The sequence below is a fragment of the Pseudomonas marincola genome (assembly GCF_900682675.2).
Lineage (GTDB): Bacteria > Pseudomonadota > Gammaproteobacteria > Pseudomonadales > Pseudomonadaceae > Aquipseudomonas > Aquipseudomonas marincola.
In genome coordinates this window covers 576488-633731 of sequence record NZ_LR215729.2, presented here as the reverse complement: position 1 = coordinate 633731, position 57244 = coordinate 576488, and the positions used below count along the sequence as shown (strand labels likewise).

The following is a 57244-nucleotide window of genomic DNA, read 5'->3' as shown; positions in this document are numbered from 1 at the left end:
CTGTGGCGCGAAGGTGAAGACCGTCACTACGCGATGTTCGCGCAGGGAGACAAGCACACGCCTATTTTGCTGGAAGATTTCCCCATCGCCAGCCGCCGCATCAATCAACTGATGCCGCGACTCAAAGCAGCCTGGCACGGCAGCAAGGTGTTGGGTTTCAAGCTGTTCCAGGCTGAGTTCCTGACCACATTGGCGGATGATGCGCTGATCACTCTGTGCTATCACCGGCCTCTGGATGAAGAGTGGCAAGCCGAGGCTGAAAAGCTCGCGGCCGAGCTTCAGGTCAATATCGTCGGCCGCTCGCGGGGTAAGCGCATTGTCATTGGCCGCGACTTTGTCGAAGAGAAACTGACCGTTGCGGGCCGGGTTTTCACCTATCGCCAGCCGGAAGGCGCGTTTACCCAGCCCAACGGCGAGGTCAACCAGAAGATGCTCAACTGGGCATATGAAGCCCTTGGCGAGCGTCAGGATGACTTGCTGGAACTGTATTGCGGCAATGGCAACTTCACCCTGCCGTTGGCAACTCGGGTCCGTAAAGTGCTGGCGACCGAGATCAGCAAATCATCGGTGTACGCGGCATTGGCCAACCTTGCCGACAACGCGGTGGATAACGTCACGCTGGTGCGTTTATCTGCAGAAGAGCTGACCGAAGCGCTGAATGAGGTTCGCCCGTTCCGCCGCCTGGCTGGCATCGATCTCAAGAGCTATGAGTTTGGCAGTGTATTTGTCGATCCGCCGCGTGCCGGCATGGACCCCGACACCTGCGAACTGACCCGTCGCTTCGAACGTATTCTGTATATCTCGTGCAACCCGGAAACGCTGGCCGAGAACATTGCCCAACTCAGTGATACTCACGAGATCACGCGCTGCGCAATGTTTGACCAGTTTCCCTACACCCACCACATGGAATCAGGCGTACTGCTGACTCGCCGCAAGGCCTGACTCAACCAGCCAATCACGCAGCTCAAGTGTCGACATCGGCCCCGCGAACACTCGACCTTGAGCGGTGACATTGGCCATGCCCGCCAGCTGCGAACGCTGGCCCACGGAATCAACACCTTCAACCACGATGTCGATGCCCTGACTCGTCGCTTCACTAAGCACCAGATTATCCCGCGCCTTTTTCTGCACACTCTGCTGCTGAATCCGAACAGGGCCTGCATCGAGCCGGATCGCCGAAAAAGTCGAGGCGACATGCTTGTTCATCGCGGAGTAGCAGGCCTTGAAGCTGTCGATCGCCAGCCCACAGCCGAGATTATGTAACCGCACCAGATTCGCCTGTGAGCGGGTTGGGGCTTGCAGATAACAGTTTTCGCGGACCTCGAACATCAAGCCATCGGCTGGCAATTGATGCAAAGCGAGCGAAGCGGCAATGTATTTACACAGATCATCCGAGATCAACTGCGCGCTTGGCAGGCTCATGGCCAGTTTGACCTGATAACCATCCAGGCCAATCAGCTGTTGAGTGGACAACCCCTGGCGCAGCAACTGGATGAACAGATCATCGCCCAAGCCATAGGACTCAAGCAGCGGCAGGCAGTCACTTTCCTTGATAAAGCCGCGCTGCGGGTGCATCCAGCCCATAAACATTTTCAGCCCGCAGACCTGGCCGCTCTGCATGCACACGCGCGGCTGAAAGTAGGCGTTGAATTCCCCCGCTTGCAGGCCCTGCTCGACCTCTGCCTGAGTAGGCTTTTGCCGACGGACGATTTTGGCCACGCCTGCCGGCAATGTCTCGTCCTGCCCGTAGCGCTGGAGTAATGCCTTGAGGCTCTGGATAACCAGCGGCCTGCCAATTTCACCCAACAGATGAATGGAGGATGCGAATAACCGGGCTTGTTCCGGCGATGGGGCGCTATGGTCCTTGCCGCTGAACATGATCATCGCTGCAACGTTTCGAGCCTGAGCCATCTGCTGGATTACTGCACCGGTGTCGAGCCCCGGCAGATCCGGCTCGCAGATCACGATATCAAGCCTGCCAGCCTCAGCCAAAACAGCCATCGCCTCTTGCTCTGAGCTGGCCTGATGAATGCGCTCAACCCCGAGAGATTCAAGTGCATCCACGGTGTTGGAGCGCTGCAAATCTCGGTTATCAATGACCAGTACGCTGAGTTTAAACATGGCGAGGAGCTCCGAATCTGGGGTAAATCAACATAACCCCAGACTAACAACGCAGCGCCGCGAGACCGACTAGTGCGCACCCCTCACCATTGTCGGACTTGTCTAGCGGCGCTGTAGGACGCTTCACTGCGTATTCACTGGCCTAGTGGCTCTCCGGCCCGCAACTGGTTGCGCGTTTGCTGCGCAATACCCGGTCCAGTTCAATCATGGCCTGACGCAATTCCCGCGAGCGACTCTGCAAAATTGCCGCCTGCGGCTGCCTGCAGGCCGCTTCAAGCGCCTCGCAAGCGGCGATCAGAGGCAATGCACGAATCACCCGCGCGGCACCTTTAATGCGGTGAGCGAGGTCTGAAAGGCCCAGAGGTTCGAGCGTCTCGGACAACCCTTCAAGCACAGTTAGATCCTGGGCATTGCTGTTAATCAGTTCATCGAGCAGCCGTTCGACCAGCACGCTATTGCCGCCAGTGAGCTTATCCAGCGCCACCGCATCAAATAACCCACTGCTGGCATCAGCAATTGCGCCGGGCGGCGCGGGCACGCAACGTTGCAGGTGTGCGCCCAGCGCGGCGAGCTCGATGGGCTTGAAGATGCAATCATTCATACCCGCCTTGAGGCAGCGCTCGCGCTCCTCCTCCTGCGCATTGGCGGTGAAACCAAGAATCCAGGTGGCATAACGCTCGGTGCGCTGTTCTTCTTCACGTATCCGCCGGCTCAGGGTATAGCCGTCCATCACCGGCATGCGGCAATCCGTTATAACGATATCGAAGTAGTCCTGCTGCCAGGCCGAAAGCCCTTCGGCACCATTCACCGCCTGCGTTACGCGATGCCCCAGGAACTCCAGTTGCTGGCTGATCAGCATGCGATTGGCCGGATGATCGTCCACCACCAAGACATTGAGTATCGGCCTGGCAGACACCGGCGCATCCGCCACAGGTTCAGTTTCGGCCACGTGCAGTGGCTCCAACACCGGTAGGGTTAATTGCACCATCACCTGAGTGCCAAGGCCGACCGTGCTGCGCAATTGCAGGTTACCGCCCATCATTTCGCACAGGGTCCGGCTGATCAGCAAGCCTAGCCCTGCACCACTGCCGGTAATGCTGCCGGCGACCTGAGCAAATGGCTTGAACAGTTTTTCCTGATCCGCCTGCGAGATCCCCATCCCGGTATCAGCCACATAGACCCGCACTGTCACGTGCTGAGCAGAGCAGGCTTCAACATGGGCGCTGACGCTGACGGTGCCGGATTCGGTGAACTTGATGGCATTGCTGATCAAGTTGGACATGACCTGCTTGAACCGGATTGGGTCGATCAGCACATCCCGCTCATCAAGGCCCTCGGTATCAAACTCCATCAGCAGGTTTTTCTGGGTGGCCAGTCCGCCAAATACCCTGACGACCGACCCCACCAGATCGGCCAGATTGGCCCGTTCGGGCATCAGGCTCAGGCGCCCGGACTCGATTCTCGAAATATCCAGAATATCGCCGATCAATTGCAGTAATCCGCGCGCTGAATCGTGCGCGACCTCCAGTGATGAACGATCGAACTGGCCGCGATCCGCCCGTTTGATGGCAAGCTCCAGCATGCCGATGATGGCATTCATCGGCGTGCGAATTTCATGGCTCATGGTCGCCAGAAAGGTCGATTTGGTGCGGCTGGCCTCATCGGCCTGTTCCTTGGCGGCACGCAGTTCAACAACAAGTGCCTTGCGTTCACTGATGTCGATCCAGCCGCAAATGACTCCGCGCACAACGCCTTTGGAATCATTGAACGGCAAAATCCAGTGATAGATAGTGACGTTTTGCCCCTGAATAACCACCTGCCGATCACAGATAACCGGCTTACGCTCGTGCATCACCCGGTGGTAATCCTTCTCGACAGCGTCGGCATCGACATCCTGAACTTTCAGGTTCTCGAACACGGTTTTGCCCAACACCGCTTTGCGGGTGGTCGAGAACACCTGTAAGTAACTGTCGTTGCAGGTCAACATGCAGCAACGCCGGTCACGCACATAAATCGGATGAGGCGTGCCGTTGATCAGCACTTCCATGAACTGCAGCTGATCGCTCAGCGCCTGCTCTGCGCGGCGTCGCTGACTCACCTGTCGGCGGAGGTAGAAGTTCCACACAAACACTGCAAACAGGAACACCAGCGAAATGCCAACGGCCTGATAAATCAGGCGTTTGTAGTTGCGCCAAGAGGGCTCGATGATGAGTGCATTGGTGCGCCAGCGGTTACTCAGAATGCTCATCTGGTCCGGGGTAAACGACAGCAATGCCTGCTCCAGAATACCCAACAGTTCGGCATCCGCAGGGCGCACCGCAAATGCCGCCTTGGTCGGCGCAACGTCGAGCACGCCGCTGACTCGCAGATTGTCTTCAAACGATCTCGCGATGTAATAGCGGGCAATGTTCAGCGGGTGAATGGTTGCGTCTGCATAACCCTGCGCAACCAGCGTCAGGGTTTCTGGGACGCTTGCGGTTTCCAGTAACTTGATCTGTGGATAACGCTGCTTGATATAGGTTTTCAGCGCATGCCCACGTGGAATGGCCAGGGTTCTGCCGGCCATGTCTTCAAGGTGCATGACCCCTTTGAAGCTCTTGCGGGCCACCATCACCAGCGGCGAAATTAAATAGGGCCGGGTGAAACCGAATTTTTGTTTGCGTTCAGGCGTCAGCGAAAAGTCGGCAATTACATCCACCTTGCCGGATAACAGGGCTTGAGTTGCCTGATCGATATCCGAGAACTTGACCACCTGAATACCGATGATCGACTCCTCATCAATCATCGACAGCAAATCAGCGGTAATGCCGCGATAGTGACCGTTCTGATCAAAATAGGAAAAAGGCGCCAACTGATCATTCACTGCCACCTTGACGATGCGCCGTTCCTTTATCCAGTCGAGTTGTTCGTTCGACAACGAAGGCAAGTTGCTTTTGAGTATGCCGCCACCGCCCCACCGCTCGAAAATACTGTGGCGCTGTTCATCATCAATCACCGCCAAGGCTTTATTGACCACATGCAGCAAGCTTTTGTTATCGGCCCTGACGGCAAACACAAAGCCCCAGGAACCCTTGCCGGAAATTCGCGAGGCGCGCAGGTCATTGGGGAAGTAGCGATTGATCAGATATCGACCTGCCGTAACATCACTGAGCATGGCATCTGCCTGACCGAACACGACCGCCGCCACGGCAGTCATTGAAGAGGTGAACGGCACAGGAATCGCGTCGGGATAACGTTTAGCGACATCCGCTTGGTTCAGATACAAGGTGCTGAACGCCAAGCGCTTGCCACGCAAATCGCCGGAGGCCGGGGACGTCTCACCGATACGCTGCAATAACACCGGCCAATCCGGCGTGTACTTGATGCTGGCGCTGACATCACTGCCGCCCAATTCTCGCTCACTTGAAGTGCCGAGCAGGTCGATAGTGCCATTACGCAGCGCCTCCAACGCATCAGCACGGCTCTCAAACCGGCGCACATCGACGTTGACCGCCAGCCCCTGGGCGATCAGCCCCATGAAGTCGGCGGTGACACCTTCGTAATCCTCACCACTCGAACTGATATCGAAGGGTGGATAATCTGGCGCCGAAGTGCCTAAGACCAGCGTGTTTTTTTCCCGCAGCCACTGTTGCTCTTCAAGGGTAAATACCGGAGAGCCATGCACCGACGCAGAACGGCTGAAAAGCTGCAGCGCCGTACTGGAATCAGCACTCGCAGTGAGGCTGCATAGCGTTAAAAGCCAGGCAAATACACTGCGAAGTAAGACACCGTTCATCCTATCTCTCAGACCAGCGCATTGCGTTTGGCCAACTCGATCAGCTCAACCAGATTTCCGGTATTGAGCTTTTCATGCAGACGGGTTTTATAGGTGCTGATGGTCTTGTTGCTCAGCAGCATGCTCTCTGCGATTTGCTTGTTGGTGAGGCCACGGGCGAGTTGCTCCAGCACCATCAACTCGCGGTCGGACAAACGCGTGATGCGCTCATGCTCATCCATGTGCACCTCTTTGCCCCGAACCGATTTAATAAATTGCGCCGGGAAGTAGGTGTAACCCGCCTGAATGGCTTTTACCGCATTGAGCAATTCCGCCAGTTTCTCTTCCTTGCAGACGAACCCGGACGCACCTGCCTGCATGCAACGGGCACTGAAGAAGTTGGCTGACTGCGATGTGAGCACCAGAATATGGATGGGTAAACCGGACAGTTTCAGGCGCGATATGACCTCAAAACCATCGAGCCGCGGAATACTGATATCCAGAATAATAATGTCAGGTCTCAACTCCTTGGCCATTTGCACGGCATCCACGCCGTTATCGGTCTCCCCGGTTACGCTCAGGCCGTGTTTTTCCAGGAGCATCCTGACTGCCATACGTACAACAGGATGGTCATCAACAATTAAGACTTTACCCACGACTAAGCTCCATTAATTTGCGCAAACTATTCAGCATTACTTGGTATATCGACAGCTATCGGATTGTTACGCAGCTTAATTTATGACAAATAATTTATATCGCTTCAAAACCATACTTTATATCTGGCAAAGACAAACCAACGCACTCAGATACAATTGATCACAAGTGACGAGTGTTCAGCCCCAAGCACTATATATATTTATTGAATCCCAAACCTTTAACACTAACTAACGACCAGTTATTAATAACCAACTGTTCCGCAGGCATGGGTTTTCCATACAAATAACCTTGAACCAAGTCACAGCCCATCTCAAACAACAACTCTTGCTGCTGCAGTGTTTCAACACCCCCGGCCACCAGCGATATATTCAAAGAGCGCGCCAGTGCGACAGCGCTGCTGATCATTGACATATTGCTGGAGTGACGGCGACGCGAGAGAAGAAACGAGGTATCCAGCTTCACTTGGCTGAACGGGATTTCGAATAGATTCAACAGCGATGAGTAGCCAACCCTGAACCCTTCCATTGCCAGGCCGCAGCCCATAAGCCGCAGGCGTATGAGGTTTTCCAAGCCACGATCAGGAACCTCTGAACTGCCCAAATCGCTTATTTCAAAGATCAATCCGTTAAGCGGAAGCTGGCAAGCACAGACCAAATCTTTTATTTGATCGACCAGATAACTAGAGCCCAACTGCTGAGCAGGTAAATTGAATGACAACTCAATATGTCGGTTATTAGCTTGCAACGATTGCTGCAAACTCAAACCTTGCTTGATTATCACCCAGAACAACTCATCAAGCAGGTCATTGTCCTCAATTAGCGGCAAAAATTGCTGAGCGGAAATAAGCCCATGAATCGGATGCTGCCAACGCGCTAATACTTCCGCGCCCTTAACCTCGCCGGTTTTAAGGCTTACCTTGGGCTGATAAAACGCCTTGAACTGCCCAACATGCAATCCTTTAATAACTTCATCAACTGTGAGCGGGATCGCATTTGATAAATCGTCAACAACAGGGCCGGCATTATCAAAGCGTCCTAATAATGCTTCGAGTTGTTCGAAACTAAAGGGATGGCTCAAGTCACCCAACAGATTAAGGCCGAACGCATCGATAATACTGACAACCGCATTGCGCAGGCTGGCATCGACTTCGCAGCTCAAAATGAGGGAGTTGATCAGACCGGACTCGGCTGCATGCCGAAGAAATACCAGGCCGTCCATCTCAGGCATGCGCAAATCGCAAATGACGATATCGACACCACCGGCCTCCCTCAAAAGCGTCAGCGCCGAAGCACCGTCACGCGTTTCAAGCACCTCACAGACTCCGGCCTTTTTCAGCGCGGCAACCGTAACCGCGCGCTGAAATGCATGGTCCTCGATGACGAGAACAGATAAAGAAGCCATGAGATACCTAAGATGAGAGCGAAAGAATAGATTTTCCGAATCCTCATCGAACAAAACTACAAGTAGATACTGGCATGCCTGTAGGAGCATTCTGGTCTAACAGGTGATGTTCACAGTTTCACGCGCCAGATTGATAGACGACCGGACTGGCGCAATGCTATTGCACAGACAAGAATGAATGCCTAACAAGGCACTGGGAGCCACGACATGCGCTGGGAAAGAGGACGACGCAGTGACAACGTTGTAGACGCACGCTCGGGCGGTGGTCGACGGGTTGGCCGGTTGAGCCTGGGCGGGATTGCAGCAGTGGTCGTGATCGGCTTGTTAATGGGCCAGGACCCGCTGCAAATTCTCGGGCAACTGGCCGGTCAGGCAGTTCAGCCCGGCGCACCCAGCAGCCAGCAAAGCAGTGAACCGGCAGCCAACGATCAGCAATCGGAATTCGTGCGCGCCATTCTTGGCGACACCGAAGACACCTGGGGAGAAATTTTCCAGAATGCCGGTCAGCAGTACCGGGACCCCAAACTGGTACTTTTCCGCGGGCAGGTTCGCTCGGCCTGTGGCGTTGCCAGTTCGGCAGTAGGCCCGTTCTATTGTCCCGGCGATCAGCAGGTCTACCTTGATCTCGACTTCTTCAACGAGCTTGAGCAACGTTTCTCGGCCGCCGGCGACTTTGCTCAGGCTTATGTGATCGCCCATGAAGTTGGCCATCACGTGCAAACCCTGCTCGGCGTTTCCGCGAAAGTAGATGCGGCGCGTCAGCGCGGCCAGAAGATGGAAGGCGACAACGGTCTTCTGGTTCGCCAGGAATTGCAGGCCGATTGCCTGGCTGGCGTGTGGGCCAACAGCGCTCAGCGTCGCCTCGACTGGCTGGAAGATGGCGATCTTGAAGAGGCGCTGAATGCGGCCAACGCGATCGGTGATGACCGTCTGCAGAAGCAAACACGCGGCCAGGTCGTACCGGACTCATTCACTCACGGCACGTCCGCGCAACGCATGCGCTGGTTCAAGGCGGGGTTCGACAACGGCAACCTGAGCAGTTGCGACACCTTTAATACCGCGCGCCTTTAAGCCAAAACCAACAGGCCCCCGATATTGCTAGCGGGGGCCTGTTGTTGCTTGCTTACTGCATCCAGGGCGGAGGCGGAGGCGGAGGCTCATCGGTGCTGTCGTCATCGGCATTGAGCAATGCCTGACGACGGGCTTCCTCGGCCAGCGCGGCCTTGATTTCACGCATCACGGCATCAACATCTGCCGAATCTTCCGGGTCGTCGAATTCACCTGTCAGCACGCTGTCCGGGGTGAGTTCACCGGCTTCATAGAGTGCCCACATTTCCTTGGCGAACTTGCTGTAGCGCAACTCCGGGGCAAATTGGCCGAAGTACGCGGCCATGTTGCCGACATCACGCTCCAGCATCTTGAACGCGTGGTTATTGCCCGCTGCATCGACGGCCTGCGGCAAGTCGATAATCACCGGGCCTTCGGGGCCAAGCAGTACATTGAACTCCGACAAGTCGCCGTGAACCAGCCCGGCGCAAAGCATTTTGACGATTTCCTGAATCATAAACGCGTGGAATTCGCGGGCATCTTCGGGCAACAAGTCGACGTCATTCAAGCGCGGCGCCACACCGCCCTCGCCGTCAGTCACCAGCTCCATCAACAGCACACCCTCGAGAAAATCGTAGGGTTTGGGCACGCGCACATTGGCGTTGGCCAGTCGGAACAGAGCACCGACCTCGGCATTCTGCCAGGCGTCTTCCTGACCTTTGCGGCCATATTTAGAGCCCTTGGCCATCGCCCGCGCATCGCGGGAGTTACGCACCTTGCGGCCTTCCTGATATTCCGCGGCCTGACGAAAGCCACGCTTGTTGGCTTCCTTGTAGACCTTGGCGCAACGCAACTCTTGACCACACCGGACCACATAAACTGCCGCTTCCTTGCCACTCATAAGCGGGCGTATCACCTCGTCGACAAGACCATCCTCGACCAAGGGTTCAATACGTTTTGGCGTCTTCATCAGTTTTTCTTAAGGGTCCTGTATGGCCTGAATTGTCGTTAGCGTGTTATTCGCGTATCTGATGGCAAAACACTTTGCTTTTCAAGGGCCTCTTATACGGCAATCGAGACGTAGCGCCCACCCTGACAGAATGATTAGTCCCTCCGAGCCTGATTCCAGAGCCTTGAAATATGCGGAAATAAGCAACAAAGGCCGCACAACGTGCAGCCTTGCGACACGCCAATGGGTTTATTTCAGCGCGCTGGGATCGCTCTGGGGCAAACCCAGTTCAATAGGCTCACCAAGCGAGTCATTCAGGCGCTGTAATTCATAGCGTATGGCTTCGGCGTCGTCGGCCAGCTCCAGGGCAATACTGGCAAATTCATCGGAGACCTCGATAAAGGCCAGCACCACCGAGGGGTCAAAAATGTGCCCGCTGCTGTTGGTGATTTGTGCAGTCGCCTGAGCGTGGCTGACGACTTGGCGGTAGGGATGCCGGCTGGTCAGGTCTTCATACGCATCGACCAACGCCATCAAACGTGCGGACAGTGGAATTTGTACGCCGCGCAACCCTTGTGGATAACCGCTGCCGTCCCAGTGTTCGTGCTGGCTGTAGACGATGTGCTTGGCATCGGTGAGAAAGGTAATCTGGCTGCCCAGCTTCGCTTCTGCCGCCTCCAGTGCCGCGCGACCGGCTTCGGTATGCTGATGCAGGAGCCTGAGGTCGTCGTCCAAAGCCTGCTGCGGGGCGAGCAGCAAACGGTCTGGCAACACCAACTTACCGATGCCATGCAGCAAGGCAGATTTGCCCAGTCGTTCAATGGCCTCCTCGCTCATTTCGTCTTCCAGGCCAGGTTGTTGGCGCACCAGGGCTTTGGCCAGCACGCGCATGAAGCGCTCAACCCGCGCCAGGTGATTACCGCGCGGGTTATCGCGCATCGCCGCCAGATTGGCCAGCGTTTCAATCGTCACCTGTTGCAACTGCTCCAGTTCGCGGGTGCGGCGGCGTACGGCAAGCTCGAGGTATTCGTTGCGGTCACGTTGAAAATCCGCATTCAGCTTGAGTTGCAGGTGGGCATTGATACGCGACAGTATCAACGCAGGGCTTATCGGCTTGGTGAAGTAATCAACGGCGCCCAGATCGAAGCCCTTTTGCTCATCGGCTTCATCGCTTTTTGCAGTGAGAAATATGACCGGAATATTGGCAGTTTGCGGATCGGTCTTGAGTTGGCGACACACTTCATAGCCATCCATACCCGGCATCATGATGTCGAGCAGGATCAAATCCGGAGCAACGCTACCGGCGGCGATTCTCAGGGCATTTTCACCGCTGGTGGCGACCTTGAGGCGATAATGATCGAACAGCAGTTCGCTCATCAATTGCAGGTTTTCGGCGGTATCATCGACCAGCAGAATCAACGGTTGGTCGGGTTGCTCAAGCATATCGCGCATTGCAAAACTCCCTGCTTACATCTTGAGGCCGCGTAAGCTCATTGCACCGCGCAATTGAACCAGCGCCGCAGCAAAGTCGTAGCTATTGATAGCGGCGTAAAACAGCCCCTGCTGATTACCCAAAACACTTTGTAATATAGCGGCTTGGTGTTCGAACACCTTGCAGGCCCGCGGATCGTCCGCCTCCAGCAGGCTGATCATTTGCTCACACACCTCAATGACCTGCTCGGCATCAACGGGTTCTGCCGGTTCTACGACAGCCTGATGGCTCGGAAACGCGTGGATGATGGCGCCACACAGGCTGGTCAGTTCAACCTCCAGAGCGGTCAACAGTGATGTAACCAGATCGCCCTGCGGATCGTTCAACGCAGCATCTAATGCAACGGCCTGACCTTGCAGTTTGGTCGCGCCCAAACTGCCCGTCAGGCCTTTGAATGTGTGGGTGAGGCGCGCGGCGCAGGCTTGGTCAGACTCAGCCAATGCAGCCCTCAAATGTTCGGGGAAGCGGCCCTGACTGATGGCGAATCGCAGCAGTAACCGCAGGTAAAGCTCGACATTACCCTGAACCCTGCGCAGGCCTGCGGCGATATTCACGCCTGGCAATACCAGTTCAGACGGCAGGTCTGCTTGGCGTTGCTGGTTCGGCGATAGGCTTGCCTGAGGCCTGAGCCAGCGCTGCAAACAGGACTCGACCGACTCGGGCTCAAGCGGCTTGCTGAGAAAGTCGTTCATCCCCGCCTGCAGGCACAGCGCTTCATCTTCAGCCTGCACATTGGCGGTCAAGGCGACAATTGGCAGGTGCTCGAACTCGAACATCTGCCGTATGGCCTGAGTCGCGCGAATACCGTCCATGACCGGCATCTGCATGTCCATCAGCACCAAGTCGTAATAATCAGCCCCCATTGCGCGCATGCGACTGAGCGCCACCGCACCATTCTCAGCCTGATCAATGTGCAGCCCAGTGCCCTGCAGCAGCCCGATCACCAGTTCGCGATTTATCGGGTTGTCTTCGACCAGCAGTATTCGCAAACCGGAGAAGTCTGCCGTCTGGGGCTGCGGGCTAATGGTCATTTGACCGTCATCGGACGATTGCAGATTAAGCGCTGTGCTCAGCACCTCTTGCAGCATGTTTGCCAGCACCGGCTTGGCCAATACACTGACATAGCCGGCCGACTCCGCGCGGATGAAAACACTGTCCTCGCAATACCCACTCATCAATAACATCGGCGGGACAGACTGCAGGTTCAGCGCCTGGATTTGCCGGGCGAGGTCGATGGCGTCCATGCCCGCCACATCGTAGTCAATGATCAGCAGATCGTAAGACGACTCGGCGACCTGTAAAGCCTGCAGAACAGCGGCGTGGGAATCCACAGCATGCACCTCGAAGCCTTGCTGCTCCAGCAGTCGCGTCACGCACGCACGTGCACGCTCATGATCATCCAGCAACAGCACCCGCAAACCTTGATACAGCGCCTGGCACGAGGGCTGAATGCTTTGCGCTTGAAGTGTCAGCCTGAACCAAAAAACACTGCCTTCGCCAACCTTGCTGCTAACGCCGACAGCGCCATGCATCGCTTCGGCCAAGCGCTTGCTGATCGCCAGCCCTAAGCCGGTGCCGCCATATTGGCGCGTGGTTGAAGAGTCGCCTTGCTGAAAGGATTGAAACAAGCGCGAGATCTGCTCTTCGGTCAAGCCGATCCCGGTATCGCTAACCGCAAACTCAAGCTGTTGCTCTCCTGCTTCGCTGCGCACCACTCGCACGCTCAGGCAGACCTCGCCGTGCGGGGTAAACTTGATCGCGTTGTTACAGAAGTTGATCAGTATCTGTGCGATTCGCAATGGGTCGCCCACAAGCTTTTCCGGCACTTGCGGCTCAATATCGAAGACCAACTCGAGGCCCTTCTGGCCTGCTTTATGACCCAGCAGCGTGGCCAGATTCTCCAGCACCGTTTGCAACTCGAATTCGACATGTTCGATGCGCAAGCCGTTAGCCTCAATCCGCGAGAAGTCGAGAACGTCATTGATGATTTCCAGCAGATGCTGGCCAGCCTGCTGGATCTGGCTCAAGTAATTGCGCTGCCGACTCTCGGTAGCCCCGCGCAACGCCAGATGTGACATGCCGAGGATGGCATTCATCGGCGTGCGAATTTCGTGGCTCATGTTGGCCAGAAAGTCGGACTTCATACGTGCGGCCTGCTCAGCCATTTCCTTGGCGGCAAGCACTGTTTCTTCTGCCTGCTTGCGCGCAGTGATATCACGACTGATGCCTACCAAACCTAAAGATGCGCCCTGTTCATCGCGGATAACCGTGCGCACCGTATCGAAGATGACACTGCGCCCGTCGGGATAAACCACCGGCTCTTCACGGTTGTTTGGTTGCTCATCGCTCAATGCCTCACGATCATCCTGCGCGCGCATCGTCGCCCAATCAGTGCTCAGCAGTTGCTGGTCGGTTTTGCCGATTATTGCCTTGCGCGATAGCCCGAACAGCTCGGCACAGGCGATGTTAAGCCCTGCATACCGCCCGGCAGAGTCCTTGAACCAGATGGGATCGGGAATCGCATTTATCAGCGTCAGCAACTTGGTGCGCTGCAGGTCGGCCTCGGCTTCGGCGGCCTTGCGCTCGGCTATCTGCTCAGCCAACCGGCGATTCCAGAACAGAATGAGCGTGATCAGCACCAGCGTACCGAGTAGATACGGCCAGGCTAACTGCAGCAAACGGTGCCAGTTGAACTCGGTGAGGTGCGGCAACCAACGGTCCTTGACCTCTTGCTGCTCATCATTGGTCAGGCTGGCCAACGCCTTGTCCATCAACACCAGCAACTCTGGCCAGTCCTTGCGCACGGCAAAGTGAAATTCACTGGTGTTCAGACCCGCCTCACCGCGCAACTCTAAATTGTTGAGGTTGAGTTTTCGGATCAGGTAACTGGCTGCGATCATGTCGCCGATATAGGCATCTGCCCGCCCCGAAGACACGGCGCGCAGCGCTTCCTCGCTGGACTCTACCGACTGGATAATCACGTCCGGCACCCGGGATTTCAGCATGTACTCGGCGGCAAAGCCTTTCTCTACCGCAACGCGGGCGCCTGAGAGCGCATCAACACGTTGGTACGACTTGTCTGCGCGGGTAATGAGGAGGCTGCTGCTTCTCAAATAGGGGCTGGTGAACGACATGCGCGACAGCCGCTTTGGGGTGATCGCAACCGAGGGCAGCACATCCAGCCTGCCAGCTTCCAAGTCCGCCAGAGCGCCCACCCAGCTGTCGACGATTACCGGCAGAAAGCGCACACCCAGCCGCTCGCCGACCAACGTCAGGTAATCGCCACTGATACCCGTATGCCGGCCTTGCGGGTCCATCACATCGAAGGGCGGCCAACCTTGCTGCTCAACGCCGACACGGATGACCGGGTGAGCCTCAACCCAGGCAAGCTCATCTTCGGTTAGCAATATCCGGGGGGCGGCAGCCAGCGAAAATGCCAGTAGCCATAACGTTGAAAACATCCACACCCGGAGCATTGTCGCCCTTCCATTGCGCACTATCACCCACCTGATTTATGTCAGCAGTTTAAAAGTCAGAATCGGATTGGCACTCAAGGCAGCAGCTCCGATAATCTCAGTATCGTCTGAGGAGCCCGTTGATGCCCGATTTATCTCGTTATTGGCAAGCCGTGTGCGAACGTGATGCGAGCTATGACGGTCAGTTTGTATTCGCGGTCAGCAGCACCGGCGTTTACTGTCGCCCCAGTTGCCCGGCACGCAGACCGAAGGCGTCTAACGTCAGCTTTCATGGCAGCTGCGAGGCGGCCGAGCGCGCCGGTTTTCGCCCCTGCAAACGCTGTTCGCCACACGGCCAAAGCCCCGCCCAACAGATGGATCAACTGGTAACTGCCGCCTGTCGGCTTTTACTCGAATCAAGCCCCGCGCCAACGCTGGCACAATTGTCCGAGCGTATTGGCGTCAGTGCATCGCACTTGGTACGCGCATTCAAATTGCGCACCGGGCTCACCCCCAAAGCGTGGCTTGCAGCGCAGCGTAAAGCGCGCTTCGAGACGCTGATCCCGGCGGCAGACTCGGTTCTCGACGCGGCGCTAAGTGCCGGGTATTCCGGCACGCGGGCGATTTATCAGCAGCCACAAGCACTCAGCCCCAGCCAACGGCGTCAGCAAGGCCGGGGCGAAACGCTGCGTTACACATTCGGTCAATCGCCCCTCGGCCAAGTACTTCTGGTCGCCAGCGATAAAGGTGTCTGCGCCTTATGGTTGGGCGACAGCACAGAGGCGTTGGAAACAGAGCTGCATGCACGCTTCGCACAAGCAAGCTTGCAGCCAGATTCGGCTGGACTGGGCAGTTGGTTGCAGGCCGTGCTCAAGCAGATTGTTGAACCGCAGCGGGCTGTGCAATTGCCGCTGGATATTCGCGGCACCGCCTTCCAGCAACAGGTATGGCGCGCCCTGCAGAGCATTCCTTGCGGCCAGACGCGCAATTATCAACAACTGGCCCAAAAACTCGACAGCCACCCACGGGCCATTGCGCGCGCCTGTGCCAGTAACTCACTTGCCCTTCTGATCCCCTGCCATCGGGTTATCAATGCGGCGGGTGGCCTTAGCGGTTATCGCTGGGGCATTGAGCGCAAGCAAGCGCTGCTCGACCGTGAGCAGGCCAGCAAAGCTGATTGACGCGCCCTCTTGCGTCGCTGCCTGATCCATCCGAAGCTATGCGCCCCCAAGGAGCGCGCATGAACATCCAAGAGTTGACTCAACGTCTGCACGCCATTCGTGACCGTAACGAGTGGCGTAAATTTCACAGCCCGAAGAACCTGGCCATGGCTGCCAGTGTCGAAATGGCTGAACTGGTTGAAATATTCCAGTGGCTGAGCGAGGACCAATCGCGCCAGCTGGAACCCGCCGTGCTGGAGCATGCGGGGCAGGAAGTCGGCGATATTGTGTTGTATCTACTGTTGCTGTGCAGCGAGTTGGGGCTCGATATGGATCAGGTGGTGCGGGCCAAGCTCGCCGACAGCGAGAGGCGATTCTGCAATGACTGACCGCCACTTCGATGAGCTGGCGACTCGCTTCGCTGAAAAAATTTACGGTGGAGCCAAGGGCGCGATTCGCCTTGCGGTGTTACAGGCCGACCTCGCAGAAGCCTTGCCGGATAAACCCCTGCGCGTGCTCGATGTCGGCGCGGGTCTGGGCCATATGTCGCTGTGGCTGGCCGAGCGCGGCCACGATGTAACACTCGCCGAACCGGCCGGGCCGATGCTCGAAGGCGCACGCGCGCGTTTTGCCGAGGCGGGGCAAACAGCCACGTTTATACAGGCACCGTGGCAGGATTTACTGGGCCAACTCGACCAACGCTATGATTTGGTGGTGTGCCATGCCGTGCTGGAGTGGCTGGCAGAACCGGCGAGCATTCTGCCCGTGTTACACCAACTTACAGCGCCAGACGGCATGCTATCGCTGGCGTTCTATAATAAGAACGCACTGGTTTACCGGAACCTGCTCAAGGGCCACTTCCGTAAATTGCGCAAGGCTGAGTTCGCGGGTGAGAAGCAAAGCCTGACCCCGCAACAACCGCTCGACCCGGAAGAGATGGCCACGCAACTCGCAGAGCTTTGGCAGGTCGAAAGTCAAAGTGGAATACGGGTTTTCCACGACTACATGCCGCACGAGTTTCAGGCCAAGGCCGAACTGATCGACCTGCTTGAAATGGAATTGGCCTACCGGCGGCACCCTGCGTTTGCAGGACTGGGGCGTTACCTGCACTGGATTTGCAGGCCCCGTTAAGCGGAGACGATGATGAAACGCATCACCCTAGCGATAGCGTGCCTGGCTTTGGTCGCGTGTCAGAGCCAGAACCCCTATCGTGCGCAATCATTACCGCTCCCGCCCGCTCCGCCCCAGGCTGCAAATCAGGCAGATCTCAGCAGTTACCCTGTGCCAGCACGAAACTACGGCCAATATAAAAATTGGGGTTGGCTCAATGGCCAGACGCCGCCCGGTATGGGTTGGGCTACCCCCGATCTGGTGCAACAAGCCGTCAGCAGTGCACTCGACCAACGTGGCTTACGCCCCGCACAACCGGGCCAGACAGCAGACCTGAGCGTGAGCACCGACATGCGCATCGAGCGGCGACTCCGGCAGGTAGCCGATAGCTATGCAGGCGGTTATTACGGCGGGGGTTACTACAACGACGGTTTTGGCGTCGGAGCCGGCGTGCCATTGGTTCGCACCTATGAAGAGGAAGTCGTGGTGGTGCAGATAGACCTCTACGACAACAAGGATAAGCAACGCGTCTGGAGCGCCACTGCCGAAAGCTCAAGCGCTGGCAGCCGGGCAGATCAGGCGGACGCACTGCGCGACGCGGTACAAGGCGCGCTCATCACCTATCCACCCTATTAATTCACCTTGATGCATTAACACCGAGGTCGAGGAGTCAATCATGCGTATGAAGTTATTCGCACTGCCCCTGTTATTAATGCTGGCCGCGTGTCAGGCGCCGCAGCCCAACCGCGACTACGACACCAGCAAAGACTTCGGCGCTTACCGCACGTGGAGCTGGAAGGAGCCGGCGGTGCAGTATCGCCCGCAAGACCCGCGCCTGCAGAGCGACCTGACGGATTCGCGCATTCGCGGCGCGATCAACGAGCAACTGGAACAGCGCGGCCTGCGCATGGCTGCCAACAACAGCAGTGGCGACTTGCAGGTACAGGCCTGGATGATTGTCGATGACAAACAGCAGCAAGTCAGCACCAGCTACGGTGGTGGCGGTTACTGGGGCGGCCCGTGGGGAGGCGCTTACGGCGGCCCGGCCTATATCGACACGCGCACGGTGGACTATCAGGTCGGCACGCTGCAAATCGACATGTTCGACAGCAAAGACGGCAAGCTGGTCTGGCGCGCCAGCAGCCAGAAAATCCTCAATGACGGGGCACTCAATCCAGCCCAGCGCGATGCTGAAATTCGCCAGTCGGTCGGGCGTATCCTAAGCCAGTATCCGCCGCGTTGAGCATTTCGGTGAACATACGCCCGGCACTGCCGGCGGACCTGCCGAGCGTTGTCGGGTTTACGCAAACCGAACAAGAGCTGTATTTCAGCTTTCCCAAGGCGGTCTGGCCGCTCAGCCTTGAGCAACTGGCCGAGGCAATGGCAACCCGCCAGGGCAGCACGGTGGCTGTGCTTGATGGCGAGATCGCCGGTTTCGCCAATTTCTACCAATGCCAACCCGATGAATTCTGCGCGCTGGGTAATCTGATGATTGCCCCTTGGGCGCGTGGCAAGGGCGTTGCGCAAGTGTTGATCGGGGCGATGGAACAACTCGCCCGAGAGCAATTCAACGCCCGCTTCTTGCGGGCCTCATGCTTCAACCAGAACAGCGCCGGACTGCTGCTTTACCCCAAGCTGGGTTATACGGTCGACACCATCGTCGAGCGCCAGAATCACCAAGGACAACGTGTTGCCCTGATCCAGTTCAGCAAGTCTCTGCTTGCGTCGATCTGACCTGACTGGCGATCGGCAGGCAAATGGTAAAACGTGCGCCTCCCGCTTGGTTATCGACGCTCAACCGCCCGCCCATTTGCTCGATGATTCCGTAACTCACCGATAAACCCAGCCCCGTGCCTTTGCCAACTTCCTTGGTGGTGAAGAACGGCTCGAAGATCCGCTCCATTATGCGTGGCTCAATCCCGCCGCCATTATCTGCGACATGAACCTTCAGCCACTCAGGCTCCTGCTCGGCTTCAACGCAAATACAGGGTGAAAAGTCCGGTGCTTTCTCGCGCTTATCGAGCATGGCATCACGGGCGTTGACCATAAGATTGATCAGCACCTGCTCCAGTTGATCAGCATGGCCACGCACTGCCACCGCAATCGACTGCTCAGCCACCTGCACCTCAACACCTTTACTGCTGAGGCCATCGCGCAACATGGAAACCGCACCTTCAACTGCTTGCAGCGGGTCAAACAACTGCTGCTCGGCCTCGGAGCGACGACCAAACACACGCATGTGATCGACCAGTCGCGCGGCGCGCTGAACCTGCGACTCGATACGCATGAGTTTTTCTTGCAGGTATTCATTGGGCAGTTCGCCCATCGACAGGCGCTTGAGCACATTGGCCACGGCCATGCGCATGACATTCAGCGGCTGATTCATCTCATGCGCCATGCCTGTGGCCATTTCGCCCAATGTGGCCATTTTTGCTCCCTGAAACAGCTGCTGCTGGGCCTTGCGTACCTCGGTGTTGTCGCGCCCGACCGCCTGCACTTCAATGAGCTGACCGTGCTCATCAAAAATCCCACGATCTGCCCAAATCCACCATGCATGCTCACGACCTGGTAGTTGCAGGCAAATCTCGGCGGTGCTCAGCGGCTGCTCAACGGTCAGCCCCGCCAGCCGCTGCTCAAAAGCTTGCAGTTGCTCGGCCGACAACCAACTGCCCAGATTACTTCCAACCAGTTTATCTGGCTCAGCATCGAGGTAAGCCGCCAGTGGCCGGTTGGCAAAGCTCAGAGTCAGGTCAGGTTTGTAGCGGCATATCATGGCGGGAGAATCTTCAACCAGCACCCGATAACGTTCCTCGCTCTCGCGAATCCGCTCGGCCGCCAGCGTCGACTCGGTAACATCCAGCCAGAGCCCGACCGCCTCCAGCGGTTGGCCCTGATCGTCTCGCAGTAATTTCGCCTCATCCAGCAGCCAGTGATAAGCACCGTGCTTGTCGCGCAACCGGTAACGGCAACTGACGCTGCCATCACGCAGCAAGCGGCGGGCACGGTCAAAGAACACCTGATAATCATCCGGGTGCACCTGTTCGGCGAGTTGCCCGCCCGTCAGTTGCTCAAGGCTCCAGCCGAGCAGAGGCTGCAAGCTGGCGCTGCAAAACTCCAGTTCCAGCGCACCGTCGTTGTAGGCCTGCACATAAATGGCCGCTGGCGAGCTGGCAATCAGATTACTCAAGCGCGCATGCGCGGCTGAAGCCAGCGCTTCCTGCTGCTTGATGTCACTGATATCGAGCAGGAAACCACAGACCCGCAACGCATTGGCGTGCCCCTTGGCCTCGGCCTGTACACGGTACCAGCGGTACTCATTTGCCTTACCCGGTTCGAGCATTCGCAGGCACTGAACAAAATTCTGCCCCTCGACACTCAAGCCGGTGAGGCGCAGGCGGAACTCATCTCGATCTGCCGGGTGAATGACCGACAACCAATCAGCCAAGAGCACACCGCCAACTCGGGATAACGCCAACGCATTGGCAAGCGTAGGTGACAGCTCGAACAATTGGCTGCCACTGGTGAATTCCCACCAGCCCGTGCCCAACAATCCCTGCAACACCGTAAGCCGATCACGCTCCTGCTCAACCCGCTGTGCCTGTAAGCGTTGCAGCAATGCCTCGGCGATCAGACTAGTCAGCTGTGACCACTCGCCCACCCGCAAGGCCGGAACTTGCTCGGCAGCGCAATATCCCCCGAATAACAGCCAGACTGACGCGCTGCCGGGACGCTGATAAGGCACCGCAAAAGCTGGCCGGCTGCCAAAAACAGAGCGTAAGTCCGGTGAGTCCGCCAACTCTCGCGCGGTCAGTTGTTGCGGTCGGTCGCCCTTGAGCAGGGCCAGCGCGACGCCTAGCGATTGCTGCTCACGCCACAACTCGGGCGCTTGAAAGCCTTGATGGCGGGCAAACACCTGCCAGTCGCCACCCGGAGATGGCAGCGCCAGCGCAAGATTGGGCACCTGCCAGCTATGGGCCAGGGCACTCAACACTTCGCCCAACGCCTGGGGCAGACGCCCGGGCGACTCACTGCGAATACGCGCAGCAAACAACGCGCCCTGCGACAAACAATGGCGGCGCACATCGACAATATGCGATTGCTCCAGCAAGTCGCCCACACTCATCATGCGCAGGGTCCAGACCTTTTCGGCAACGTGCAGCCAGCCGCGCATTGCAATCAGTTTGCCGGTGGCGGCCAGAAAATCGAGATCAATTACCTGCCCCTGCCACTCATCAAGCTGAGCTGGCACCGAACGAGCGCTGGTCGTGCATAACCAGTCCGCCAGCGGGCTCGGAATACTCTGCACCTTAAGTTCACGAAGCACATCGCCGCTGGCCGCGACAACCATGCCCTGCTCATTCAGGCTGATGATGAGTGCGTGTGGCGGCTGCTGTTCAGCGACATTCAATTGCGCAGCTTGCTCCGTCGCAGTCGCAGGCCGTTCGCGCCTGCCAAACCAGTTAGCCATAGCGCGTCCTCAGTTGTGCAGTTTGATGCTCGACGATGCCACTAACTCATCCGGCAACTGCGGGATGGCCCCAACGCCAGGCAAAATCAGTGCGGGCACCAATGGCTTCAACTTGTAGGGATACGCGATGCGCACATTGAAAACCCCATCACTGCCAGGCGCTGTGGCCTCGACTACCAACGCGCTGCTGACGGTAGCGGGGAGCCAGGCGAGTTGCTCGCTGGCGACTGAATCTGCAAGCGCCTGATAATCCTCAGGTGAGACTTCTTCCGGCACCAGTGCCACGGCTTGACGGGCCACTTCGGCAGCGGCGTTGTTAAACGACTGCATCATTAACAGCGGCAAGCTGTAACTGACCGTGCCATAGAAAATGGCAAAGAAAACCACAAACACAATCGCGAATTCGATCGCTGCGGCGCCGCGCTGGTCACCAGCGAAGCCCTTGCTCGCAATCCTGCTCATGTTCATATCCTTATTAAATGCAGGGGTAACACGCGGTAATAGATGTTGCATTGAAACTAGCCTAAAAGTACGATCGTACCAACTCGATATCATCAGGCCACTGCAATGAGCAGCTTCGTTGTTGCTGTTTTTCTCGGCATTTGTGCGCTGCAAGACATCAAACACAAACGCATCAGCAACTGGCTGACGCTGAGTGCAATTGTCGCCGCGCTGGCGTATCTGTTGGTATTTCAGCGATCCTGGCTCGGCGCGCCGCCTCTTGACGCAGCGTTGGCAGCCACATTCGCATTGCTGCTCAGCCTTCCCGGATATGCCCTCGGCAAGTTTGGCGGTGCAGATGTCAAACTGCTGCTGTTCATCGGTTTGGCCGGCAGCAGCCAACTTCTGTTGCTTTGTATCGCAGGCGCAGGGCTCGCTTACGCGGGCTGGGTGTTGGCTGCCAAGCCAGTCTGGCCATTGCTCAGTGAAACCGCGCAAAACCATCTCGGTCACATGGCGCCCGCGCAGGTTAAGACCTACCCGTTTGCGCCATTCATTCTCGCCGGATTCTTGACGGCTATTTTTTTGACTGAAATGTGATGCTTCAACAAAATATGCTATACCCAAAGCAGTAACTGGACAAAGGAATGAAGTGTACGAATGTACACTGAATTGCTTAGAATAGGCGGCGATTATTCGCGTATAGACTAGGTAGTCACAATAAAAACAGGAATGGACGACATGACTTTGCATTACGGGGCGGTAAAACTTCTCATCGTCGACGATGACCCAATTATTGTCGACGAGCTTAGTGAGTACCTCGGTGCTTGCGGTTATGCGTGTCAGGTCAGTCACTCTGCCGGGCACGCCATCGAGTTGTTTCAGCAAGACCCTGCCATCGGTATTGTCCTCAGCGATCTGCACATGCCCGGGCTCGACGGCCTGCAGCTGGTCAAGGAGCTGGAGCGCCTGAGCGCTGGCGAACGTATTTTCGAGGCGGTCATTTTCACCGGCCAGAGTGAGAGCAGCGACGTGATCGCAGCCATGCGCGCCGGCATTGCCGACTACCATCAAAAACCGATTGATCTGGAAGAAGTACTGCTCACCATCAAGCGCCTTGAGCGCCATCGCAACGAGCGCCTGCAGGATGCGCAACGCCTCGACCAACTCAATCAGAAATTGCAGTTGCTCTCCGAGTCGCTGGGTGAGTTGCACCACGATATTCATCAGATGCGTAACCGCTGCAGCCAGCCGCCAGCCAAAGCCAGCGAAGCGGTACTCGAACGCGAAATCCCGAGTAACTTCAACCAGCTGTCGCCACGCCAACTGGATGTCGCCCGCCTGATCGGCAAAGGCATGACCAACTACCAGATTTCCTGTGAACTGGGGATTACCGAGAACACGGTAAAACTCTACGTGTCCCAGGTTCTGCGCCTGACCCACATGCACAACCGCACCCAACTGGCCCTGGCCCTCTCGCCGAACCGCCAGCACAGCGACAGCCGTTTTGTGCACTGATTGACTCGAGACTAACTGATTTCGGCCCCAATACCCCGCCGGGAGCCGAGTGTCTGGGCAGCGATCCTGCCCACAGCTCAATCCATTCATAGCAGCAACTCCGCCCGACCACGGCCGCCGCAACTCAGATTGGCGCCGACATCCGCCTTCGCCAGATCAATCCCCAGGCTATTCGTCAGCTGACTCAGCACCGGATCGAGCAGTGGCGCCAACAGGCCGTCGATAAGCCCTTCGACACTGCTCAACACGCCATTGATTGCTGAGACGCCAGTGGTCAAAAGGCCGCCCAGAATCCCGCTCTGATTGCTGGTGTAGGGCTCGATCTCGACGCTCGACAATGCGCCACCAAGGCTATCGAGAATATCGTTATTGGCATTAACCGCAATGAAGTTGGCCGGCAGACCCAGCTCGGGCAATTGCTCAGCGTCAGGCGCGCTGAAGGTCAGGGTTTGCGAGTCCGCGACTACTGAACTGTCGACTTTCAAGCCGAAGCCGGACTTGACTGTAAAATCCGCAGCGCTCCGATCTTCGACCCATGTATTGGCACCGACCTTCCACTTGAGGTCAAAGCAAAACAGCAACGTACAACTTGATGGACGCCCAACCTGAGTACCCAGCGCCAGCACGGATGCTGGGGCGACTACTGGCAGCTGATTCGATGAGAACACGGCATTCTTAGCATCTGACGCAGTCTTGCCAAAACTACCTAACCGCAGGTTTACAGCAGAGGTCGCCGCATCTACCAGCAACGATTTACTGCCATCTGCAGAGCAGCTGTAATCGGTGACGCGCGCATCGGCTGAGCCGAGGTCCAGCCCGATATCCAGCCGCTCCGAGCCAAGTAATTTAGCGTAGGCGAAGTCGCCAGTCTTACAGGTTTCATTGAGACAGCCTAACGAGCTAAGCAGATCACCCAACCCGTCAGCCAAATCCAGGCTCAATGCCTTTTCTAAGAAACCAGCAACAGGCCCCAAGCTCGTAGTAACGGTATTGACCAAACCGCTGACTACGCCGCCATTAACCGGCAGCGCCACGCTGACCAGCGCGCGCACTTGCGCTGAGCGCACATAGATTTGATCGGGGCCTTCTGGGTCTAGGCTGGCCAGTTCGGGATCACCAATCGCCGACAACTGCGGCGGCTCAATCACCTTCACTTGCAAGGTAACCCCGGCCACACCCGGAACGCTGATAGGCAAAGTGGCCACTGCTGCATTCTGGCTGTTGGCCAGCTGTACGATCCCCTGCACCAACTGCAAGGCATTCAAATTCATCGCCAGCCCCGAGACTGGCAAACCACTCTGCATATTCAACAAATCGCCCAGCATCAGCAGGTCGCCTCCCGGCACCGCCGCAGCCAGTAACTCGAGCCCGGCTATCGCCGCATCGGCATCGGCGGTGCGTGCATCGAGTTGCAATGCAGTCGCCGCCACATCCAGCAACGCGCCAGCGCTGACGCCGGTATCAAGTACCGACTGGTAGTCACCAATTGTCAGGCCCTGATCAAGCGCCAGTTGATCGAGATAACCGAGCAGGTCGATATCAGTATTAGCCAGCCCTTGCCAGCCCGACACATCAAGATTCACCGAACCGCCGAGCAATCCCGAGAACAGCGTGTTGAGCAATGCCGACTGCGATGAGTCGACGCTCACCAAACTGGTGCGCAAGCTCAGTTGCGCCAATGGATTGCTCACACCGGCAGTCGCCGTTGCAGACAACTGAACGTTGTTGCCGAACCACCCGCCCAGCACCAGACTGGCGGGCACGGTATGCGCGACAGCGACCTGAATCGCGCGACCATCGGCGTCTGCCGTGAATTGCCGGTGGCCAGCCACGGTCGTCACGTTGCCGCAAACCGCGCTCAGGCTGCGTGCGCTATCAAGGCTGAAATTATTGCGCGCGGAGGCATTTTGCTCGGCGTAAGTTTGCGCAGTGGTTGGGGCATTGCCCAGGCAATTACCGCCACGGGCCGCTGCTTCCAGCGCTGCCATATCCGCGATGCGTTGCACACTGCGTTTTTCCATGTATAGCCTGCCGCTATCCACCGCGAGCATCAGAAAACCCAGCACCAGAATCAGCAAAAGCGTCGCCATCAGACCAATAGCGCCGCGCTGCGCAGACTTATTGCGCAGGCTAAAGGCGACTGATCGTGACGAAACGGTCATGGCTAATCGCTGCCCATGTCGTCTTGCTTCTGCTCGAAGAACTCGGGGATGGGGTGCTGATAACTGTCCAGCCAACGCTGGTAACTGCGCTCGCGCTCGGCCGATGTCAGCACTTGTTTATGGTTTGAAGCGGCCGCACCGTCCCGCTGAATAGCCAGCCAGCTTTCCGCCTGTGAAGCGACTTGCCGCTGTTCGCGAGGCTGTGCTTGAGTCGTCTCCGCCGCCTCGGCTGCCAGACAAGCACTGCTGATGATCATTGCCATAATTATCCGCTGCATTACTCCACTCCCTGTTCAATCTGTACGGCGGCCTGTTGCAGCCCGGCAACTGCCTTGGGTTGCCCAGCGTTGTTATCTCCCAGCTGGACCGGGGCGCTGGAATTGCCCCGCAGCTCACGCGCCCGGGCCTCGGCTTCACGCACCTGATCGGCGCTCAGAGAAAAGCGCGAGGCCAGCTCGCCGGCCTCTTGCCACTTGTTTTCATAGAACATCAGCGCCGTGAGATTTAGCGCTGGCAGCGTGTCGGCTCGGCTCAGTTCAATAGCCGTGAGAAACTCGAAACGCGCCTCGTCGGTGCGCCCCAGATGCATCAGCACCACGCCCAAATCGTTACGCACCTGCGCATCGGTTGGCATCATGCGCGCTGCTGTCTGCATGCGCTGCAAGCCTTCCTCTGTATCGCCGCTGGCTACTGCCAGTTGGCCCAGACCATGTTCACCGGCACCCGCCAAACAGGTTCCGGCAAGGCTTTGATAAAGCGCCTGCGCCTCTGGGCGCCCGATCTTGCGCATGATTTTGGCTTCGGCCAGACGCACTTCCGGAGCGTCCTGCGCCATGCCTTGCAGATTGGCCAGCGCCGCGTACAAGCGCCCTTCATCGACCATCTGCCGAGCCAGATTGAGGTTCAGCTCATGCTCTTTGTCTGGCGTGGCGCTGCAACTGGCGCCGCCGTCATATCCTTGAGTAAGCGGCTTCAACGCACAGCCAGTAAGGGCTATTGTCATTATCGCGACTGCACAGACCGACTTCATCCGATACCTCCAAGGGCACGCCCGATTGCACTCAAGCCGGGACCGGCCAAAACGATTAACAAGGCGGGGAACAGGAACACCATCATCACCACGCTCAACTTGCCGGACAGGGTCGAGATGTATTCCTGCAAACGCGTCAGACGCCGATCGTCGAGCACCTTTTTCAACGCCAGCAACGAACTCATCGCCCCGCCGCCCTGCCGAATCAGCTGGCAGAGAATGGTTACGCAATCGGAGAACTCATCGACTTCGAGCAAGCGCCCCAGTTGTTGCAGTTCGCTCGCCAGATCCAAGCCGGAATCGACACGTTTGAGCATGCCGTTGAGCTCACGGGTGAGTGCCGGTAACAAGGCCCGACTCTCCTGCCCGAGCACCCGCAACGCTTGCTCGACAGTAAGGCCGGCATCGAACAGGATGCGCAACAACGGCAGAAATACCGAGACCTCATCGGCCAATTGCTTTTGCCGGCGAGCCGCGACCACGGCCAGCACGCGCTTGGGCAGCAAGTAACCGCAACCCGCGGCGAGCAACAAGATCACCCACACCGGCTCAACGGGCTTGCTCAGCAGCGATTGGACAAGCGCAGCCAAGGCCAGCATCAGCAGCGGTGAGAGTAATTGCAGGGCAAAGAATCGGGCGCGCTGACGGGTGCGACGCCAGCCGATACGACTCAGCAATTGCTGGGTTTCACCATCCAGACTGAACACTCGCCGCCCCAGTCGGCTGCCGGCGAACTGTTGCAGCCAGCGCTCACGAGACGGCTCATGGTGTTGCGCGAACCGCTGCGTACCGAGCAATCGTTTGGCGACCCGATGCTGGATCTGCCGTTCACGCGCCAGATTGATGACCAAAAGCGCTGTGGCCATCAGCAGCAAGGCAGTCATCACCAGCCAGGCCATTTATATACTCCTCAGCATGCGCCACATCAGCACGCAGCCAATCACCTGCATGCAGAATGCGGTAATCAACATTTTCTGGCCGCTGGCCTCGGTCCACAGACTCATCAAATAGCCGGGATTGACGGCCATGATGTAAGCCGCCAACGCCACTGGCAAAGCAGCCAACACCACCGCAGTGAGCCGGGTTTCACCGGTCATGGCGCGCAGTTGACGGGCAATCTGTTCGCGTTCCTGAATCACCTTGATCAGGCTGGCGAGCAACTCGATGGCACTGCCGCCGTGGCGTTGATTGACCTTCACCCCAAGGGCCAGAATGCGCAGTTCTTCCTGCTCATACAGCTCGGCGACGTCATCCAGTGATTTGGCCAGATCCACGCCTAGTCGAATGTCGCGCGGCACCCGCGACAGCGCTCCCTGCAATGGCTGCGGCGACGCCTCGATAGCGTGGATAATGCCGTCGCCCAGCGTGCGTCCGGTTTGCAGGCTACGCATTACCTGATCCAGCATCGCCGGTAGCTGCTGGACGATGCGCCGCAAGCGTTTGCGATAGCGAAAACTCAGCACCACGCGAAGCACCAACGGCGGCACCAGCAGCGCCAGCAACAGCAGCATCCAGCCGCCCACCGAGGCGGCGAGCAATATCGCCAAAAGCCAGACAACCACGACCAGAGCCAGTTTGTCTTTGGGCACGCTCAACCCGGCACGCAAAAACATGCGCTCAACATAAGACCAGTAAGCGCTGGCTGCAGGCGCTTCCTGACGCTGGCCAAGACGCTCCAACACCCGCTGGGTGCGGGCTTGTTTCCAGCCATGCCGGAACATGACCACCGCTAGCAAGGCCAATACCAGGCTGATTGAGCCAAGCAACAGCAGCGGTTTCATAACGCGTTCCGCCAGGCGGCTTGCAGTTTGTGTCCAGCCGGGTTGTGCGCTTCGCGGTTGAACCGGCCGCTCGCACGATCCAGGCTGAACAGGGTGTTGGTCACGTAGACATCGTCGCGCACGCCAACCACCTCAACCACTTCGCTGATGCAGCGGCGGCCATTGGGCAGACGGGTAAGCTGGATCACCACATCGAGCGCGGCGCAGATCATCTGGCGTAATGTGCGCTCGGCAATCTGCCGGCCCGACAACCCCACCAGCGTCTCTAACCGCAACAACGCATCCTGTGCGCTGTTGGCGTGCACCGTGCTCATCGAGCCGTCGTGGCCGGTGTTCATCGCCTGCAGCACATCGATCACTTCGGCGCCGCGAATCTCACCGAGAATAATCCGGTCGGGGCGCATCCGCAGGGCATTGCGGATCAACGCACAGGACGGCACTTCACCGTGCCCTTCAGCATTCGGCGGGCGGGTTTCCAGACGCACGACGTGCGGGTGGTTGAGTTGCAATTCCGCAGTATCTTCAATGGTTACCAGGCGCTCGTGGCTGTCGATCAGCAAGCTCATGACATTCAACAGCGTGGTCTTGCCGGTCCCTGTGCCGCCGCTGACCATGATGTTGCAACGCTGGGCAACGGCCATGTTGATGAACTGCAGGATGCTTTCATCGAGCGTTTGATAGGCCAGCAGGTCGGCGCTCTTGAGCACATCCTTGTGGAATTTACGCACTGAAATGCACGGGCCATCCAATGCGATTGGCGGAATGATCGCGTTGACCCGGCTGCCATCGGGCAAGCGCGCATCGACCATTGGCGACGACTCATCGAGCCGCCGTCCCAAGGGCGCGAGAATGCGCTGAATGACCCGGTGCACATGCTGGTCGTCAATAAATCGCAGGTCACTCTGGTACAGCACACCGGCACGCTCGATGAAGATGCGATCCGGCCCGTTAACCAGAATCTCGCTGACCGAGGCATCGTGCAGTAGCACCTCAAGCGGGCCGAACCCGGTCAATTCATCGACCAGTTCTTCGGCCAAGCGCTCGATCTCGTATCGCGAAACCGGCAAGTGATGGCGGTTGATGTAATCCACCACCTGATCGGTGACAAAGCGCGAAACCGACGGACGCGGGCCTTCGAGAATATTCACTTGCTCATCGTCGATCGAATCAATGATGTAGCGATGCAACGTCAGCTTGAGGCCGCGGCTGTCCTGTTCGGTATCCGCGGTGTAGCGAACGGCTCCGCCAAACAGCGCCTCGCCGCTCATGCCAGTTCCTCCTGCTCACGCCGCTCAGCCTGTTTCCACGGCCAACGCCACGCCGAACTTTTTTTGCGTCGGTCCGCCAACCGACAGCCCAACTGTTTGAGGCTTTGCGAAAGACGATCACGCGGGGCTATCTCAAACAGGCTGCGGCCCTGATTACGCGCATTCATGCGCAACTCAGGGTTGAACGGCAGGGTCTCAATCACCGGCAAACCGAACGACTTACCCAACGTCGGGCTGTCCGGTGCCACGTTGCGCAGAAACCGATCAACCAACAGACTGGCGTGTGCCAGTTTCATTCCGCTTTCGCGCCACTGCTCCAGCAGTTCGATATTGCGCTGGCAACTCGGCACATTCTGGTCGCTGCACCAAAGCAATTGCTCCGCGTGGGTGGCAAACCAGCGCAAGGCTTCGCTGTCCGGCTGGCCGGCGAGATTAACCACGATGTGCTGAAAATGCTGGCGCAGAGTGCCCATCAGCAGATACAGCTCAGCGGCACTGACTTTTTCGAGCGTTTGCTCTTGCTCGGTCAGTGAGAGTACGCGCAAGCCGCCGCGTGTTTCGCAGAAGGCGCTGTCAATCAGGCTGGAGTCGAGCCTGCGCAAATTGCGCAGGGCATCACTGAAGTTGAACGATGACTCCAGCGCAAACAGACCGAGGCTCTCGCCATAGGGCAAGCCCAGATCCAGCAACAAGGTGCGTCGGCCATTTTGCTCGATGGCCAGCGCCAAATGGGCGGCCAGCATGCCGGCATCGGCATCTTGCTGGCGGCAATAAAGCACGCTGAGTTTGCCCCTGTCAGCACTTGGCTGCAGATTCGGCATGCGCTTGCTCATGTGTCGCACCAGCCCCGTCACCTCACTGGTGCGCGCACCGTAAGCGATAAAGTCGCGGGCACCGGCACGCATGGCGCTGAGTACCAACTGATTGTCCAGGCCATCACCCAGCGCAATCACCGCCAGCATCGGTTTGGCCGCCAACACGCCTTCAATCAGCGCGCTCTGGCTCATCAGATTGTCGCGGTCGAGGCCGACAAAAAGCAGACCGGCACCGGTCACATCAACCAACGCGAGCAGCTCATCGAGCGCGCCCTGCCCGGCCTGCAGCACATGCCCGAGGCTGCTGAGCGATCCTTGCAACCACTCAAGATCAGCTGAATTACGGGTGAGGGCAAGAAATGTCTGACTCATGCGAACCTCACTGGGACAGACCGGAACGGCGGTCGAAGCGACCGTTCTCGAACAGGTACATCTTGAAAAAATTCGGGTCGTAGTTGCGCAGACCTTCGCCCGGCAACTCCGGCAGGCGCGCATCGGCGGCCAACGGCTGAACCAGATGCGGGGTAACAATCATCAGTAGTTCGCTGTCTTCTCGGTCAATCTGCGTCGAGCGGAACAATGCGCCCAACACCGGGATGTCACCCAAGCCCGGAAACTTATCCACAGCGGCGCTATTGCGGCTGCTGATCAAGCCGCTGATGACGAAACTTTCACCGTCGGCCAGGGTGATGCTGGTATCGGTGCGCCGCACATTCAGAGCCGGCACCGCAGTGCCGGCAATTCTGACGCCGGCGTTAAAGTCCAGCTCGCTGACTTCGGGCGCCACCTTGAGATTGATCCGACTGGAACCGACAACAGTCGGCGTCAGTGTCAGGCGAACGCCGTACTCCTTGTACTCGATGCCAATGTTCTCGCCATTGCCGCTGGGTACCGGAATCGGAAACTCGCCACCGGCGAGAAAACTCGCGCTTTGCCCGCTCAAGGCCACCAGGCTGGGCTTGGCCAGGGTGTAGGCGAAACCGCTGTTTTCCAGCGCGTTGATAATCCCCAGCACCTTGCTGCTGCCGCCGCCCCAGACAATATTGAAGCCGCCATTGACCAACGGAATACTCGCGTTGATGCCGCCGACCTGTCCGGGCGATACATTGATCCCGCCCGTGGTGCCCGGCGCGCCAAACAGGAAGTTGTTGGAGCCGGTGCCGAATATCGAGGTGCTCGCTTGCTTCATCTTGCCGCGACTGACTTCCACAAAGCGGATATCGGTCTGTACTTGCGCAATGGGTAGCGCGTCGATCAGCGCTGGAGTGGCCTGCCCGAGCGCTCCGGTTGCCAGGCCCTGGACGTAAACCATGCTGCGCCGTGGCTCGTTGCTGCAGGCCGTCCAGACCATAAGGCTGGTGGTGCCGGCTTTCTTGCCGACAATCAGAAAACCATCGCGTCCGGTCAAGCTGACATCGGCCACAGCCGGATCACCGACGGCCATGCGTTTGATCGAAACCGGGTACTGCAATTGCTGCTGTGTGCCCTGAGCCACTTCGAGCACCGCGGGTGCAGGTTGCAATGTCGAGCATGCCGAAGGAGTTGCCGCCATTGCAGTTGAGTTGAGTAAAGCACCTATGACCACAGATCCCACACCACCTACGATCCGACTGCTGATACAGACCATGCTTTAACGTCCTTGTCAGTTATGGGGCTTGCCAGGTGCTTTGCACACCACGATAAATTTCAACTTTCGGCGAGGTTGCCACTGCACGCGAGCGCGGCTTTGCGGCCACGCCCGGTTGCGGCGCTGCCTGACTTGCGAGTTTGTCCAGCGGGATCAGGCTGCGGGTTTGCTCATTCAGGGCGACCAGCGTGGTTTCGCCATCCAGATAACGCTTCTGCAATTGCTCATCGGCGCTACGCACCGCCAGGCGCAAAGTGCCAGCCTGGCTCGCCAGCAGCAGGCGCGTGACCAGTTGCTCAGGCACCGCCAGCACCGCCGTACGCGCGGGTTTCTCGCGAGTCTTTTTATCGTCGTCGGTTTTGCCTTGAGCCGCGTGGCCTTCGTTGCTCGGGCCGAGGGTTTTGCCCATGCTCAACAAACGCACGGCGGGCAGCGCAACCTGAGCGGTACGCAAGCGTTGGTCGCCGTCTTCCTGCATGAACAGCAGCACATCAACGAAGTCGCCTGGACGCAGATAACCGCCACCGCCAACTACCTCGTCGACCGGCACCGCAACGGCGCGTTCATTGGGACGAATCATTTGCGCCAGCGGGCCACCGGCTTCAAAACTGGCCTGATCCAGCCAGTCACCTGGCGGAATTGGATTCCAGGCTTTGCGCCCAACGACTTCTTCGATGCTGGAAAAGCTACCGGCCGGCGCAACTTGCAGCTGCTCAATCGCCAGATCTTCGGCAACCACCGGCACAAACGGTGAGATTTCACGCACGGCCACAACTACCGGCGAGCGTTTAACGTCGTCCGCGAGTTTGCTGACGCGCTGCGTGACTGGCGACACTGCAGGCGCGCTGTTTGCGGCAACGCTCTCGGTGGCAGGTGGCGAACTCATTACCACCCCCCAATACCCCGCAGCGACAGCGCCCAGCAACATCACTGCAGCCAATGCCATGGTTACCCGGCTATCCATTTCGGCCTACTCCCTTGCCCTGAAACTCAGAGCAGCCAGCCTCGATAGGCGGCGGCTCTACAACGAATCACTGGCGCTGCCGGAAGGTCAGTTGCACAAGCCTTCGCAGCTAACCAACGTGCATCGCCAATACCTGACTGGCTCAGCATTACAACGGTCCTGTTGCATTGTTAGCTTGAACAAAAGCGAATCGCCACTAGGCACTTACAACTATTTCCAAACGACTATATACAAAGTAATAGTCATTGCTGATTAGTCATATTTAATGATTGAAGCGTTGAACTTTCTGATCAAATCTGAGATCGCCAACACATCCTCACGCAAGGAGATTGCGATGTCCCTTAATGATGCAATGCTGAAAGCTTATATATTCCTGAAAAACAATGACGGCGCCTCGGGGATCGAGTACGCAATCATTGCGGCAATGGTTGCTGTTGTTTTAGCTGTGTTCATACCGGACATCAGCTCGAGCATCACTTCAATATTCACGTCAATAAAAAATGAGCTATCGTCTGCGGCCAACCCCGCATAAGTAAATACACTTAAAAATTAACACCACTTGCATTCATTAGTTTAGAGACTAAGGAATCAATATGTCCTCGAAGTTAGCAACCCGCCAGACGATTCTTCTGGTCGACGATGAACAGGACATTCTTCTTGAATTGGCCGAGATGCTCGAGCTCGAAGGGTATCGCTGCATCCTGGCCAATTCGGTTGCTCAAGCCTTCGAGCAACTCAGCCAGCATCCTGATATTGCGCTGATCATCACGGATCTGCGTATGCCCGAAGAAAGCGGGCTGCGCTTGATTCAGCAGCTGCGCGCTCGCAGCAGCCGCAAACAACTTCCGGTGATTGTGGCATCAGGCCACGCCGATATGAATGACGTGATCGACACCATGCGCCTGCAAGCAGTCGATTTCTTCATCAAGCCGATTTACCACGAGCGCCTGCTCGAAAGCATCGAGCGCCTGTTCCCCTCCACGCTCTTGCACCTGGCCAAGTAAGCCCCCGCAAGGCTTGTTGCGCCGCAGAATCAGCTCACTTGTAGCAATTGATCAGCCTGCTTGAGCACCGTGCAGTGTTTGCGCGGTGCTCATCAACGCTTACAGCTGGTAGCTGAAACTGAGATTGATGCGCGGGTCGCGGCTGCGGCTGTCGAGGGCGATATCCGACATCGGCTTGGCCACTTCCAGCGAGATGTTGTAGTAACGCGCATCACCGAAACGCAGGCCCAACGCCGCCGAGGACAACTTAGACTCAGGCAACTGCGAGGCATTGAAACGCGTACGCGCCGCGTCAATTACGGCGTAGGGTTGCAGCAACCGCAGCCAGTTACTGTCTCGCGTGAAGCTGTAGTTGAGCTCGTAGGATGCGCCCCAGCCTTTATCGCCCGATGCCTGATCGCCAGGGTAGCCACGGGCAAAGTTCTGGCCGCCAAACACCGCTTGCTCGGCATCTGGCAGTGAGTCATCACTCCAGTACAGCGCCGCCGAGACAACACCCTGCAGCGCTACCGTGTACTTGTCACTCTGCACCCCGGAAACGCGCAGGCGGAAGAAGTCCAGATCGATTAACGGGTTGTCCGTTTCTGCGCCCCAGCTGTCTATGCCCTGATACAAGCCGCCGCTGAGAATGCGCAATTGCGACTCGTCAGCCTGACGCCAGTCCGCCTCAAGTGCCACTGCACGCATCTCGGTGTTGCTCTCAAAACTCAGCGGATAACCGACAACATCAAACTCAGTTTTGTCGTCCACCGCATAAACCCGCGCGGTAGTGCCCAGCCAATGATTGGGCGAAGCGATCCATGGATGGCTCAAGCCAACGGATACCCGCTGATTGTCACGCTTGTTGCGCAGTTCAATGCCATTGCCCAGATTAATCCGCTCACTCGGCTCACTCGAATAGGTCGAGCCAAACAAGCTCAACTGCGTGCCTTCAGTACCAATGAACTGCGAGTAATCGAGCCGGTAGTAACGCTCGTCATCTTCGCCCGGAGGGAACAGCGCGCTCAGGGTGACCTGCTCGGCGAAGGAAGTCTGTGAATTACTGCTGGCAGACACTACCGCTTGCAGCTCATCGCGGCTGCTATCACTCAAGTTGAGGCTGCTGGTGAAGGGCTTGCGCGATGCGCTGGCGATCAGGTGACTGGCACCGTCGGTGGTGCCTGGCGGCGGGACCTGAGCTTGCAGGGTTACGCCCGGAATCATGCTCATGAGCGTGGTGTAACGCTCGAATGTTTTGCGCGTGAGTGGGCGTTCGGCTTCGATTTTAGCCATCAACTGCTCAACGTAGCTTGCGACCGAACCCAGGTCGCCGCGCAACTCGCTGTCTTTAACGTAACCCTCAACCAGCACGACGCGAATCTGGCCCTGAGTAAAGTCCTGCGGCGGCAAGTAGGCGTACGAGAGCAGATAACCATCAGCCTGGTAACGCTGGGTGATCTTGCGAGTGGCCTTGATAAGGTCTGCCAATTTTACGCTGCGCCCAATCAAGGGCTGATAGACCGCCGCCAGCTCCTCCAGCGAGTACACCGTACCGCCCTCGATGCCGATGCCGCGCACCTCGACCGGAGTACTCATCAGCAAGGCTTGCTGCGGTGAGTCCGCCGCCGGTTCAGGCAACTTCATGTCGACCGAAGACGGGCGATAGGCGTCGGCCGGCAAGTTGGGCAGCGGCAGATTCTGCTGATTGTCATTGCTATTAAGAAAACCGGGCAATTGCTGCGCCATAACGCTTTGAGCGCAAACCAACCCCAGTGCAGACATAACGACTAAAGCGCGCATAGGACACTCCCTGACCAAACTGCTGACACGTTTTTATGCAAAAAAAAGCGCGCCGGGTCAGCATGAAGCCCGGCGCGAAAGGGAACACCATTACTTGCGGAGCAAGCCTCTCAACCCTCCCAGCAAACCAACGCGCTGCGTATCGCCAGTTTGCGTGGCATCGGCAACACCGCCGTTCAGCACACCCGAGCCTGTGCCTCCCGTGGCGCCATTGACCAGCGTGCCTGCCTGTCCGACTGTTTGACCGACAGTGCCGAGCGTTGAACCCACCTGGCTGATAACCGGATTCGGGGTCCCCGCATTGATTTGGTTGCCCAGGCTGGTCACTACACCGCCCACCTGATTAAGCAAGCCGCTGACTGGCGCGCCGAGCTGGGTTGCCGCCCCGACCTTCTGAGTCAAACCGCCCACTGTATTCACCACCGGCGTTACTGCCGTTCCGAGCGAACTGGTTACCGCGGCCAATGGCGCCCCAGCGCTGGTGTTCGGCGCGCCCGTACCACCAACCAGCGTGCCCAGCGATGCAACTGTGCCGCCCACCGCTGCGGCGTTCACTCCGGCAGACCCGAGCACCGCATTGTTGGTCCCTGCGGTGAGGCCGCTGCCTACACCTGCAACCACACCGCCGACTGTTTCAACTACGCCAAATACCGGCGTACCCAACTTGGTTTTATCGGCAACGCTATTGGTCAGCCCGCCCACCGTTGTTGTCAGCGCACCCAGACCATTGGCGGCCAGAGGTGCGCCGGACTCATTGGTTTCCGAGGTTTGCAGGTATCCACCAGAAACCCCGAGCGTGCCGCCGACATTAGCCAGTGCGCCGCCAACGGTATTGGTCAACGGATTGCCATTGCCCGCGCCAATCACCTTGCCGCCCACCACGGCGAGCGTGTTGCCGGCTTTATCCAACACCTGATCAACTGGCGTACCGAGCTTGGTGGTATGACCCGCCTGCTGGGTTGTGCCTTCAACGATTCGGATGACCGGCACCAGCAGATCGTTGCTTACCGAGTCGGTCAGATCACCCAACGGGCCTTGAGTCGTCACTTGGCTCAGCGTGTCACCCAACATGCTGACGCGCTCACCAGTGCCATCGACCAAGTTGCCAACGTGGGTGACCACGCCGCCAACCAAAGGCAACCGCTGTATTTTTTCGCTGCCACCCACGGCGGCAAGAGAGGCGCCAACGCTTGATACGCCCTGCCCCAGATCGTTAGTCGCAGTGCCAACGCTCGCCGCCGTAACACCGAGCGAATTGTTGCCGGCGCCCAATTGGCCAAGCCCGTCATTCAGGCCATCACCAACCGAACTAACCGCATTGCCGGTCGAAGTCACCAGATCACCGACCCCCGAGGTCAGATCGTTACTGCCCAGAACGCTGATATTTTTGACTGTTCCACCAATTTGGCTCACACCATCACCTGCCGCCGTAACCGTATCGCCCACAGTGCCTATCGTCTGGCCCGTGACGGTCGGGGTCACGGTCGATCCGGGAGGCGTTACTTCACCCGGATCGACTGGCGGCTCAGTACCACCGCCGCCGGTCCCGTCGCCACCTGTTCCGTCACCGCCAGTCCCGCCATTGCCGCCATTGCCGCCAGTCCCTGCAGTGCCGCCCGAAGTATCGGTGCCCCCCGTTGCACCAGTACCGCCGTTTGTACCGTCGGTTCCATCGGTTGCAGTGCCATCAACGGCAGTACCGTCACTCGAGGCGCTGTCGACAAAGCTCTTTGATCCACCACCGCCACTGCTGCAACCTACTACTGAAACCAACATGACTAATGCGAGAGCTGTGCACGACGTGATCCGGGTTGTGTTATTCATTTTCTCAATCCTTGTAGACGCTTGAATGCAATTAACTCAATCAACAATTGCAACGCTTAATGTGTCTACATCAAAGATCAACGACTAACTGGCTACAACCCTGAACTTGGTATTAACCCTTTATATATCCTGCACAAATTCCGAGCACAATAATTACAAAGTTATAATACCTACTCATTGTATTTCGTATTTATTTGGCGACAACAGAACAGGAACACTCTAATTACTGGTGCCGTTATTCAAAACAATAATTTATAAATAGCCGGTACTCCGCTGCCTCACTGATTTGCGCCCCAACACTTAGCGTTTTGCGGCATAATGCGCGGCTGAAATAATCAGGAGTCAGCCATGCCCGCCCCTATCTGGTGGTTACTTGCATTGCCATTTGTCGCAGGCGCCTGCCTGCCCCTACAAGCCGGGATCAATGGCCAATTGGCCAAGCAAGTTTCCAGCGTTCTGGCCGCCTCGCTCATCTCCTTCGGGGTGGGCACCGTGGCGTTGTTCCTGCTGGTGTTGATCCAGCGCGAGCTTCCCGGTTTTGCCAGCCTCAAAGGCCTGACCTGGTGGCATTGGTGTGGCGGCTTCCTCGGTGTGATGTTTATTGCCACCGCCGCCTTCGCCGGTCCCAGAGTGGGTGCACTGCTGTTCATGGTGCTGGTGATCGCCGGGCAATTGACCATGGCCGTGACCCTGGATCACTTCGGCTGGGCTGGTTTTCGTGAAGCCCCCATCAGCGCGAGCAAGGTCATTGGTTTGTTGCTGATCGTTGGCGGCATCTGGTTCATTCGTCGCGGATAACCGCCACACCCCGTATTGGCAAGGCCTGCGGGGTGATCTGAAAGATATATCGTGTTACCTTTGCCGCCTTTTTTGCACCTGCCGCGCAACGCTCGGCAGCCGCGCGAGCCTCGCCTCGCCTGTGCGGCCAGCCCGCTTGGCCATTCGCTGCGTTAAACCACCAACGTGCCTTGTGCACCTTGCGCATGGCCGCCGAGATCAACGGCGCACCGCTAACGCTACGCTTACCCGAACCGATGTCGTGCCCACCGGCCAGGCTCACAACCATTGTGGAAAACAGCATGCTGCAGTCACTCAAGAACACCTGGTTTTTTAATTTACGCGGCGATGTCCTGGCGGGGCTGGTCGTTGCACTGGCACTGATTCCAGAAGCCATTGCGTTCTCGATCATCGCCGGCGTTGATCCCAAAGTAGGGCTGTACGCCTCTTTCTGCATTGCCGTGGTTATCGCCTTTGTCGGCGGCCGCCCGGGCATGATCTCAGCCGCCACCGGAGCCATGGCGCTGCTGATGGTGACGCTGGTCAAGGATCACGGATTGCAGTATTTGCTGGCGGCCTCGCTGCTTTGCGGGCTCCTGCAAATCGGGGCGGGTTACCTCAAGCTTGGCTCGCTGATGCGTTTTGTTTCGCGCTCGGTGGTGACCGGCTTCGTCAACGCGCTGGCGATTTTGATTTTCATGGCGCAGCTGCCGGAACTGACTAACGTGACCTGGCATGTTTATGCCATGACCGCCGCTGGTCTGGGCATTATTTACCTGTTCCCGTATGTGCCGGTGATTGGCAAGGTTATCCCGTCTCCGCTGGTGTGCATTCTCACGCTGACCGCCGTGGCCATTGCCCTGGGTCTGGACATCCGCACCGTGGGCGATATGGGCGAGTTGCCCGACACCTTGCCAATCTTCCTCTGGCCGGATGTCCCGCTGACCTTCGAAACCCTGCAGATCATCTTCCCTTACTCCGCCGCGATGGCTGTGGTGGGCCTGCTTGAGTCGATGATGACCGCGACCATTGTCGATGATCTGACCGACACCTCCAGCGACAAGAACCGCGAATGCAAGGGTCAGGGCGTAGCCAATATCGCCTCCAGCCTGCTCGGCGGCATGGCCGGTTGCGCAATGATCGGCCAGTCGGTAATCAACGTTAAGTCGGGTGGCCGTGGCCGCTTGTCGACCTTGATCGCCGGTTCGGTGCTGCTGATCATGGTGGTATTTCTGAGTGACTGGGTCAGCCAGATCCCGATGGCTGCGCTGGTGGCGGTGATGATCATGGTGTCGATCGGCACCTTTAGCTGGGACTCGATTCGTAACCTCAAGCACTACCCGCTCTCGACCAATATCGTCATGCTGGTGACCGTCGCGGTTGTGGTGTTTACCCACAATCTGGCGTTCGGGGTGTTGGCTGGCGTGCTGTTGGCGGCGATGTTCTTCGCCAACAAAATTGGCCACTTCTTGTTCATCAGTTCTGAAATTGATGCCAACGGTACGCAACGCACCTACAACATTGTCGGCCAGGTATTCTTCTCGTCCGCCGACAAATTCATCAATGCATTTGATTTCCGCGAGGCGCTTGATAAGGTCTGTATAGACTTGTCCCGCGCACATTTCTGGGACATCACCGCCGTAGCGGCGCTCGATAAAGTGGTGCTGAAATTGCGCCGCGAAGGGACCGAAGTTGAAGTAATCGGGCTCAATCAGGCCAGCGCCACCATCGTCGACCGGTTTGGAGTGCATGACAAACCCGATGCCGTGGATAACCTGATGGGCCACTAAAAAGTCGCGAAATACGCTGCGCAGCCCGAAACGGCTGCCAACCACAAGGACACGTCAGATGAGCCAAGTATTCGCCAGTATCGATGGATCAGCCGCAGCGCCAGGCGTTTGTGATTACGCAGCATGGGCCAGCCAGCGCCTGCAAGCGCCGCTGACCCTGCTGCATATTCTCGACCGTACGCTTTATCCACAAGCGGGCGATCTCAGCGGCACTATCGGCTTGGGCAGCCGCGAGCATTTGCTGACTGAACTGGCAGCACTTGATCAGCAGCGCAGCAAGGTCGCACTTGAGGAAGGCCGGATCATTCTTCAGGCGGCGCAAAGCCGCGTGCAGGCAGCGGGCATCACTGAACCGATGTTGCGCCAACGTCACGGCGACCTGATCGCCTGCCTCAGCGAACTCGAAAACGAGATGCGTCTGCTGGTCATCGGCCGCCAGGGCGAACGCAGTGCCAGCACCGAGCATCAGGTGGGCGGCCATCTTGAAAGCGTAATCCGCACCCTGCACAAACCGATTCTGGTGGCTGGCGACACGTTCACGGCACCCCAGCAAATCATGCTGGCGTTCGACGGCAGCGCGACTGCGCACAAGAGCGTTGAAATGCTCGCCGACAGCCCGCTAATCAAAGGTCTGCCTTGCCACTTGGTAATGGTCGGCGCAGACAGCCACGCCACGCGCGAACAACTGAAAACCGCCCAGCATCGCTTGCTCAAGACAGCCAGTGAAGTACATCTGGCGATTGTCGCAGGCGAGGTTGAACCGGCTCTGCACGCGTATCAGGCCGAGCACAACATCGACCTGCTGGCGATGGGCGCTTATGGCCACTCAAGAATCCGTCAGTTCTTCGTCGGCAGCACCACGACCAATTTGCTCCGTTCCAGCACCAGCGCCCTGCTGATACTGCGCTAGATAACGGCACCGCCAATCACAGCAGACCTGTGGTTGGGCGGTACACCGGCGCAACTGGCGCTTTCTGTAGCCTAACTTTGGTTCAGAAAGACAAGTTTGGGCCGGGACTACAACAAAAGCACTGAGCAGCGTCATAGCACAGTGGTCATAGTTATCGCCTTATTGACCACAAGTATTTGACGCCAATGAATGAGCCCGACGTCCCCAGCAGCCCACGGGTTTTCGTATTGTGGCGTGAAGCCAAAGACACCCAACTCCGAGCCCGGCTCGGCGGCTGCTATTACCTGAGCGCATGGTTGCTGGTTTGGTTGTTAGGCCAGGGCATGTGCGACCACACCTTGGCAGGCCTGATCGGTGGCGTACTGTTTTTCGGCCTGATGCAATTACGCAAACGCCACACCCTGCCGGTAGAGCTGACAGTGCAAAACCTCAAGCGTTGGCTGAACCTGCACTGGGCAATCATTCTGGCCAGCGCCTTTTTGTGGGGAGTAACGGCTGCGTGGGCGCGCCTGCAACCCAGTTTTGATGAAACCTGGGCACTGGTTACGCTGATGACCATCGCCTTCAGCACTCTTCACGCCTTCAACTTCTCAATGAACCTCAAGCGCGCGCGGCTCGCCCTGCTGATGCTCTATGTGCCGACCTTGCTGGTGATGCTGCATCAGTGGCAGCAAAACCTCTCGACCCTGATCACACTGATGTTCTACCTGAGCTTTTTGCTGTTGCTGCTCAGCAGCAGCCACCGCGAGTACCGGCATACTCTGGCAATCGAGTTGAAATTGATCAAACGTCAGGAAGCGCTCAAACACCTGAGCCTGACCGACAGCCTCACCCAGTTGGGCAATCGGCTGAAGTTCGACAGCCTGCTGGCGAACATGATGAACAACGCCAAACGTCAGGGGGTGCCACTGTCGCTGGTGATGCTGGATATCGATCATTTCAAGTCAGTGAATGATCGCTACGGTCATTCGTGCGGGGATATCTGCCTGGTCGGATTTGCCGATGTAATGCGCAATGTTTTCCGCCGCGAGAGCGACACACTGCTGCGCTTGGGCGGCGAAGAGTTTGCGGTGCTCATGCACAACACCTCGCATAACAACGCCTATGTGCTGGCCGAGAATTTCCGCAAAGCCCTGAGTGAGCATGATATGCCGATTGGCGAGCAGTCCATCCGCATCACCTCAAGCTTGGGCGTTGGCTGCATGGAGATTGAACTCGATTCAAGCCCGAATCAGTTTGTCCGGCGCATTGACGAGGCGCTGTATCAAGCCAAGTTCAACGGCCGCAACTGCACCGTTATGTCATCACCCAAGCGCCCGCAAAAACCCGATACCGCTGAGCGCAATCATGAGCCGGCGTAATTGCCAGCTATTGCGCCCGCCCTTGCTGTACAGCAAACCACTGCTGCACACATTCAAACATGCTGTCGATCAACACCGCGAGCAGGCCAATCAAGATAGCGCCCTGTAACACGTAGGCAGTGTTGCCATTCACCAACCCGGCAATCACCGGATCACCCAGCGTGCTTGCGCCGATGGTCGAGCCGATTGCGGCAGTGGCAATCGCCACCGTTACCGAGGTGCGAATACCCGCCAGAATCACCACACTGGCCAGCGGCAATTCGACCTTGAACAAGCTCTGCAATGGACTCATGCCAATGCCCCGCGCCGCTTCGATCACGGTAGGTGAAACATCCTGCAGCCCGGCGAGCGTATTGCGCAGCACCGGCAATAAGCCGTACAGCACCAGCGCAAATATGGTCGGCAGGCTACCAAAGCCGAGCAGCGGCACGGCCAATGCCAATACCGCAACAGGCGGGAATGTCTGCCCGATAGACGCCACCTGACTTACCAGCGGCAGGAAGTCGCGGCCCCAGCGACGTGTCGCGAGAATTCCGGCTGCAACCCCGACGATAACCGACACTAGTGACGCAGCCCCGACAATCAGCAGGTGCTTACCCAGCAATTGCGCAAAGCTGCTGCGCTGATAAATTACCGCACGGGCATCCGGCTCAATCTGGCGGAAAAAACCCTCGAACTGATCCATCGAAAACACCGCCACCAGCAACAGCAGCAGCCACATGAGCGGCACCCAACCATTGCGCAACATCGCCAGCAACGGCCTCATGCAGTCGGGCTGTCGAGCAAGGCGCGCATGGGCAATAGCCCCACCGCGTGGTTCTCGGCATCGCGCACACAGAGAATGTCGGTGCGATGCCAGTACATCAGCGACATGGCCTGGCGCAGCGTGTCATCGACGTTCACCGAATGCTCCGGCAAATCACCGCTTAGCGCTTGCATGTGGGTTTTCACCGGTTCCAGACTGGCACGTTTGAGCCCGCGCTCGTTCTGCCCGAGCAGACTCTGCACGAACTCATTCACCGGACGATCGAGCAGATTGGCCGGGGTGTCATGCTGAACGATACGGCCCTTGTCCATCACCACAATCCGCGTCGCCAGTTTCAGCGCTTCATCAATATCGTGGGTGACAAACACAATGGTCTTGTTGATCTGCGATTGAATGCGCAGCAACTCGTTCTGCAGTGAGTCGCGGGTAATCGGGTCGAGCGCACCGAACGGCTCATCCATCAGCAGAATATCCGGGTCGCCCGCCAGCGCCCGGGCAACCCCAACCCGCTGCGCCTGACCACCGCTCAATTGGCTGGGAAACTTGTGCGCGAACTCGGCGTAAGGCAGCGACAGCAATTCCAGCAGCTCATGCACCCGCGCCTTGATCTTCTCCGGCGACCAGCCCAACAGCGTGGGTACTACACCGATATTGCGCTCCACACTCCAGTGCGGGAACAAGCCCGTGTTCTGGATGGCATAGCCCATGCGCCGACGCAGCAATTTGGCATCGAGCCCGGCAATGTCTTCGCCGTCGATGCGGATATTGCCGCTGGAGCAGCTGATCAATTTGTTCAGCAGGCGCAGGGTTGTCGATTTGCCGCACCCCGACGTGCCGACGATCACGCACAATTCGCCGCTGTTGATTTGCAGGGAAATATCATCCACCGCCACCGCGTTATCAAACAGGCGGCTGACGTGGCTTAACTCGATCATCGGGGTCGGCGTCATGCCCGGACTCCTGGTTGGCAGTGTCTGGCCAGCGCGCTGAACAGTGCGTCGGCCAACAGTGCTAGAAAAATTGTCGGCAGGGCGCCCAGCAGCACCAGATCCATTGCCCCCTGCCCCAGCCCCTGAAAGATAAAGCTGCCAAAACCACTGGCGCCAATCAGGGCGGCAACTGCCACCAGACCGATGGCCTGAATGGTGGTGATACGGATACCTTCGATAATCACTGGCAGGGCCAACGGCACGCGCACCTGACGCAACACCTGCCATGAACTCATGCCCATGCCGTGGGCAGACTCGATAACTGCAGGCGCTACCCCGCTGAGCGCGACACTGGTATTACGCACCACCGGTAGCAGGCTGTAAGCCACCAGCGCAATAATCGCCGGCGCCCAACCAATGCCATGAATACCGAGTCCCTGCAGCACCGGGTACTTGTTGGCCAGATAACTCAGCGGCGCGATGAGCAAGCCAAACAACGCCAGGCTGGGGATGGTCTGAAAGAAATTCAGCAGCCCAAAAATTGGCCGCTGCAAACGCGGCACTCGCAGCGTTAGCCACGCCAGCAACAGGCCGATAATCAGGCTGCCAAGTAATGCACCGCCGACCAGACTCAGGTGCCCGGCAAGCGCCTGCCAGAACTCACTACGGCGGCTGCTGTACTCGCGCAACAACGATAACGCGGCCAGATCGCCGCTATAAATCAGCCAGGCGCTGATCAACACCAAACCCAACGGGGCCGCACGCCACCAAAAGGGCGCGGGCTGCATGCGTTGGCGGCACTCGATAAGCAGCAAAGAGCCGATAAACAGCAAGGTCCAGCCGCCTGCGGCAATGCCCGCCCGCGCGTACGGCTGATCGTCAGCGATATGCAGATGAATGAACCAGGCCAGACTCAGAGGCAATTGACACAACAGCAGCACGACCAGCGCCAGCATTACTCGATAGCACAGTGGATTGGGCCGCCAAGCCAGCGCGGCAATAGCCAGCAAGCATGCGATCAGGCTGGTGGCCCACACAGAGCCCAATGCCTTGAACAACCCCAGGCCTTGGCCCGGCACAATGCGATTGGCCTGCACACTGGCAAAGTCCGCCAGCAGCAACACCGCCAGCACAATGCACACCAAGGTTAGAACCACCCGATTAGGCGTCGGGCGGGGAGACTCCATTAGCCCACTCACTCAGGGTTTGATGCCGTCCAGAAACAAAGTGGCGACCTGTCGCGGGTCGGCGCCATTCACCGCAACATCGGCATTGAGCTTTTGCAGCACCTGCAGGTTGAGCTTGGCAAACACCGGCGCCAGCAAGGTTTCGATCTGCGGGTATTTCTTCAGCACCTCGGCGCGCACCAGAGGCGCTGGCTGATACACCGGCTGCACGCCTTTGGTGTCTTCCAGCACCTGCAAATCCAATGCACTCAGGCCGCCATCAGTGCCGTAAGTCATGGCGCCGTTAACGCCATTGGTTTGCAGCGCCGCAGCGCGCAAGGTGGCCGCTGTGTTGCCGCCCGACAGAATAACCAGCTGCTCGGGGCTGAGCTTGAAACCATAGGCTTTCTGAAATGCTGGCAAGGCACTGGCCGACTCGACGAACTCGGAGCTTGCAGCAAACTTGAACTCGCCGCCGTCATTCAGGTACTTGGCCAGATCTTCCAGCGTGACCAGTTTATTGGCGCGGGCAACATCTCCACGAATACTCATGGCCCAGGTGTTATTGGCGTCTGCCGGTTGCAGCCAGACCAGCTTGTTGGCCTCGGCGTCGAGTTTTTTCACCGTGTCATAGGCTTTTTGCGCATCCTTCCACACCGGGCTGTCGCCACGGTCGAAGAAGAACGCGCCGTTGCCGGTGTACTCTGGGTAAATATCAATTTCACCGGCGATCAGGGCGTTGCGCACAATGCTCGTGCCGCCGAGTTGCAGGCGTTCTTTAACCGGAACACCGCCGCGCTTTAGCGTTTGCGCAATCAGTTGGCCCAGCACGGCGCCTTCGGTGTCGATCTTCGACGAGACCACAACCGCTTCATCCGCATGAGCACTGCCCATGCCCAGACACAAAAACGCGCCCGCAACCAGACGCGTTAGTCGACGGCGATAACCCTCGGAAAATGACATGTACGACCCCTTGTTACCTAGACATCTTGAGCGTGACAACCGGCCACACTACTGAAATAAAGGATGCCAAATACGCCGAATCCGCGAGACGCGTTTCAGCCTGACACTCCATGTACGCGTTGCAGGGTAAAACACTAGGCCGCGCAGACCAACCTTATTGGCCCAGGCACATCTTTAGCCCGGACCTGCCTGAGCGCCTTAACACCTGCCCTAATCAACTCTAGTTCAAGGCTGTACCAGCGCCGATTTATGTCGCCTGCTGAGCGCCGCGTATTTGCCAGAGCATGGGCCGCTCGCTAGGCTTAAGCTGCCTGCGCAGGGACAAGCCCACACGCGCCCGGAACTTGATTTTGGACTGACATGACTGCAACACCTGTTCAGCGAGTATTGGTTTTGGTCAGCAGCGGCCCGAGTACCCCGGCCCGCTGCGCTGCGCCGTTTTACACCGCCACATTGCTGGCCTGCATGGAGGCCGAAGTCACCCTGTTTCTCAGTGGCGAAGCCGGGCAACTGGCGATCACCGAGGTGGCCGAAAACTTGCGTGCAGTGGCCGGCGGCGAGCCCATTCGGCACTTCATTCAACAAGCCAAACAAGCCGGCGTGCGCATTCTGTTATGCCGGGCGCCTGGCGTTACGCTTGAACCCGAACGCCTGATTCCTGAACTCGACGAGATTGCCAGCGGCGGCGAACTGGCGCAGATGATTCTCGAATACGACCGGGTCGTGAGCCTATGAACGTCAACGGGCTGGAGTTCCCGGACGACTTGCTCTACGCCGCCGAGCACAACCTGTGGTTACGCGAAGAACCCGATGGCAGTGTCACCCTCGGGCTAACCGCCTATGGCTGTGCACTCTACGGGCAGATATTCGCCTTCACGCCCAAGCGCGACAACGCACACATCGAGTGTGACCGCAGCTTTGGTGTGGTCGAGTTCGCCAAGGCAGCCTCATCGGCGCGCTCGCCGCTGGCAGGCATCATGCTGGCCAGCAATCACAACGTGGTGCGCAACCCCGCGCTGATCAACAAGGACTGCTACGCCAGCGGCTGGCTGATCCGCATCAAGCCGGATGACTGGCCCGCCACCCAAGCCCGCTTGCTCAGCGGTCAGGCAGCGGCTGAGGCGTTTGCCGAACGCATGCGTCTGGACGACTACAACCCGCAAGACGATGGCGTACAGGCGCTGCGCGGTAATCCGCATTGAGCCCTGCAAACAACAGGCGAATGGCAAAATCGTCCAGCCTCGCCTAGTTTCAAATACACAGGGTTTATACAATCGCCGGCGAACCTTCAGCCACACGCGCTGACAAACACACCGCACGCCGATTCGTCTGAGCGAAAGCCTGCAGACCACCGTAACCCGACAGCCAAGAGCACGAGCGCATCATGAACAAAGAACTGATAGTTGAAGACATCGAGGTCGGCGACGGCAAAGCCGTGGTCAAAGGCGCGTTGATCACCACCCAATACAACGGCTATCTCGAAGACGGCCGCGTGTTTGACTCCTCCTATCAACGCGGCAAACCCTTCCAGTGCGTGATCGGCACCGGCCGCGTCATCAAGGGTTGGGATCAAGGTATGATGGGCATGAAGGTCGGCGGTAAACGCAAGCTCTTCGTACCGGCGCATCTGGCTTACGGCGAGAGTGAGTTCGGCCCGTTTATCAAGCCGAACTCCAATCTGATTTTTGAAATCGAGTTGCTCGAAGTCCTCACGCGCGACGAGTAATCACGCTGCAATCAGGTACATCGCACGACTGATGTACCTGACCTTCCTTAGCGCGTATCAGTAACGCGCATCGACCGGTTTTTTATCCTTTGGCCAGTCCTTGTCTTTGCCCGGGAAATCCGGCCGTGGCTGATGAGAAAAGTACGCGGCGACATCAACCGAATCCTGCACCGACAATCCGCCTTGCCCCAACGGGAACTTGTCGCGGAAACCCACCGGCATATTGCGATTCACAAACGCCGCAGCCGTGTAGGTACGCGCCATACCGGCCCCCACGTTGAACGAGTGCTCGCCCCAAAGCGGTGGATAAATCGGCGTACCGTCAGCGCGGGCCAAGCCTTCGCCGTCCTTGCCGTGACAGACCGAGCATTGCTGGTCGTAGACCTTTTTGCCGTTGGCCATGTCCGGCTGGATCGAGGTATCAATTTTGCCGACCCCGCGCCCTTCAATGTTGTCATCCGGTTTGATGTTCATGCGCATCCAGTCGAAGTACGCGACCATCGCCTGCATATCAGCTGAATCGACTGGCAACGCCTTGCCATTCATCGAGCGCATGAAGCAGCCATTAATCCGTTCCTCCAGCGTGATCACCTTGCCGGAGCGCGCCTGATACGCCGGGAATTTGGAGCTCAGCCCTACAAACGGCGAGCCCTCGGCCACAGTGCCGGCATTCAGGTGACAACTGGTGCAGTTGAGCACATCACCGACGTTATCCGGCAACAGCGCCCGCGTATCCAGATGCAGACGCATGCCGCGCACAACTTGCTCGGCATTCGGCTCATCAAGCATTTTCGCCAGACGCGGTGTTTCAAAGGTCGAGTTATCAGTGGTCTGCGGGTCGAGTTGATCGCGCATTTCCTTGACCTGATCCGCCGATATCGCGGAACTGTTATTGCCCCAATTGCTGCGAATAAACGTGAGAATTTCAGCGACTTCCTGATCATCCAGCCGCGAGAATCCAGGCATGGTGTAGACCCGCGAATGCTCAGCAGTCTTGGCCGTTTGCCAGCCTGTGAGGGTGATATGCAACAGAGTCGTCGGCACCTCAGAGGCGGTGGTCGGGTTACCTGCCAGCGCCGGGAAGATACCGGGCACGCCGCCGCCATCAGGGCGGTGACAATCGGCGCAGAATTGCGTGTACGCCAACCCGCCTCGGCTGCTGAACAATGTATCCGGCAATGCTGCCGGCCCCTTGGCAACTGACGGCATCGGCAGATCGTTTTCACCCGCCGGCAGCGACTTCAAATAGGTCGCAATCGCCACCAAATCATCATCAGTGAAGTGCTGGGTACTGTGGTGAATCACATCAACCATGTTGCCGGACACAGTGGCGAAACGATTCTGCCCGGTCTTCAGTAACTGCACGGTATCTTTGACCGTCCACAAATTGCGCAGGCTCAACGCACGCCATTCTTCGACATTCTCACCGGCCAGATAGTATTCGCCGCGGCTGTCGGTATCACTCAGTGCCTTCTCCTGAAACGCCAACCCGCGCGGCGTATGGCATGAGCCGCAATGCCCCAGGCCCTGCACCAGATACGCCCCGCGATTGGCCACCGCATCCTTGTTCGGGTCCGGGGTGAATGGCTCGCTGTCGACAAACACCATGTTCCAGAACATCAAGCCCCAGCGCAGGTTGAATGGAAAACTCATGTCTGCGTCGATGTTCGGCTCGTTTACCGCTGGCACACCGCCCAACAGATAAGCGAACAAATCCTTGAGGTCATCGTCCGTCATCTTCGCGTAAGACGGATATGGCATCGCCGGGTACAAATTCTGCCCGTTAGCATTCACGCCTTCACGCATCGCGCGAGCGAACTCTTCAAAGGTGTACTTGCCGATGCCGGTTTCAGGGTCCGGGGTTATGTTGCTCGAATAGATAGTGCCCATCGGCGTTTTCAGTTCCAGGCCACCGGCCATGAGCTTGCCGCCGGGCGCGGTGTGGCACGCCACGCAATCACCCAGATGGGCAATGTATTCCCCGCGCTTGATCTGCGCAGAGTCTGCGCCTGCTGCGGTTTCACTGCCTTGCGCATGAGCCGCAAGCATCATCAGCGCAACCAGCGTTGTCTGAAAAATCCGTATGAAAGTCATGGCGCGTCCCTTTAGTCAGTCCCTGCACAGGCGCCCTAATGGCCCCATAACCTGTAATGACAAAAGACTACAGAGCGCAGGCCTGTCAAGGACTGACCTCAGTCACGAGTATACGAGCTGGTTAAAACCGACGAACAACCGCTGCACGATTGATTAGCGCGCCAAAACAGCCATTCCAGAGCATCCAGCGCCTCGCAAGCAGCCTCTATTCGCCTGATGAATGCTGCTTAGCGTGAGTGGCCCGCTCTGCTAAGTTCGGGTTATCCACAGCTAAGGGCGAAACCATGCAAGCACTTCACACGCAGTTCCTTTCGGTAAATGGCATCCGCCTTTGCGTGCACGTCGCAGGCCCTGAAACAGGTCGGCCCGTTTGGCTGCTGCACGGTTTCCCCGAATGCTGGCACTCATGGCGCGAGCAGATCCCTGCGCTTACAGCCGCCGGCTACCGGGTGTTCGTCCCCGAAATGCGCGGCTATGGCGCCAGCGACGCACCGGCAGACATCGAAGCCTATGACGTGCTGACCATTTGCGCCGACATTCAGGCCAGCATGACCGCACTCGACCAGCACGACGTGTGCATGATCGGCCACGACTGGGGCGCGATGATTGCCTGGCACCTGGCGCAACTTGAGCCGGAACGTATCAGCGCCGTGGTTACCCTGTCGGTACCCTTTGCCGGTCGCGGAAAACGCCCGGCCATTGAAATTATGCGCGAAGTCTTCAGCGACCGTTTCAACTACATCGTCCACTTCCAGCAACCCGGCGTTGCCGAGCAGGAACTGGATGCCGACATTGCCCGCAGCCTGCGCATATTCATGCAGGGCGCCAGCTCTAGTGACTTACTGCTGCAACCGCGCAGCAAGGACTCAACACTGTTTGCCGGTATCGAGACGCCCGCACAGCTACCCGAATGGTGCGCCCCGGAAGACTTCGCCGTGTACGTCGAAACCTTTGCCGACAAAGGTTTCAGAGGCGCGATCAACTGGTATCGCAACTTCGAGCGTAACTGGCAGCGCACCGATTTCCTGCAGGATGTTGTCATCCACCAACCGACGCTGTTCATGGTCGGCGAGGAAGACCCGGTGGCCACACTGGAGGCTTACACCATCAGCAAGATGCCAACCCGGGTGAGCAATCTTGAACAGCATCAACTGGCCGACTGCGGTCACTGGATACAGAGCGAGAAAGCTGCCGAGGTCAACGCCCGGTTGCTGGCGTTTTTAGGGCAACACTACCCGGCAGACAAACGATCCGAGGCGGCAGCACAACCCCCGAAATGATGGTTTCTAAGTGAGTGATGGCAAATTAATGCTAGAAAGTCTCAAGTATCGGAATTAGTGGTCGACAAATTGGCGTCAGATATTTCTCGCTTCTTGGTTTTTTAGGAGATTTACCGCCGTGCTATCGTCCCTCCGGCTTCGAACCAAACTGCTGCTGCTCACATTAGTGCCCATTTTATTGCTGTGCCTGATGATCAGTGCGATCTCGGTAGTCCTCCTGCAAAACCTCGCCAATGATCAAGAACAACACACGCGCAGCAAACTGATCAGCGAACATCGCAACAATATTCAAAACTACGTAACCCTGGCCAAGCGCGCCATCACCCCGCTCTACGAGCAATCTGCCCAAGGCGATACCGCTGCACGTGCTCAGGCGGTCGAAATACTCAAGCACCTCAATTACGGCAAGGACGGGTATTTCTGGGGTTACGACGGTGCCAGCATTCGCCTGTTCCAGGGCGACACCGAAGACAAGATTGGCCAGGACTTCTCAACCTACAAAGACTCCAGCGGCGACTTCGCCATCCGCAACCTGGTTGCCGCCGGTAAAGACGGCAGCCACTTTGTTGATTACAGCTTCGTGCTCGGCGCAGACAGCAAGGTCGTGCCCAAGGTCGGTTACGCCGAATACCTGCCGAAGTGGGATATGGCCTTCGGCACCTCAATCAACCTCGACGGCGTAGAGAACGACGTACAAGCGGCGCGTGCCGAATTCGAAGAACAAATCGACCGCCTGCTGTGGATCATGATCGGCTCAGCCGTTGGCCTGTTCGTGGTCATGGGGCTGCTCGCCAGCGTCGTCAGTGGCTCGATTCTGCGCCCGCTGATGCACATCAAAAGCAACCTCGACGACATGGCCGCCGGTGATGGCAACCTCAATCATCGCCTGCCCGTTGACAGCCACGACGAACTCGGCGAACTGGCGTCATCGTTCAACCGCTTCATTGAGAAAATTCACGGGCTGGTACAGCAAGTCGCGACGACCTCCTCGCAATTGCACGGTCTGGTCGGCGAAGTATCCAGCCAGGCGCAGCGCTCTGAGCAGGCAATGGAAGGCCAACGCCACGAGACCGATCAGGTCGCGACCGCGATCAACGAAATGTCGGCCGCCGCCCAGGAAGTTGCCGCCAGCGCCCAGCGCGCTGCAGACGCCGCCCGCGAAACCGATCAGGAAGGCGCATCGGCCAAGCAAGTGGTCGAGCGCAGCGTAGAAAGCACACACAAACTGGTCGGCGAAATCCGCACCAGCAGCGCCTCGATTGATGGCCTGCGCCAAGACGTGCAAGGCATTGTCGGCGTACTCGAAGTTATCCGCGCCATCGCCGACCAAACCAACCTGCTGGCACTCAACGCCGCCATCGAAGCCGCCCGCGCCGGTGAAGCAGGCCGTGGCTTTGCCGTGGTCGCCGACGAGGTTCGCGCACTCGCAAGCCGCACCCAACAAAGCACCGGCGAAATCCAGGGCATGATCGACCGCCTGCAAACCACCACCGAAGATGCAGTAGAAGCCATGCAGCGCGCCAGCGCCATGGGCGAAGACACCACCGAGCAAGCCAATCAGGCCGGCAAATCGCTGGATGTCATCGCCGAACTCATCGGCACCATCAGCTCAATGAACGCGCAAATCGCCAGCGCCGCCGAAGAGCAAACCGCCGTCGCCGAAGAGATCAACCGCAGCGTCCACCAAATCGCCCAAGGCGTCGAAGTCGTCTCCAACGACGCCACCCAAGGCGCCAACACCGCCCGCGAACTAGGCGGCCTCGGCGGCCGCCTGCAAAAACTGGTTGGCCAGTTCCAGATATAACGCAGCGGTAAACAGCTCAACCAAAAGACCCGGCCTAGTGCCGGGTCTTTTGTTATTGGGGCAGTTGCACATGTCTAATCGTAGTAAGCCACTGTGTCTTTCAATTGTTGAGAAAAGTCATATATATCGTCTAGCGTCTCGATCGGATGACGAATTTCATTTTTCTCATTATCAAAAATACCTAAATATTTTTGGGTCCGATTGAAGTGAAGACGGCAGATGGGCTTACGATTATTATCATCGAGCAACACACCAAAGTAACTTTGCGTATCTCGGTGGATAATTCGTTTAGCATCAACAACTGCGCGAACTATAGCCTTGACGATATGAAAGCCTTCTAGTTCATCGAGCGTGGTAACAATTCGAGTATCGTCAACCTCTGTAGCATCCTCTGAGTCTTTATCCAGGTTCTTAGGGCCGGCAGCCTCAAGTGCATATGAAGGCATCACCGCGCCACTCATGGCAGACTTCAAGCGGTCGTTAACTTGGTCACTAAGAAATTGAGAAGCAGCCTTACGTGTCAAAACGCTGAACTGGTCTCTCACCTTTTGCGTGATCATTCCATCATAAACTCGAGTAGCAAAAAACTTTACAAACTCATCATCTGGATTAGTCAGCTGACTTCCAATTTCTTTCTTAATCTGGCTGACGTACTTCAATTCACCCGCAGCACTAATGATCGACTCGACGTCGAAAGCAGATTTTGTGAGCTTCTGGAGTTCTGGAACCACATGCTCATCAATATCCAGAAGATCTAACTCAAGAAAGGGTTTTTCATCCATCTTGTTCGGTGCGTCTAAATCAGTATAAAACTTGAAGATCTGACCATTTGTTAAAATCGATATGCGCGCATTAGTAACGTGAAAATATCTAAACAATTGACTTGCATGATTCAGGCTCAGCGACTCACCAATCTTTTTGCACTCGATTAGAATTTGTACCTCGCCACCGCTAAGAATTGCGTAGTCAATTTTTTCACCCTTTTTAGTGCCTACATCACAAACAAACTCTGGGGTCACCTCAGACGGATCAAAAACGTCATACCCAAGGACAGCGTTAATAAATGGCATGACGAAAGCGTTTTTTGTGGCTTCTTCCGTTTTTATTGAGGCACCTTGCTGGCGTATTTTGGCCGACAAGGTATTCAATCGCTCTAAAAAATCCATAAACTGCTCCTTGTAGTAGGTCCACTGATACTAGCCTCTAGAAAATTAGGCACACTGATTTGCAGCAAAAATCCAAAACAGGACTGCAGTTCAGTTTCAAGGGATTGGACTAACGTACGGATCGCCGACTTGTACGGAAAAGGAAGCGTAAATGGCGGAAGGCAGTAAGAGTCGAACTTACCTAGGAACGGCTGCCGTCCCCTACCGGGTTTGAAGCCCGGCCACGCCACCGGGCGTGATTGCCTTCCATATTGATTTATAAGGAAATTTTCTAAGCTTCCTTACCGACACCATTGGAAGTGTCGAAAATGTGTCGAAAATGCTTTGTAGGGCCGAACGAAATCACGTCTTGCATGTGCCCTGGAGCGAGATGAGCATAACGCATAGTCATCGCAAGTGAAGAATGCCCAAGAATTTTCTGCAGCGAAAGTATGTTTCCACCATTAGCCATAAAGTGCGATGCAAACGTGTGACGAAGCACATGCGCTTTTTGACCTGGTGGCAAAACCAAACCTGCCTTGCGAACAGCATCATCGAAGGAGTTGCGGCAGTTGGTGAATAGTCCATGTTGCTTGAAGTGTTGGAGGATTCGAGCCTCAAGCTCTGATGAGATCGGGATAGAACGGCGACGCTTAGACTTGGTGTTGATGAAGTGAACACCCCCACCCTTTACCCTCGAAGGTACTAAACCTTCGGCCTCACCCCAACGACAGCCAGTCGCCAGACATATTGTTGATATCAGCTCAACGTGAGCATGTTGCATGCTTGCCAGTGTGGTGAATAGCTGGGTGACTTGCTCATGATCCAGATAGGCCAATTCCACCTCTTGCAGCTTTAAGGGTTTGACCAGGGCAATTGGATTTGGGTAATCAATTTCACTGTATTGGATCAGGCAATTAAATAACGCCCGTAGGTACGACAGTTCATTGTTCACTGTCTTTCGACTGATTCCTCCAGCCAAGCGCTTAGCGCGATACTCTGCAAAATTTACTGCAGTAAAAGACTGGGCGACAGGATTGCCTAATCGTTCGATCATTCGTTGCGTTATCAGCTTTCGGCCGGCGTAGTCTGATAGAGCGTTTCCATGCAAAAGAGCCCACCGCTCTAATAGCTCAAGCAAACGCCGACGATCTCTCAGCCTTGGTGACCAACTTGGCGCATCGATGCAACTGGCTCTGCAAGTGGATTCAAACCGCTGAGCCTCTCCCTTGGTTTTGAATATTTTGCGAAAGCGTTTGCCCTTGATGGGTTCTATATCGACTTTCCAACGTCCGTCAGGTTGCTGCTCGATAGCCATTAGACGGCCCGTCCCCACCTGACATGGCGTTCCTCAAGGATGCCTTTGATGTGCTTATACAGCGCATCTTCATCCATACCTTTAGCTGCATAGTGGTCACGTATCACCGGCCAGCATTCCCAATCCTTAAGCCGATGAAATGCCCGTCTAGCGCCCACTCTTTCCCGTGCTAGCAGGCTTACGAAGTTTCCCAGGAAGAGTTCCACATTCTTTCCGGAGAAGCCTCGCGAGGTTTTGTAGCTGCGTTTGTATTCCGTGTTGCCGAGCAGTGAATCAATCGGCAAATCTATCTGCACGTCATCGCGAATCAACGTCCAGATGGGTTCAAAGTAACCAGGGCGACAGAGCAACTTGAACTGGCGTAGACCATAGCGCCACAAGCCGTCCAGGTGCGGTGCGAAAGCTGCAAAGCTGTTGGTTTCAATAGCCGCACCAGTATTCAGATCATGCGAGCCTGTAGCGAATTGCTGGATAACCGAATGGTGGTAGCGCAGTTCGACACGCCATACGTCTTGGGCTGGGTTGTAATTCTCGGGGTCGCCGTCATCGAAGCTGTCATGGGCACGCCAGACGCCCTCCCAATAGTCGAGTTTGTCGGCAGATCGGGCCTGCAGGGTCTTGTTGTAAATGCCGATTTGCACACTGCCCGCAGAGCCGAACAGGAAGGACTGGCCTTTGCCGTAGGTAGCAGACTCCAACGTCCACTGGATTTCCTTAATGCCTGATATATCGCGCGTTGCCCGCGATCGACAGTGCATACGAGCAACCATATCAGCGGGAGGCGTCCAGCCTTGCAGGTCGATCGCCAGATGGACTGCGCACTGGTTGCGCTCAACATGAGTCAATACATGCTCAGCGTAGTAATCAAGACGCTCCTGCAGGCGCTCAGGCGACAGGCTGGCGATTGCATGGGGTGACACTTCAATTTTCAGGTGTGCACCGATGTTTTCAAGCTTGGCGTTGAAGTTCTTGATGAGCAGGATGATGCCAAGGTCAGCATTTTGCAGCTTGAACTGGTAGCCCGAGTCTTTGCCAACACGGCCGGAATGCCAGCGTTGACCAGCAAAATCGACCAGAGCGCCCGTTTTATCAAACATGGCCATGATCTCAGGTCGGATCATGCCCTGGTACAACTGGCGCACAGTATCAACGCCACAATGCAGCAGGCGAACGCCTGACAAATCGGTGATTCTGGCTGTCTTCGGGTCTACAAAAATGCGACCGCTTTTTGAAGGAAAACCGTCAAAGCCTATACGTGCTTGATCTTTAATCGTCACTTTTAGCAATCTCCAATACTGACCAGTAATGACTGTTTTGTTCTTCGTTTATATGACGTGCTACAGGGACGTCAGGCCGCGGTTTGCGCGCCGGCTCGTGGCTCGCTCGGC

50 protein-coding genes, 1 tRNA gene and 1 pseudogene (1 of these 52 only partly in view) are annotated in these 57244 nt (G+C 57.3%); 22 read left to right on the top strand and 30 right to left on the bottom strand.

Going from position 1 to position 57244, the window contains the following annotated elements:
* Positions 1-942 carry the 3' portion of a tRNA (uridine(54)-C5)-methyltransferase TrmA gene (gene trmA, locus PMYSY11_RS02745; RefSeq protein WP_150548258.1) on the top strand. Its footprint begins 153 nt before the window's first position, so 942 of the gene's 1095 nt are visible here — the last part of the coding sequence; its start codon lies off the left edge, out of view; it ends in the stop codon at positions 940-942.
* Here trmA and PMYSY11_RS02740 read toward each other — a convergent pair.
* From PMYSY11_RS02740 to PMYSY11_RS02725, 4 genes are all read right to left on the bottom strand, one after another.
* Positions 910-2121, bottom strand: a complete 1212-nt coding sequence (locus PMYSY11_RS02740; RefSeq protein WP_150548257.1) for an EAL domain-containing response regulator — start codon at positions 2119-2121, stop codon at positions 910-912. The two genes, trmA and PMYSY11_RS02740, sit on opposite strands and share 33 nt — an antisense overlap.
* A 142-nt stretch (positions 2122-2263) precedes the next feature.
* On the bottom strand, positions 2264-5896 hold the full coding sequence (locus PMYSY11_RS02735; protein ID WP_150548256.1) for a transporter substrate-binding domain-containing protein: 3633 nt from the start codon (positions 5894-5896) through the stop codon (positions 2264-2266).
* A gap of 8 nt (positions 5897-5904) precedes the next feature.
* Positions 5905-6531, bottom strand: a complete 627-nt coding sequence (locus PMYSY11_RS02730) for a response regulator transcription factor (protein ID WP_069902545.1) — start codon at positions 6529-6531, stop codon at positions 5905-5907.
* A 190-nt stretch (positions 6532-6721) separates the two neighbouring features.
* A complete protein-coding gene (locus PMYSY11_RS02725) occupies positions 6722-7933 on the bottom strand; it encodes an EAL domain-containing response regulator (RefSeq protein WP_069902544.1) in 1212 nt (403 codons plus the stop codon).
* 207 nt (positions 7934-8140) lie between these two features.
* On the opposite strand from PMYSY11_RS02725, the gene ypfJ reads away from it, so the two are divergent.
* Positions 8141-9004, top strand: coding sequence for a KPN_02809 family neutral zinc metallopeptidase (gene ypfJ / locus PMYSY11_RS02720; RefSeq protein ID WP_150548255.1), 864 nt, complete (start codon positions 8141-8143; stop codon positions 9002-9004).
* Positions 9005-9056: 52 nt separating this feature from the next.
* Here the strand turns inward: ypfJ and PMYSY11_RS02715 are convergent, their stop codons facing one another.
* The 3 genes from PMYSY11_RS02715 to PMYSY11_RS02705 all read right to left on the bottom strand — a co-directional run bounded on the left by PMYSY11_RS02715 (position 9057) and on the right by PMYSY11_RS02705 (position 14897).
* Entirely contained in the window at positions 9057-9950 is an 894-nt protein-coding gene (locus PMYSY11_RS02715) for a PA4780 family RIO1-like protein kinase (protein ID WP_150548254.1), read from the bottom strand.
* 228 nt (positions 9951-10178) lie between these two features.
* The gene (locus tag PMYSY11_RS02710) at positions 10179-11381 is read right to left on the bottom strand and encodes an HD domain-containing phosphohydrolase (protein WP_150548253.1); all 1203 of its coding nucleotides are present in this window, start codon (positions 11379-11381) and stop codon (positions 10179-10181) included.
* A gap of 15 nt (positions 11382-11396) precedes the next feature.
* Complete coding sequence (locus PMYSY11_RS02705) at positions 11397-14897, bottom strand: response regulator (RefSeq protein WP_150548252.1); 3501 nt, start codon at positions 14895-14897, stop codon at positions 11397-11399.
* 122 nt (positions 14898-15019) lie between these two features.
* Between PMYSY11_RS02705 and ada the strand changes: the two genes are divergently transcribed.
* The 6 genes from ada to PMYSY11_RS02675 are packed head-to-tail and all read left to right on the top strand — an operon-like array spanning position 15020 to position 18880.
* Positions 15020-16057: a bifunctional DNA-binding transcriptional regulator/O6-methylguanine-DNA methyltransferase Ada gene (gene ada / locus PMYSY11_RS02700; protein ID WP_150548251.1), complete on the top strand. Its 1038-nt coding sequence runs from the start codon at positions 15020-15022 to the stop codon at positions 16055-16057.
* 59 nt (positions 16058-16116) lie between these two features.
* Positions 16117-16425: a MazG-like family protein gene (locus PMYSY11_RS02695; RefSeq protein WP_150548250.1), complete on the top strand. Its 309-nt coding sequence runs from the start codon at positions 16117-16119 to the stop codon at positions 16423-16425.
* The gene (locus PMYSY11_RS02690; RefSeq protein ID WP_090513614.1) at positions 16418-17167 is read left to right on the top strand and encodes a methyltransferase domain-containing protein; all 750 of its coding nucleotides are present in this window, start codon (positions 16418-16420) and stop codon (positions 17165-17167) included. Before PMYSY11_RS02695 ends, PMYSY11_RS02690 begins: the two co-directional genes overlap by 8 nt.
* A gap of 9 nt (positions 17168-17176) precedes the next feature.
* On the top strand, positions 17177-17782 hold the full coding sequence (locus PMYSY11_RS02685) for a DUF4136 domain-containing protein (protein ID WP_150548249.1): 606 nt from the start codon (positions 17177-17179) through the stop codon (positions 17780-17782).
* A gap of 40 nt (positions 17783-17822) precedes the next feature.
* Positions 17823-18389, top strand: coding sequence for a DUF4136 domain-containing protein (locus tag PMYSY11_RS02680; protein WP_150548248.1), 567 nt, complete (start codon positions 17823-17825; stop codon positions 18387-18389).
* An 8-nt stretch (positions 18390-18397) separates the two neighbouring features.
* Positions 18398-18880, top strand: a complete 483-nt coding sequence (locus PMYSY11_RS02675) for a GNAT family N-acetyltransferase (protein WP_420830070.1) — start codon at positions 18398-18400, stop codon at positions 18878-18880.
* Here the strand turns inward: PMYSY11_RS02675 and PMYSY11_RS02670 are convergent.
* Both PMYSY11_RS02670 and PMYSY11_RS02665 read right to left on the bottom strand, forming a co-directional pair.
* A complete protein-coding gene (locus PMYSY11_RS02670; RefSeq protein ID WP_150548246.1) occupies positions 18852-21614 on the bottom strand; it encodes a PAS domain-containing sensor histidine kinase in 2763 nt (920 codons plus the stop codon). The two genes, PMYSY11_RS02675 and PMYSY11_RS02670, sit on opposite strands and share 29 nt — an antisense overlap.
* Before the next feature lie 9 nt (positions 21615-21623).
* Positions 21624-22076 (bottom strand): TadE/TadG family type IV pilus assembly protein, encoded by a 453-nt coding sequence (locus PMYSY11_RS02665; RefSeq protein ID WP_150548245.1) that lies wholly within the window; start codon positions 22074-22076, stop codon positions 21624-21626.
* Between the two features lie 105 nt (positions 22077-22181).
* On the opposite strand from PMYSY11_RS02665, the gene PMYSY11_RS02660 reads away from it, so the two are divergent.
* Together PMYSY11_RS02660 and PMYSY11_RS02655 are read left to right on the top strand one after the other, a co-directional pair.
* Positions 22182-22655: a prepilin peptidase gene (locus PMYSY11_RS02660; protein WP_069902531.1), complete on the top strand. Its 474-nt coding sequence runs from the start codon at positions 22182-22184 to the stop codon at positions 22653-22655.
* A gap of 141 nt (positions 22656-22796) precedes the next feature.
* Positions 22797-23573, top strand: a complete 777-nt coding sequence (locus tag PMYSY11_RS02655) for a response regulator transcription factor (RefSeq protein WP_418889792.1) — start codon at positions 22797-22799, stop codon at positions 23571-23573.
* An 86-nt stretch (positions 23574-23659) separates the two neighbouring features.
* On the opposite strand, the gene PMYSY11_RS02650 is transcribed toward PMYSY11_RS02655, so the two are convergent.
* The 9 genes from PMYSY11_RS02650 to cpaB are packed head-to-tail and all read right to left on the bottom strand — an operon-like array spanning position 23660 to position 33220.
* On the bottom strand, positions 23660-25735 hold the full coding sequence (locus PMYSY11_RS02650; RefSeq protein ID WP_150548244.1) for a pilus assembly protein TadG-related protein: 2076 nt from the start codon (positions 25733-25735) through the stop codon (positions 23660-23662).
* 2 nt (positions 25736-25737) lie between these two features.
* Positions 25738-26013, bottom strand: coding sequence for a DUF3613 domain-containing protein (locus PMYSY11_RS02645; protein ID WP_239655529.1), 276 nt, complete (start codon positions 26011-26013; stop codon positions 25738-25740).
* On the bottom strand, positions 26013-26738 hold the full coding sequence (locus PMYSY11_RS02640; RefSeq protein WP_150548243.1) for a tetratricopeptide repeat protein: 726 nt from the start codon (positions 26736-26738) through the stop codon (positions 26013-26015). Before PMYSY11_RS02640 ends, PMYSY11_RS02645 begins: the two co-directional genes overlap by 1 nt.
* Positions 26739-26761: 23 nt before the next feature.
* Entirely contained in the window at positions 26762-27664 is a 903-nt protein-coding gene (locus tag PMYSY11_RS02635) for a type II secretion system F family protein (RefSeq protein WP_150548242.1), read from the bottom strand.
* Complete coding sequence (locus tag PMYSY11_RS02630; RefSeq protein WP_172970656.1) at positions 27665-28546, bottom strand: type II secretion system F family protein; 882 nt, start codon at positions 28544-28546, stop codon at positions 27665-27667.
* Positions 28543-29814, bottom strand: a complete 1272-nt coding sequence (locus PMYSY11_RS02625; RefSeq protein WP_069902526.1) for a TadA family conjugal transfer-associated ATPase — start codon at positions 29812-29814, stop codon at positions 28543-28545. The genes PMYSY11_RS02630 and PMYSY11_RS02625 overlap by 4 nt, the downstream gene beginning before the upstream one ends.
* Complete coding sequence (locus tag PMYSY11_RS02620; RefSeq protein WP_069902525.1) at positions 29811-31001, bottom strand: CpaE/TadZ family protein; 1191 nt, start codon at positions 30999-31001, stop codon at positions 29811-29813. The genes PMYSY11_RS02625 and PMYSY11_RS02620 overlap by 4 nt, the downstream gene beginning before the upstream one ends.
* Positions 31002-31008: 7 nt before the next feature.
* Positions 31009-32256: a type II and III secretion system protein family protein gene (locus PMYSY11_RS02615; protein ID WP_150548241.1), complete on the bottom strand. Its 1248-nt coding sequence runs from the start codon at positions 32254-32256 to the stop codon at positions 31009-31011.
* Between the two features lie 19 nt (positions 32257-32275).
* Positions 32276-33220, bottom strand: coding sequence for a Flp pilus assembly protein CpaB (gene cpaB / locus PMYSY11_RS02610; RefSeq protein ID WP_150548240.1), 945 nt, complete (start codon positions 33218-33220; stop codon positions 32276-32278).
* Positions 33221-33554: 334 nt separating this feature from the next.
* On the opposite strand from cpaB, the gene PMYSY11_RS02605 reads away from it, so the two are divergent.
* The gene (locus tag PMYSY11_RS02605) at positions 33555-33752 is read left to right on the top strand and encodes a Flp family type IVb pilin (RefSeq protein WP_150548239.1); all 198 of its coding nucleotides are present in this window, start codon (positions 33555-33557) and stop codon (positions 33750-33752) included.
* Between the two features lie 61 nt (positions 33753-33813).
* Entirely contained in the window at positions 33814-34224 is a 411-nt protein-coding gene (locus PMYSY11_RS02600; RefSeq protein ID WP_069902521.1) for a response regulator, read from the top strand.
* 99 nt (positions 34225-34323) lie between these two features.
* On the opposite strand, the gene PMYSY11_RS02595 is transcribed toward PMYSY11_RS02600, so the two are convergent.
* Both PMYSY11_RS02595 and PMYSY11_RS02590 read right to left on the bottom strand, forming a co-directional pair.
* Positions 34324-36003 carry a ShlB/FhaC/HecB family hemolysin secretion/activation protein gene (locus PMYSY11_RS02595; RefSeq protein ID WP_150548238.1) on the bottom strand — a complete coding sequence of 560 codons (1680 nt, stop codon included), beginning with the start codon at positions 36001-36003 and terminating at the stop codon, positions 34324-34326.
* A gap of 90 nt (positions 36004-36093) precedes the next feature.
* Positions 36094-37827 (bottom strand): collagen-like triple helix repeat-containing protein, encoded by a 1734-nt coding sequence (locus tag PMYSY11_RS02590; protein ID WP_150548237.1) that lies wholly within the window; start codon positions 37825-37827, stop codon positions 36094-36096.
* A gap of 348 nt (positions 37828-38175) precedes the next feature.
* On the opposite strand from PMYSY11_RS02590, the gene PMYSY11_RS02585 reads away from it, so the two are divergent.
* Positions 38176-38625 (top strand): DMT family transporter, encoded by a 450-nt coding sequence (locus tag PMYSY11_RS02585; RefSeq protein ID WP_069902518.1) that lies wholly within the window; start codon positions 38176-38178, stop codon positions 38623-38625.
* On the opposite strand, the gene PMYSY11_RS02580 is transcribed toward PMYSY11_RS02585, so the two are convergent.
* Positions 38609-38908, bottom strand: coding sequence for a hypothetical protein (locus PMYSY11_RS02580; RefSeq protein WP_150548236.1), 300 nt, complete (start codon positions 38906-38908; stop codon positions 38609-38611). The genes PMYSY11_RS02585 and PMYSY11_RS02580 overlap by 17 nt on opposite strands.
* Between PMYSY11_RS02580 and PMYSY11_RS02575 the strand changes: the two genes are divergently transcribed.
* The 3 genes from PMYSY11_RS02575 to PMYSY11_RS02565 all read left to right on the top strand — a co-directional run bounded on the left by PMYSY11_RS02575 (position 38907) and on the right by PMYSY11_RS02565 (position 42665).
* Positions 38907-40394, top strand: a complete 1488-nt coding sequence (locus PMYSY11_RS02575) for a SulP family inorganic anion transporter (RefSeq protein WP_069902516.1) — start codon at positions 38907-38909, stop codon at positions 40392-40394. The genes PMYSY11_RS02580 and PMYSY11_RS02575 overlap by 2 nt on opposite strands.
* A gap of 58 nt (positions 40395-40452) precedes the next feature.
* Positions 40453-41304 carry a universal stress protein gene (locus PMYSY11_RS02570; RefSeq protein ID WP_150548235.1) on the top strand — a complete coding sequence of 284 codons (852 nt, stop codon included), beginning with the start codon at positions 40453-40455 and terminating at the stop codon, positions 41302-41304.
* A gap of 185 nt (positions 41305-41489) precedes the next feature.
* Positions 41490-42665 (top strand): GGDEF domain-containing protein, encoded by a 1176-nt coding sequence (locus PMYSY11_RS02565; protein ID WP_150548234.1) that lies wholly within the window; start codon positions 41490-41492, stop codon positions 42663-42665.
* Between the two features lie 7 nt (positions 42666-42672).
* On the opposite strand, the gene PMYSY11_RS02560 is transcribed toward PMYSY11_RS02565, so the two are convergent.
* The 4 genes from PMYSY11_RS02560 to osmF are packed head-to-tail and all read right to left on the bottom strand — an operon-like array spanning position 42673 to position 46489.
* Entirely contained in the window at positions 42673-43386 is a 714-nt protein-coding gene (locus PMYSY11_RS02560; RefSeq protein ID WP_338051125.1) for an ABC transporter permease, read from the bottom strand.
* 41 nt (positions 43387-43427) lie between these two features.
* Positions 43428-44381: an ABC transporter ATP-binding protein gene (locus PMYSY11_RS02555; RefSeq protein ID WP_239655528.1), complete on the bottom strand. Its 954-nt coding sequence runs from the start codon at positions 44379-44381 to the stop codon at positions 43428-43430.
* Positions 44378-45547 (bottom strand): ABC transporter permease, encoded by a 1170-nt coding sequence (locus tag PMYSY11_RS02550; protein WP_150548232.1) that lies wholly within the window; start codon positions 45545-45547, stop codon positions 44378-44380. Before PMYSY11_RS02550 ends, PMYSY11_RS02555 begins: the two co-directional genes overlap by 4 nt.
* A 12-nt stretch (positions 45548-45559) precedes the next feature.
* Positions 45560-46489 (bottom strand): glycine betaine ABC transporter substrate-binding protein OsmF, encoded by a 930-nt coding sequence (gene osmF / locus PMYSY11_RS02545; RefSeq protein WP_150548231.1) that lies wholly within the window; start codon positions 46487-46489, stop codon positions 45560-45562.
* A 360-nt stretch (positions 46490-46849) separates the two neighbouring features.
* Between osmF and PMYSY11_RS02540 the strand changes: the two genes are divergently transcribed.
* From PMYSY11_RS02540 to PMYSY11_RS02530, 3 genes are all read left to right on the top strand, one after another.
* Positions 46850-47224 carry a DsrE family protein gene (locus tag PMYSY11_RS02540; protein ID WP_150548230.1) on the top strand — a complete coding sequence of 125 codons (375 nt, stop codon included), beginning with the start codon at positions 46850-46852 and terminating at the stop codon, positions 47222-47224.
* Complete coding sequence (locus PMYSY11_RS02535; protein WP_150548229.1) at positions 47221-47691, top strand: glycine cleavage system protein H; 471 nt, start codon at positions 47221-47223, stop codon at positions 47689-47691. The genes PMYSY11_RS02540 and PMYSY11_RS02535 overlap by 4 nt, the downstream gene beginning before the upstream one ends.
* A gap of 182 nt (positions 47692-47873) precedes the next feature.
* Complete coding sequence (locus PMYSY11_RS02530; RefSeq protein ID WP_069902508.1) at positions 47874-48215, top strand: FKBP-type peptidyl-prolyl cis-trans isomerase; 342 nt, start codon at positions 47874-47876, stop codon at positions 48213-48215.
* 57 nt (positions 48216-48272) lie between these two features.
* On the opposite strand, the gene PMYSY11_RS02525 is transcribed toward PMYSY11_RS02530, so the two are convergent.
* Positions 48273-50267 carry a c-type cytochrome gene (locus PMYSY11_RS02525; protein WP_150549640.1) on the bottom strand — a complete coding sequence of 665 codons (1995 nt, stop codon included), beginning with the start codon at positions 50265-50267 and terminating at the stop codon, positions 48273-48275.
* Between the two features lie 326 nt (positions 50268-50593).
* Between PMYSY11_RS02525 and PMYSY11_RS02520 the strand changes: the two genes are divergently transcribed.
* From PMYSY11_RS02520 to PMYSY11_RS22050, 3 genes and pseudogenes are all read left to right on the top strand, one after another.
* The gene (locus PMYSY11_RS02520) at positions 50594-51589 is read left to right on the top strand and encodes an alpha/beta fold hydrolase (RefSeq protein WP_150548228.1); all 996 of its coding nucleotides are present in this window, start codon (positions 50594-50596) and stop codon (positions 51587-51589) included.
* A gap of 190 nt (positions 51590-51779) precedes the next feature.
* Positions 51780-52535, top strand: a pseudogene (locus PMYSY11_RS22055) (cache domain-containing protein); the annotation flags it as partial.
* 102 nt (positions 52536-52637) lie between these two features.
* The gene (locus PMYSY11_RS22050; RefSeq protein ID WP_371850781.1) at positions 52638-53393 is read left to right on the top strand and encodes a methyl-accepting chemotaxis protein; all 756 of its coding nucleotides are present in this window, start codon (positions 52638-52640) and stop codon (positions 53391-53393) included.
* 74 nt (positions 53394-53467) lie between these two features.
* On the opposite strand, the gene PMYSY11_RS02510 is transcribed toward PMYSY11_RS22050, so the two are convergent.
* The 4 genes from PMYSY11_RS02510 to PMYSY11_RS02495 form a co-directional block, all read right to left on the bottom strand.
* Positions 53468-54559 carry a type I restriction endonuclease gene (locus PMYSY11_RS02510; protein WP_150548227.1) on the bottom strand — a complete coding sequence of 364 codons (1092 nt, stop codon included), beginning with the start codon at positions 54557-54559 and terminating at the stop codon, positions 53468-53470.
* Positions 54560-54711: 152 nt separating this feature from the next.
* Positions 54712-54807 (bottom strand) — tRNA-Sec (locus tag PMYSY11_RS02505).
* A gap of 23 nt (positions 54808-54830) precedes the next feature.
* Positions 54831-55856, bottom strand: a complete 1026-nt coding sequence (locus tag PMYSY11_RS02500) for a phage integrase (RefSeq protein WP_150548226.1) — start codon at positions 55854-55856, stop codon at positions 54831-54833.
* The gene (locus PMYSY11_RS02495; RefSeq protein WP_150548225.1) at positions 55856-57133 is read right to left on the bottom strand and encodes a hypothetical protein; all 1278 of its coding nucleotides are present in this window, start codon (positions 57131-57133) and stop codon (positions 55856-55858) included. The genes PMYSY11_RS02500 and PMYSY11_RS02495 overlap by 1 nt, the downstream gene beginning before the upstream one ends.
* Between the last annotated feature and the right edge of the window lie 111 nt (positions 57134-57244).

Bases quoted from the DNA above. Each gene is read 5' to 3' on its own strand.
- PMYSY11_RS02530 (WP_069902508.1), top strand. From the start codon at position 47,874: ATGAACAAAGAACTGATAGTTGAAGACATCGAGGTCGGCGACGGCAAA.
- PMYSY11_RS22050 (WP_371850781.1), top strand. From the start codon at position 52,638: ATGGAAGGCCAACGCCACGAGACCGATCAGGTCGCGACCGCGATCAAC.
- PMYSY11_RS02705 (WP_150548252.1), bottom strand. From the start codon at position 14,897: ATGCTCCGGGTGTGGATGTTTTCAACGTTATGGCTACTGGCATTTTCG.
- PMYSY11_RS02665 (WP_150548245.1), bottom strand. From the start codon at position 22,076: ATGAGCAGGATTGCGAGCAAGGGCTTCGCTGGTGACCAGCGCGGCGCC.
- PMYSY11_RS02690 (WP_090513614.1), top strand. From the start codon at position 16,418: ATGACTGACCGCCACTTCGATGAGCTGGCGACTCGCTTCGCTGAAAAA.
- PMYSY11_RS02635 (WP_150548242.1), bottom strand. From the start codon at position 27,664: ATGGCCTGGCTGGTGATGACTGCCTTGCTGCTGATGGCCACAGCGCTT.
- PMYSY11_RS02715 (WP_150548254.1), bottom strand. From the start codon at position 9,950: ATGAAGACGCCAAAACGTATTGAACCCTTGGTCGAGGATGGTCTTGTC.
- PMYSY11_RS02580 (WP_150548236.1), bottom strand. From the start codon at position 38,908: ATGCTGTTTTCCACAATGGTTGTGAGCCTGGCCGGTGGGCACGACATC.
- PMYSY11_RS02585 (WP_069902518.1), top strand. From the start codon at position 38,176: ATGCCCGCCCCTATCTGGTGGTTACTTGCATTGCCATTTGTCGCAGGC.
- osmF (WP_150548231.1), bottom strand. From the start codon at position 46,489: ATGTCATTTTCCGAGGGTTATCGCCGTCGACTAACGCGTCTGGTTGCG.
- PMYSY11_RS02625 (WP_069902526.1), bottom strand. From the start codon at position 29,814: ATGAGCGGCGAGGCGCTGTTTGGCGGAGCCGTTCGCTACACCGCGGAT.
- PMYSY11_RS02555 (WP_239655528.1), bottom strand. From the start codon at position 44,381: ATGACGCCGACCCCGATGATCGAGTTAAGCCACGTCAGCCGCCTGTTT.
- ypfJ (WP_150548255.1), top strand. From the start codon at position 8,141: ATGCGCTGGGAAAGAGGACGACGCAGTGACAACGTTGTAGACGCACGC.
- PMYSY11_RS02565 (WP_150548234.1), top strand. From the start codon at position 41,490: ATGAATGAGCCCGACGTCCCCAGCAGCCCACGGGTTTTCGTATTGTGG.
- PMYSY11_RS02535 (WP_150548229.1), top strand. From the start codon at position 47,221: ATGAACGTCAACGGGCTGGAGTTCCCGGACGACTTGCTCTACGCCGCC.
- PMYSY11_RS02550 (WP_150548232.1), bottom strand. From the start codon at position 45,547: ATGGAGTCTCCCCGCCCGACGCCTAATCGGGTGGTTCTAACCTTGGTG.
- PMYSY11_RS02725 (WP_069902544.1), bottom strand. From the start codon at position 7,933: ATGGCTTCTTTATCTGTTCTCGTCATCGAGGACCATGCATTTCAGCGC.
- PMYSY11_RS02615 (WP_150548241.1), bottom strand. From the start codon at position 32,256: ATGGTCTGTATCAGCAGTCGGATCGTAGGTGGTGTGGGATCTGTGGTC.
- PMYSY11_RS02500 (WP_150548226.1), bottom strand. From the start codon at position 55,856: ATGGCTATCGAGCAGCAACCTGACGGACGTTGGAAAGTCGATATAGAA.
- cpaB (WP_150548240.1), bottom strand. From the start codon at position 33,220: ATGGATAGCCGGGTAACCATGGCATTGGCTGCAGTGATGTTGCTGGGC.
- PMYSY11_RS02710 (WP_150548253.1), bottom strand. From the start codon at position 11,381: ATGCGCGATATGCTTGAGCAACCCGACCAACCGTTGATTCTGCTGGTC.
- PMYSY11_RS02575 (WP_069902516.1), top strand. From the start codon at position 38,907: ATGCTGCAGTCACTCAAGAACACCTGGTTTTTTAATTTACGCGGCGAT.
- PMYSY11_RS02510 (WP_150548227.1), bottom strand. From the start codon at position 54,559: ATGGATTTTTTAGAGCGATTGAATACCTTGTCGGCCAAAATACGCCAG.
- PMYSY11_RS02670 (WP_150548246.1), bottom strand. From the start codon at position 21,614: ATGGCTAACTGGTTTGGCAGGCGCGAACGGCCTGCGACTGCGACGGAG.
- PMYSY11_RS02570 (WP_150548235.1), top strand. From the start codon at position 40,453: ATGAGCCAAGTATTCGCCAGTATCGATGGATCAGCCGCAGCGCCAGGC.
- PMYSY11_RS02595 (WP_150548238.1), bottom strand. From the start codon at position 36,003: ATGCGCGCTTTAGTCGTTATGTCTGCACTGGGGTTGGTTTGCGCTCAA.
- ada (WP_150548251.1), top strand. From the start codon at position 15,020: ATGCCCGATTTATCTCGTTATTGGCAAGCCGTGTGCGAACGTGATGCG.
- PMYSY11_RS02620 (WP_069902525.1), bottom strand. From the start codon at position 31,001: ATGAGTCAGACATTTCTTGCCCTCACCCGTAATTCAGCTGATCTTGAG.
- PMYSY11_RS02650 (WP_150548244.1), bottom strand. From the start codon at position 25,735: ATGACCGTTTCGTCACGATCAGTCGCCTTTAGCCTGCGCAATAAGTCT.
- PMYSY11_RS02590 (WP_150548237.1), bottom strand. From the start codon at position 37,827: ATGAATAACACAACCCGGATCACGTCGTGCACAGCTCTCGCATTAGTC.
- PMYSY11_RS02645 (WP_239655529.1), bottom strand. From the start codon at position 26,013: ATGCAGCGGATAATTATGGCAATGATCATCAGCAGTGCTTGTCTGGCA.
- PMYSY11_RS02680 (WP_150548248.1), top strand. From the start codon at position 17,823: ATGCGTATGAAGTTATTCGCACTGCCCCTGTTATTAATGCTGGCCGCG.
- PMYSY11_RS02735 (WP_150548256.1), bottom strand. From the start codon at position 5,896: ATGAACGGTGTCTTACTTCGCAGTGTATTTGCCTGGCTTTTAACGCTA.
- PMYSY11_RS02600 (WP_069902521.1), top strand. From the start codon at position 33,814: ATGTCCTCGAAGTTAGCAACCCGCCAGACGATTCTTCTGGTCGACGAT.
- PMYSY11_RS02525 (WP_150549640.1), bottom strand. From the start codon at position 50,267: ATGATGCTTGCGGCTCATGCGCAAGGCAGTGAAACCGCAGCAGGCGCA.
- PMYSY11_RS02540 (WP_150548230.1), top strand. From the start codon at position 46,850: ATGACTGCAACACCTGTTCAGCGAGTATTGGTTTTGGTCAGCAGCGGC.
- PMYSY11_RS02740 (WP_150548257.1), bottom strand. From the start codon at position 2,121: ATGTTTAAACTCAGCGTACTGGTCATTGATAACCGAGATTTGCAGCGC.
- PMYSY11_RS02560 (WP_338051125.1), bottom strand. From the start codon at position 43,386: ATGTGGCTGCTGCTGTTGCTGGTGGCGGTGTTTTCGATGGATCAGTTC.
- PMYSY11_RS02605 (WP_150548239.1), top strand. From the start codon at position 33,555: ATGTCCCTTAATGATGCAATGCTGAAAGCTTATATATTCCTGAAAAAC.
- PMYSY11_RS02640 (WP_150548243.1), bottom strand. From the start codon at position 26,738: ATGACAATAGCCCTTACTGGCTGTGCGTTGAAGCCGCTTACTCAAGGA.
- PMYSY11_RS02630 (WP_172970656.1), bottom strand. From the start codon at position 28,546: ATGAAACCGCTGCTGTTGCTTGGCTCAATCAGCCTGGTATTGGCCTTG.
- PMYSY11_RS02695 (WP_150548250.1), top strand. From the start codon at position 16,117: ATGAACATCCAAGAGTTGACTCAACGTCTGCACGCCATTCGTGACCGT.
- PMYSY11_RS02660 (WP_069902531.1), top strand. From the start codon at position 22,182: ATGAGCAGCTTCGTTGTTGCTGTTTTTCTCGGCATTTGTGCGCTGCAA.
- PMYSY11_RS02685 (WP_150548249.1), top strand. From the start codon at position 17,177: ATGATGAAACGCATCACCCTAGCGATAGCGTGCCTGGCTTTGGTCGCG.
- PMYSY11_RS02520 (WP_150548228.1), top strand. From the start codon at position 50,594: ATGCAAGCACTTCACACGCAGTTCCTTTCGGTAAATGGCATCCGCCTT.
- PMYSY11_RS02655 (WP_418889792.1), top strand. From the start codon at position 22,797: ATGACTTTGCATTACGGGGCGGTAAAACTTCTCATCGTCGACGATGAC.